General features: G+C 36.5%; 60 protein-coding genes (2 of these 60 cut by a window edge). 45 read left to right on the forward strand and 15 right to left on the reverse strand.

Annotated elements, in window-relative coordinates:
• The 3 genes from BT156_RS12380 to BT156_RS12395 form a co-directional block, all read left to right on the forward strand.
• Positions 1 to 369: the 3' portion of a peptidase domain-containing ABC transporter gene (locus BT156_RS12380; RefSeq protein ID WP_072410505.1), read on the forward strand. 1,788 nt of this gene lie to the left of the window's left edge; only the last 369 of its 2,157 coding nucleotides appear in the window; its start codon lies off the left edge, out of view; it ends in the stop codon at positions 367 to 369.
• Positions 370 to 1,277: 908 nt separating this feature from the next.
• Entirely contained in the window at positions 1,278 to 1,922 is a 645-nt protein-coding gene (locus BT156_RS12390) for an ATP-binding cassette domain-containing protein (protein WP_072410507.1), read from the forward strand.
• A 705-nt stretch (positions 1,923 to 2,627) separates the two neighbouring features.
• The gene (locus tag BT156_RS12395) at positions 2,628 to 3,863 is read left to right on the forward strand and encodes a site-specific integrase (protein WP_072410508.1); all 1,236 of its coding nucleotides are present in this window, start codon (positions 2,628 to 2,630) and stop codon (positions 3,861 to 3,863) included.
• A gap of 179 nt (positions 3,864 to 4,042) precedes the next feature.
• Here BT156_RS12395 and BT156_RS22615 read toward each other — a convergent pair whose 3' ends face one another.
• The gene (locus tag BT156_RS22615) at positions 4,043 to 4,423 is read right to left on the reverse strand and encodes a YidH family protein (protein ID WP_072410509.1); all 381 of its coding nucleotides are present in this window, start codon (positions 4,421 to 4,423) and stop codon (positions 4,043 to 4,045) included.
• A 173-nt stretch (positions 4,424 to 4,596) separates the two neighbouring features.
• Between BT156_RS22615 and BT156_RS12405 the strand changes: the two genes are divergently transcribed.
• The 18 genes from BT156_RS12405 to BT156_RS12490 all read left to right on the forward strand — a co-directional run bounded on the left by BT156_RS12405 (position 4,597) and on the right by BT156_RS12490 (position 20,566).
• Complete coding sequence (locus BT156_RS12405; RefSeq protein ID WP_072410510.1) at positions 4,597 to 5,229, forward strand: Crp/Fnr family transcriptional regulator; 633 nt, start codon at positions 4,597 to 4,599, stop codon at positions 5,227 to 5,229.
• A gap of 73 nt (positions 5,230 to 5,302) precedes the next feature.
• Positions 5,303 to 6,097, forward strand: coding sequence for a sulfite exporter TauE/SafE family protein (locus tag BT156_RS12410; protein WP_072410511.1), 795 nt, complete (start codon positions 5,303 to 5,305; stop codon positions 6,095 to 6,097).
• Between the two features lie 162 nt (positions 6,098 to 6,259).
• The gene (locus BT156_RS12415) at positions 6,260 to 6,823 is read left to right on the forward strand and encodes a YeeE/YedE family protein (RefSeq protein ID WP_072410512.1); all 564 of its coding nucleotides are present in this window, start codon (positions 6,260 to 6,262) and stop codon (positions 6,821 to 6,823) included.
• Positions 6,824 to 6,834: 11 nt separating this feature from the next.
• The gene (locus tag BT156_RS12420) at positions 6,835 to 7,317 is read left to right on the forward strand and encodes a DUF6691 family protein (protein WP_072410513.1); all 483 of its coding nucleotides are present in this window, start codon (positions 6,835 to 6,837) and stop codon (positions 7,315 to 7,317) included.
• Positions 7,318 to 7,713: 396 nt separating this feature from the next.
• Positions 7,714 to 9,105 (forward strand): MBL fold metallo-hydrolase, encoded by a 1,392-nt coding sequence (locus BT156_RS12425; RefSeq protein WP_072410514.1) that lies wholly within the window; start codon positions 7,714 to 7,716, stop codon positions 9,103 to 9,105.
• A 1-nt stretch (position 9,106) separates the two neighbouring features.
• Complete coding sequence (locus BT156_RS12430) at positions 9,107 to 9,421, forward strand: rhodanese-like domain-containing protein (protein WP_072410515.1); 315 nt, start codon at positions 9,107 to 9,109, stop codon at positions 9,419 to 9,421.
• On the forward strand, positions 9,421 to 10,032 hold the full coding sequence (locus BT156_RS12435) for a class I SAM-dependent methyltransferase (RefSeq protein WP_072410516.1): 612 nt from the start codon (positions 9,421 to 9,423) through the stop codon (positions 10,030 to 10,032). The genes BT156_RS12430 and BT156_RS12435 overlap by 1 nt, the downstream gene beginning before the upstream one ends.
• Positions 10,033 to 10,039: 7 nt before the next feature.
• Positions 10,040 to 10,273: a hypothetical protein gene (locus BT156_RS12440; RefSeq protein WP_072410517.1), complete on the forward strand. Its 234-nt coding sequence runs from the start codon at positions 10,040 to 10,042 to the stop codon at positions 10,271 to 10,273.
• 12 nt (positions 10,274 to 10,285) lie between these two features.
• A complete protein-coding gene (gene trxA, locus BT156_RS12445) occupies positions 10,286 to 10,582 on the forward strand; it encodes a thioredoxin (protein WP_072410518.1) in 297 nt (98 codons plus the stop codon).
• A 1-nt stretch (position 10,583) separates the two neighbouring features.
• A complete protein-coding gene (locus BT156_RS12450; protein WP_072410519.1) occupies positions 10,584 to 11,288 on the forward strand; it encodes a thioredoxin domain-containing protein in 705 nt (234 codons plus the stop codon).
• A 97-nt stretch (positions 11,289 to 11,385) separates the two neighbouring features.
• Entirely contained in the window at positions 11,386 to 11,754 is a 369-nt protein-coding gene (locus tag BT156_RS12455) for a hypothetical protein (RefSeq protein WP_139255473.1), read from the forward strand.
• A gap of 104 nt (positions 11,755 to 11,858) precedes the next feature.
• A complete protein-coding gene (locus BT156_RS12460; protein WP_072410522.1) occupies positions 11,859 to 13,226 on the forward strand; it encodes a TolC family protein in 1,368 nt (455 codons plus the stop codon).
• Between the two features lie 9 nt (positions 13,227 to 13,235).
• Positions 13,236 to 16,394, forward strand: a complete 3,159-nt coding sequence (locus BT156_RS12465) for an efflux RND transporter permease subunit (protein ID WP_072410524.1) — start codon at positions 13,236 to 13,238, stop codon at positions 16,392 to 16,394.
• 14 nt (positions 16,395 to 16,408) lie between these two features.
• Positions 16,409 to 17,515 (forward strand): efflux RND transporter periplasmic adaptor subunit, encoded by a 1,107-nt coding sequence (locus BT156_RS12470; protein ID WP_072410526.1) that lies wholly within the window; start codon positions 16,409 to 16,411, stop codon positions 17,513 to 17,515.
• Positions 17,515 to 18,057: a TlpA family protein disulfide reductase gene (locus tag BT156_RS12475; protein WP_072410527.1), complete on the forward strand. Its 543-nt coding sequence runs from the start codon at positions 17,515 to 17,517 to the stop codon at positions 18,055 to 18,057. Before BT156_RS12470 ends, BT156_RS12475 begins: the two co-directional genes overlap by 1 nt.
• Before the next feature lie 18 nt (positions 18,058 to 18,075).
• Positions 18,076 to 18,681 (forward strand): TlpA family protein disulfide reductase, encoded by a 606-nt coding sequence (locus BT156_RS12480; protein ID WP_072410529.1) that lies wholly within the window; start codon positions 18,076 to 18,078, stop codon positions 18,679 to 18,681.
• Between the two features lie 20 nt (positions 18,682 to 18,701).
• Positions 18,702 to 19,130 carry a DsrE family protein gene (locus BT156_RS12485; RefSeq protein WP_228430117.1) on the forward strand — a complete coding sequence of 143 codons (429 nt, stop codon included), beginning with the start codon at positions 18,702 to 18,704 and terminating at the stop codon, positions 19,128 to 19,130.
• 11 nt (positions 19,131 to 19,141) lie between these two features.
• Positions 19,142 to 20,566: a bifunctional metallophosphatase/5'-nucleotidase gene (locus BT156_RS12490; RefSeq protein ID WP_072410533.1), complete on the forward strand. Its 1,425-nt coding sequence runs from the start codon at positions 19,142 to 19,144 to the stop codon at positions 20,564 to 20,566.
• A 73-nt stretch (positions 20,567 to 20,639) separates the two neighbouring features.
• Here the strand turns inward: BT156_RS12490 and BT156_RS12495 are convergent, their stop codons facing one another.
• The 5 genes from BT156_RS12495 to dinB all read right to left on the reverse strand — a co-directional run bounded on the left by BT156_RS12495 (position 20,640) and on the right by dinB (position 28,089).
• Positions 20,640 to 21,890, reverse strand: a complete 1,251-nt coding sequence (locus BT156_RS12495; RefSeq protein ID WP_072410536.1) for a pectate lyase family protein — start codon at positions 21,888 to 21,890, stop codon at positions 20,640 to 20,642.
• A 278-nt stretch (positions 21,891 to 22,168) separates the two neighbouring features.
• Positions 22,169 to 22,879: a YozE family protein gene (locus BT156_RS12500; RefSeq protein ID WP_072410538.1), complete on the reverse strand. Its 711-nt coding sequence runs from the start codon at positions 22,877 to 22,879 to the stop codon at positions 22,169 to 22,171.
• Positions 22,880 to 23,087: 208 nt separating this feature from the next.
• Positions 23,088 to 23,741, reverse strand: a complete 654-nt coding sequence (locus BT156_RS12505; protein ID WP_072410540.1) for a hypothetical protein — start codon at positions 23,739 to 23,741, stop codon at positions 23,088 to 23,090.
• Between the two features lie 118 nt (positions 23,742 to 23,859).
• Complete coding sequence (locus BT156_RS12510; RefSeq protein ID WP_072410542.1) at positions 23,860 to 26,937, reverse strand: DNA polymerase III subunit alpha; 3,078 nt, start codon at positions 26,935 to 26,937, stop codon at positions 23,860 to 23,862.
• Positions 26,938 to 26,946: 9 nt separating this feature from the next.
• Positions 26,947 to 28,089 (reverse strand): DNA polymerase IV, encoded by a 1,143-nt coding sequence (gene dinB / locus BT156_RS12515; RefSeq protein WP_072410544.1) that lies wholly within the window; start codon positions 28,087 to 28,089, stop codon positions 26,947 to 26,949.
• A gap of 61 nt (positions 28,090 to 28,150) precedes the next feature.
• Here dinB and BT156_RS12520 point away from each other — a divergent pair, with 61 nt between their 5' ends.
• From BT156_RS12520 to BT156_RS12530, 3 genes are all read left to right on the forward strand, one after another.
• Complete coding sequence (locus tag BT156_RS12520) at positions 28,151 to 28,921, forward strand: XRE family transcriptional regulator (protein WP_072410546.1); 771 nt, start codon at positions 28,151 to 28,153, stop codon at positions 28,919 to 28,921.
• 115 nt (positions 28,922 to 29,036) lie between these two features.
• Positions 29,037 to 29,651: an alpha-ketoglutarate-dependent dioxygenase AlkB family protein gene (locus tag BT156_RS12525; RefSeq protein WP_072410548.1), complete on the forward strand. Its 615-nt coding sequence runs from the start codon at positions 29,037 to 29,039 to the stop codon at positions 29,649 to 29,651.
• A 138-nt stretch (positions 29,652 to 29,789) separates the two neighbouring features.
• On the forward strand, positions 29,790 to 30,065 hold the full coding sequence (locus BT156_RS12530; RefSeq protein WP_072410550.1) for a hypothetical protein: 276 nt from the start codon (positions 29,790 to 29,792) through the stop codon (positions 30,063 to 30,065).
• A 73-nt stretch (positions 30,066 to 30,138) separates the two neighbouring features.
• Here BT156_RS12530 and BT156_RS12535 read toward each other — a convergent pair whose 3' ends face one another.
• The 5 genes from BT156_RS12535 to BT156_RS12555 form a co-directional block, all read right to left on the reverse strand.
• Complete coding sequence (locus BT156_RS12535) at positions 30,139 to 30,990, reverse strand: hypothetical protein (RefSeq protein WP_072410552.1); 852 nt, start codon at positions 30,988 to 30,990, stop codon at positions 30,139 to 30,141.
• A gap of 63 nt (positions 30,991 to 31,053) precedes the next feature.
• Entirely contained in the window at positions 31,054 to 32,019 is a 966-nt protein-coding gene (locus tag BT156_RS12540; RefSeq protein ID WP_072410554.1) for a hypothetical protein, read from the reverse strand.
• A gap of 296 nt (positions 32,020 to 32,315) precedes the next feature.
• A complete protein-coding gene (locus tag BT156_RS12545; RefSeq protein WP_072410556.1) occupies positions 32,316 to 33,323 on the reverse strand; it encodes a phage exclusion protein Lit family protein in 1,008 nt (335 codons plus the stop codon).
• 78 nt (positions 33,324 to 33,401) lie between these two features.
• Complete coding sequence (locus BT156_RS12550; protein WP_072410558.1) at positions 33,402 to 34,109, reverse strand: HEPN domain-containing protein; 708 nt, start codon at positions 34,107 to 34,109, stop codon at positions 33,402 to 33,404.
• A 545-nt stretch (positions 34,110 to 34,654) separates the two neighbouring features.
• Positions 34,655 to 35,083 carry a transcriptional regulator gene (locus tag BT156_RS12555; protein WP_072410560.1) on the reverse strand — a complete coding sequence of 143 codons (429 nt, stop codon included), beginning with the start codon at positions 35,081 to 35,083 and terminating at the stop codon, positions 34,655 to 34,657.
• Positions 35,084 to 35,723: 640 nt separating this feature from the next.
• Here BT156_RS12555 and BT156_RS12560 point away from each other — a divergent pair.
• Genes BT156_RS12560 through BT156_RS12570 form a run of 3 tightly spaced genes read left to right on the forward strand, consistent with a single transcriptional unit; the run spans position 35,724 to position 42,612 of the window.
• The gene (locus tag BT156_RS12560) at positions 35,724 to 38,708 is read left to right on the forward strand and encodes a SusC/RagA family TonB-linked outer membrane protein (protein WP_072410561.1); all 2,985 of its coding nucleotides are present in this window, start codon (positions 35,724 to 35,726) and stop codon (positions 38,706 to 38,708) included.
• A 3-nt stretch (positions 38,709 to 38,711) separates the two neighbouring features.
• Positions 38,712 to 40,127 carry a RagB/SusD family nutrient uptake outer membrane protein gene (locus tag BT156_RS12565; protein WP_072410562.1) on the forward strand — a complete coding sequence of 472 codons (1,416 nt, stop codon included), beginning with the start codon at positions 38,712 to 38,714 and terminating at the stop codon, positions 40,125 to 40,127.
• Positions 40,114 to 42,612, forward strand: a complete 2,499-nt coding sequence (locus tag BT156_RS12570) for an alpha/beta hydrolase family protein (RefSeq protein ID WP_072410563.1) — start codon at positions 40,114 to 40,116, stop codon at positions 42,610 to 42,612. The genes BT156_RS12565 and BT156_RS12570 overlap by 14 nt, the downstream gene beginning before the upstream one ends.
• A gap of 129 nt (positions 42,613 to 42,741) precedes the next feature.
• Here the strand turns inward: BT156_RS12570 and BT156_RS12575 are convergent, their stop codons facing one another.
• From BT156_RS12575 to BT156_RS12585, 4 genes are read right to left on the reverse strand one after another with little or no spacing between them, the layout of a single operon-like run.
• Complete coding sequence (locus BT156_RS12575; protein ID WP_072410564.1) at positions 42,742 to 43,002, reverse strand: DUF6520 family protein; 261 nt, start codon at positions 43,000 to 43,002, stop codon at positions 42,742 to 42,744.
• A gap of 24 nt (positions 43,003 to 43,026) precedes the next feature.
• Positions 43,027 to 44,541, reverse strand: coding sequence for a DoxX family protein (locus tag BT156_RS12580; RefSeq protein ID WP_072410565.1), 1,515 nt, complete (start codon positions 44,539 to 44,541; stop codon positions 43,027 to 43,029).
• Between the two features lie 11 nt (positions 44,542 to 44,552).
• Positions 44,553 to 44,717 carry a hypothetical protein gene (locus BT156_RS22130; RefSeq protein ID WP_159745729.1) on the reverse strand — a complete coding sequence of 55 codons (165 nt, stop codon included), beginning with the start codon at positions 44,715 to 44,717 and terminating at the stop codon, positions 44,553 to 44,555.
• A 34-nt stretch (positions 44,718 to 44,751) separates the two neighbouring features.
• Positions 44,752 to 45,003: a hypothetical protein gene (locus tag BT156_RS12585; protein ID WP_139255475.1), complete on the reverse strand. Its 252-nt coding sequence runs from the start codon at positions 45,001 to 45,003 to the stop codon at positions 44,752 to 44,754.
• A 256-nt stretch (positions 45,004 to 45,259) separates the two neighbouring features.
• On the opposite strand from BT156_RS12585, the gene BT156_RS12590 reads away from it, so the two are divergent.
• From BT156_RS12590 to BT156_RS12680, 18 genes are all read left to right on the forward strand, one after another.
• A complete protein-coding gene (locus tag BT156_RS12590) occupies positions 45,260 to 46,969 on the forward strand; it encodes a helix-turn-helix domain-containing protein (RefSeq protein ID WP_139255476.1) in 1,710 nt (569 codons plus the stop codon).
• A gap of 51 nt (positions 46,970 to 47,020) precedes the next feature.
• Entirely contained in the window at positions 47,021 to 47,866 is an 846-nt protein-coding gene (locus BT156_RS12595) for an RteC domain-containing protein (RefSeq protein ID WP_072410568.1), read from the forward strand.
• A 603-nt stretch (positions 47,867 to 48,469) separates the two neighbouring features.
• On the forward strand, positions 48,470 to 48,733 hold the full coding sequence (locus BT156_RS12600; RefSeq protein ID WP_072410569.1) for a helix-turn-helix domain-containing protein: 264 nt from the start codon (positions 48,470 to 48,472) through the stop codon (positions 48,731 to 48,733).
• Positions 48,734 to 48,749: 16 nt separating this feature from the next.
• On the forward strand, positions 48,750 to 49,292 hold the full coding sequence (locus BT156_RS12605) for a hypothetical protein (RefSeq protein WP_072410570.1): 543 nt from the start codon (positions 48,750 to 48,752) through the stop codon (positions 49,290 to 49,292).
• Positions 49,293 to 49,298: 6 nt separating this feature from the next.
• Positions 49,299 to 49,550: a DUF3853 family protein gene (locus BT156_RS12610; protein ID WP_072410572.1), complete on the forward strand. Its 252-nt coding sequence runs from the start codon at positions 49,299 to 49,301 to the stop codon at positions 49,548 to 49,550.
• 2 nt (positions 49,551 to 49,552) lie between these two features.
• Positions 49,553 to 50,305: a hypothetical protein gene (locus BT156_RS12615; RefSeq protein WP_072410573.1), complete on the forward strand. Its 753-nt coding sequence runs from the start codon at positions 49,553 to 49,555 to the stop codon at positions 50,303 to 50,305.
• 47 nt (positions 50,306 to 50,352) lie between these two features.
• Positions 50,353 to 50,559, forward strand: a complete 207-nt coding sequence (locus BT156_RS12620) for a hypothetical protein (RefSeq protein WP_072410574.1) — start codon at positions 50,353 to 50,355, stop codon at positions 50,557 to 50,559.
• An 82-nt stretch (positions 50,560 to 50,641) separates the two neighbouring features.
• Positions 50,642 to 51,772, forward strand: a complete 1,131-nt coding sequence (locus tag BT156_RS12625; RefSeq protein ID WP_072410575.1) for a hypothetical protein — start codon at positions 50,642 to 50,644, stop codon at positions 51,770 to 51,772.
• Positions 51,773 to 52,201: 429 nt separating this feature from the next.
• Complete coding sequence (locus tag BT156_RS12635; protein ID WP_072410577.1) at positions 52,202 to 53,044, forward strand: toprim domain-containing protein; 843 nt, start codon at positions 52,202 to 52,204, stop codon at positions 53,042 to 53,044.
• 570 nt (positions 53,045 to 53,614) lie between these two features.
• Entirely contained in the window at positions 53,615 to 54,010 is a 396-nt protein-coding gene (locus tag BT156_RS12640; RefSeq protein ID WP_028122590.1) for a single-stranded DNA-binding protein, read from the forward strand.
• Positions 54,011 to 54,023: 13 nt separating this feature from the next.
• Positions 54,024 to 54,737: a DUF1281 family ferredoxin-like fold protein gene (locus BT156_RS22135; protein WP_159745727.1), complete on the forward strand. Its 714-nt coding sequence runs from the start codon at positions 54,024 to 54,026 to the stop codon at positions 54,735 to 54,737.
• Positions 54,738 to 54,968 (forward strand): hypothetical protein, encoded by a 231-nt coding sequence (locus BT156_RS21790; protein ID WP_051889993.1) that lies wholly within the window; start codon positions 54,738 to 54,740, stop codon positions 54,966 to 54,968. It abuts the gene before it with no gap.
• A gap of 258 nt (positions 54,969 to 55,226) precedes the next feature.
• Entirely contained in the window at positions 55,227 to 55,385 is a 159-nt protein-coding gene (locus tag BT156_RS12655) for a hypothetical protein (RefSeq protein ID WP_228418836.1), read from the forward strand.
• Positions 55,354 to 55,596 (forward strand): hypothetical protein, encoded by a 243-nt coding sequence (locus tag BT156_RS12660; RefSeq protein WP_028122591.1) that lies wholly within the window; start codon positions 55,354 to 55,356, stop codon positions 55,594 to 55,596. Before BT156_RS12655 ends, BT156_RS12660 begins: the two co-directional genes overlap by 32 nt.
• Positions 55,569 to 56,111 carry a PRTRC system protein E gene (locus BT156_RS12665; protein ID WP_028122592.1) on the forward strand — a complete coding sequence of 181 codons (543 nt, stop codon included), beginning with the start codon at positions 55,569 to 55,571 and terminating at the stop codon, positions 56,109 to 56,111. The genes BT156_RS12660 and BT156_RS12665 overlap by 28 nt, the downstream gene beginning before the upstream one ends.
• An 11-nt stretch (positions 56,112 to 56,122) precedes the next feature.
• Entirely contained in the window at positions 56,123 to 56,341 is a 219-nt protein-coding gene (locus BT156_RS12670; RefSeq protein ID WP_027379053.1) for a PRTRC system protein C, read from the forward strand.
• 90 nt (positions 56,342 to 56,431) lie between these two features.
• A complete protein-coding gene (locus tag BT156_RS12675; protein ID WP_028122593.1) occupies positions 56,432 to 57,607 on the forward strand; it encodes a hypothetical protein in 1,176 nt (391 codons plus the stop codon).
• A 44-nt stretch (positions 57,608 to 57,651) separates the two neighbouring features.
• Positions 57,652 to 57,671, forward strand: partial view of a PRTRC system protein B gene (locus BT156_RS12680; RefSeq protein ID WP_051259640.1) — the 5' portion only. Its footprint extends 727 nt past the window's final position; 20 of the gene's 747 nt are visible here — the first part of the coding sequence; it begins with the start codon at positions 57,652 to 57,654; the stop codon falls past the right edge of the window.

Below are 57,671 nucleotides of genomic sequence, written 5' to 3' on the forward strand. Positions count from 1 at the left end.
ATAGAAAAATTACCCAATGGATTTCAATCTGATCTTGGAGAGAATGGCTCTCAGCTCTCAGGAGGGCAAAAACAAAGAATTGCTATTGCAAGAGCTTTATACAAAAATCCCGAAATATTAATCCTGGATGAAGCAACTTCTTCTCTGGATACAGAAGCAGAATTAACCATCCAAAATACACTTCGTGAATTTAAGAATCAGGGAAAAACCATGATTGTTATTGCTCATCGTTTAAGTACCATTGCTCATTCGGATACTATTCTAGTTCTGAAAAATGGACAAATCATTGAGGAGGGAAATCATCAGGATCTTATGTCAAAAGATTCAGTTTATAAATCAATGTGGGAAAAGCAAACCTTAATTTTATAGTACTATGTCGTTTTTTTTATTGATATATATTCATATTAAGTTCAGAATACGCCAAATATTCAGAACTTTAACACTTAATACGAAAGCTGGTTTTTCATTCTTTATATTTATCATGATTATGATGATGGTAAAACTGCCTTTAGATTACTTTCCTCTCTTATTTCTTTTTCCTGTATTTCTTTTTCATTTGGGTAGAAGAGACGTGTATTTTTTAAAGAAAATTTTCTACAAAAACTGGCGATTTATTATTTTGATAGAAAATTTGATCATTTGGGGATTCTTTACTATGATAAATATTAATTATAAATATGACTATAAAAGTCTTATCTATATATTTATAGTTTTGTTCTTTTCCTTTTTTATTGGAAGTGCAAAAAAGAAATTTATGCTAAAATGGGGCTCTTTGCCAAATTCACTTTTTGAATGGAAAAGCTATTTGAGAAGGAATACTATACTCATTCTCTTGTGCTATCCATTAGTTCTGACTTCTGCATACGAAAGTTCCACATTAATTTTTGGTGGTCTGTTCATTCTGGATCCAGTCTCACATTTATTTAAATATAATGAGAGTAAAGAAATGTTGGAAATGTATTTTACACGAATAAGTTTTAAAGAAAAATTAAAAAATAATATCATATTTTTTAATTTGGTATTAGCACCATTGTATATACTATTTATCGTTTTAAATATCAGTAGTTTTTATATCGTTCTATATTACATAGTTTTTATGAACTTATATTATTTATTGACAATTACTAGAAAGTATAGCCTATATTCACATCATAACGAAGTAACGGATTATTATATGGGAACTTACTTTGAAAACCTAATTTTGGCAATGACAGTAGTTCCAGCCGTATTTTCAATCAGAAAGAATATTGAATTGAGCAATCAAAAAATAAAAAGCTATGTTAGAAATCCGAAATATTAATGTTAAATATTCAGAAAATTATATATTAAAAAATCTATCTATTTCAGTGGATAACATGAGCAGCAATGTTCTTGGAGTATTGGGAAAAAACGGAGCAGGAAAAACCACATTATTCAACACGTTATTTGGTGCATTAAACTTTACTGGGGAAATTTTGTGGGAAGGGAAAAAGTTGGATAGAGAAAATATTGCTTATTTAGAAACAACTAATTATTTCTATCCTTATATTACAGGTAAAGAATATTTAAATTATTTTTCTGCTGATATTTCTGCTGCCGAAAATTACAATTCTCTTTTTAATCTTCCCCTTGATGAATTTGTTGACACGTATTCAACCGGAATGAAGAAAAAACTAGCTTTAATTGGAGTTCTTTTATTGGATAAGCCTGTTAATATTCTAGATGAACCTTTTAATGGGATGGATTTTGAGGGTGTTCACGTTCTGTATGATGTTATAAAGGATATGAGGTCTAAAAACAAAATCATCATTATCAGTTCTCATATTATTGAAACTTTATTTCATACCTGTGATAATATTGTATTTTTACAAGATGGGATGATTGAAAAGATGATAGAAAAAAATGAGTTTAATCAACTAAATAAATTTAATTTCACCCCTTAAGTTTATAGAACTAATGATAAGTAATTTGATTTTTATAATTACAAACTTATGCAAATATTAAAATTTAAGTAAAAAAAGTAATTATTATGAAATAATATCACATTTCTTTAGTTTTTAATTGCTTGTTTTTTCAATTAATTGGTTTTCATCGACAAGTAACTTAAATAAACTAAAATCAGAAACTGTTTTTAAAGCAAACTGTAGTTACAGATTGATTTTTAGGAAAAAAATAAGACTGACCTATGATAAACGATAGTTTTTATTGTAGAATTAGAAAAAAAATTATATATTTGCATCAGAAATTTTCAAACAACAAGATATTTTGAATAATATTTATAAAGGTACTTAATAAGAAAAATAAAAAATCAGATGTTTCGAGTCCTGTGGGGTTTGTTAAATTTAGATAACATTCTGATTTATAGTGATAATCGGTTCGAGATTATGTCAGTCCGGATCGCAACTACAATATCAAAGTAGTACAAAAAGCTTTAAAACATACGTTTTAAAGCTTTTTTTGTTTTATGTATGTTCAAAGAGAACTAAAAAATCACAATCTGAAAGTGACCTATTCAGTGACCTGTTGAAACAGGTTAAAAAAGGTCACTGGAAATTCAGACAAACCCTGTTCAGCAGCTAGTTCAGCAACTGAATATCTTGTGATAAGTTTTTGCTAAGGTTAATTTTAAATCTTAAACGCTAAACAATATGAACAAGACATTCAATTTACTTTTCTATGTAAAAAAAGCTAAAATCAATTCTGTAGGAGAGTCTCCTATTTATTTGCGGATTACCATCGACGGCAAAATAACCGAGGTAAGCACAAAGCGTACAGTAAAGCCTACGAAATGGAATTCTGCAATGCAGAAGGTTAGTGGTTCTTCAGAAGATTGCAGATCCCTTAATTATTATTTGAAAACATTTGAGCAGAAAGTTTACGACACCTATCACGAATTAATCAGAGATAACGAAACAGTAACTTCTGAGGCTCTTAAGAATAAGTTAGTAGGTAGAGGTAGAATAACCCGAACACTCATTCCCGTTTTTCAGGATCATAATGATCGAATGGAGAAACTTATAGACAAAGAATTTGCCCAAGGAACATTAACCCGTTATAAGACCTGTCTGAAACATACCAAAGATTTTTTGAAATGGAAATACAGTATTACCGACATTGAAATAAAAAAGATCGATTATGCTTTTCTAAACGATTTTGAATTTTTTTTAAGGACTGAAAAATCCTGTAATAATAATTCTGCAGTAAAATATATCAAGAATTTTGGTAAGATTATTCGTATCTGTCTTGCAAATGGATGGCTGGAAAGAGATCCTTTTATGAACTATCATTCTAAGTTTAATGAAGTGACAAGAATGTTCCTTAATGAAAAGGAGATAGAAGTACTTTTTGCCAAAGATTTTAACAATGAAAGATTGTCTTTGGTAAGAGATATTTTTCTGTTCAGCTGTTTCACCGGACTAGCGTACATTGATACTCAAAAACTAACATATCAAAATATCAATTTGGGACTTGATGGCTCTCAATGGATTTATACAAAACGTCAGAAAACTAAAACTACTTCTAATATTCCCTTGCTTTCTCAAACAGAGAAAATTATTGAAAAATACAAAAATCATCCAGTATGTCTTAATAATGGAAAGTTGCTGCCCATTCTTAGTAATCAAAAAATGAATGCATATCTTAAAGAGATTGCTGACTTGTGCGGAATTAACAAAGAATTGACCTATCATATTGCACGACATACCTTTGCAACTACAATCACTTTGTCTAATGGGGTTTCCATTGAAAGTGTTAGTAAAATGCTAGGTCACAAGAGCATTAAGACAACACAGCATTATGCGAAAATACTTGATAAAAAAGTCAGTAAGGATATGATGGAATTGAAACAAAAATTTACTAACAAGGAAACTGTTGTAATTTTTTAGGTAGCTCGGTTTTGCTGAAGGATTTTTGATAATTGTAATAATAAAGATTATCTACTGAACTTTGGGAACAAACTTAATTTCAAGGAAATCGGACTGCGTTTTCCCATCATCTATACGAAGCACTCTTTCGATTTTTATTGATTTATAATAGCTAATTAATTGAAATCTGTGAGTATCATTTATATGTTATTTAATAGATAATGTATTAAAAAAATGCTCAGCAAAAATAAAACAATGGTGACTATGAGCAAGAAAATGTTGTTCTCGTAAAATGTATTATTATTAATACGTTTTTTGTTATTGTAGTAGTTAATATATGAAAATAATAAAACTATAGCTCCAACAATTACAATTATAATCCCTACAAGACTGGAATGTCCATTTTGAAAGTGAACTATGTTTTTAGCTTCTGCAACTAAAGATATCTGCTTAAGAAATAAGGAAAATTTAACTAATACGAATCCGAAACCCATCAATGCTATCGATGTTCGCATCCACGCAAGAAATGTTCTTTCATTTGCCAAATGTTCACTGGTATGATTAGGTTTATCTTTATTCATATCTTATTAAAATTTATCTTGCCCACAATAGCTAACAATACCAAATTTACAAATTAAGTTTGAAATAGATTTTTTATCGATTAGCAATTTGCAACAAGATAAAATGTTCTAGGTTACATATTGACGGTTTACATTCAGAAGAATTACATTATATTAGATGAAATATTTTTGCAATGGAACATACTGCATTTTCTTCCGATGTCATTTCTTCACAGGAATTACTTGATAAGCTTTACCAAAATGGTAATCTAAAAACCTACCGGGAAGGTGAAATCATTCTAGATGAAAATGCTTCGATCCGCTCTATACCAATTGTAATGAAGGGATTGTTGAAAGTAATACGAACGGAAGAAGATGGAAGAGAAATATTATTATACTATATTAAAGCAGGTGAAAGCTGCATTATGTCTTTTCTTGGTGGAATGCATAATGAAAAGAGTATTGTAAAGGCAGAAGTTGAAGAAGATTCCGAAATACTTTTCTTACCTGTAGAAAAGGTGTCGCTCTTTATCAAAGAATATCCGGAATGGCTGGACTATATTTTCAGACTATATCACAAACGCTTTGAAGAATTACTGGATATTATTAATGCTATAGCTTTTAAAAAGGTAGATGAGCGACTACTAAATCTTCTTACTAAAAAAGCAGAAATAGCAAATTCAAATACTATAGTCGTTACTCACGAGCAACTTGCGAATGAACTTGGAACAGCAAGAGTTGTTGTTTCCCGACTTCTAAAGCAATTGGAAGATTCTGGAAAAGTGAAATTGGGAAGAAACAAAATTATTGTTTCAGATCTGAATTAAAATTTTCTTATGTAACAAAAGTAGCGGTGCAGTAAACACGAAATATCCATTTTTGTCATATAAAAGTAAAGAGATGGAAATTTTCGGATACATTGCCGCAATATTTATTGGTATTTCCTTAGGGCTGATAGGAGGAGGGGGAAGTATTCTTACTGTGCCTGTCTTAGTATATCTCTTTGGTATAGATGCCTTCGTAGCCACAGAATATTCACTTTTCATAGTTGGAATCAGCAGTGTGGTAGGTTCAGTTTCCTATTTTAAAAAAGGGCTGGTCAATATGAAAACCGCTTTGGTTTTTGGCATTCCGTCAATAATTTCTATTTTTTTGACCAGAAATCTTATTTTGCCACTGATTCCCGATGAGGTTTTTACAATCAGTACTTTGGTGGTGACCAAAGATATCTTATTACTTCTGATTTTTGCAGTATTAATGATCCTCGCTTCCTATAAAATGATTTATAAAAGCGAAGCACTGCAAATACAAACCATTCATTCCGATAAAAACAGCACTCTTTTAGTATTGGGAGAAGGTTCTGCAGTTGGGGTGTTGACTGGTTTGGTCGGTGCGGGTGGGGGCTTTATGATTATTCCAGCACTCGTCAATCTCCTAAAAACCCCAATGAAGGTGGCCATCGGTACCTCGCTCGTCATCATTTCCCTCAATTCCCTTATTGGATTTTTTACTTCAATGCATAATGTTCCCATCAACTGGAAACTACTTGCAACGGTCTCATCCATCTCTATATTAGGGATTATCATAGGGGCACAATTGTCAAAAAAAATAGACGGTGGAAAACTCAAACCTGCTTTCGGCTGGTTCATTCTAACAATGGGAATTTTCATCATCGTAAGAGAAATTTTCTTGTAACTGTTAAGCGACTTTTGCAGTATAATTTTGGCAAAGAATTAATACATCCATCTTCGTTATTTTTTGCAATAGAGCGAAAAAGAAATAATAACTCTTCTGTAACAAAAGTAACCGTAATAGTAATCCTAAAGATATAATTTTGAAATAAATTAATTAAGTACAATGATAGAAGTTATAAAACAACCCTGGCCGTGGTATATAGCGGGTCCGTTAATAGGGCTTACAGTTCCGGCTTTGCTGATAGTGGGCAACAAATCTTTTGGAATCAGTTCCTCTTTAAGGCATATTTGCGCAGCGTGTATTCCTGCCAACATTAATTTTTTCAAATACGACTGGAAAAAAGAACTCTGGAATTTGTTTTTCGTCTTCGGAATTGTACTAGGTGGAATCATTGCTTCCCAGTGGCTGATGAATCCGGGAGAAATCTCTGTCAATCCCAACTTAAAAGCTGAGTTAGCAACGTACGGAATTACCGATTACAGCAATCTCGTTCCAGTTCAGTTAATGAATTTTGCCAGTCTGTTAACTTTAAAAGGTTTCATCACAATGGTTGTCGGTGGATTTCTGGTAGGTTTCGGAACACGCTATGCGGGTGGTTGCACCAGTGGACATGCTATTATGGGATTGTCAAATTTACAGTTGCCATCACTCATTGCAACCATTTGTTTTATGGCAGGAGGTTTTTTAATGGCGAATGTGATTTTGCCGATTATTCTTTCACTTTAATTTGAAATAAGATGACAAAAGAAAAAGATTTAAGTCCACAGGACAGCGTTGGCGCAACACAAAGCTATTTGACTCAAAAATGGTATTACAATCTGAAGTACCTTTTTGTGGGAGTAGCATTCGGAATTGTTTTTGTAAAAGCAGAGATCATCAGCTGGTTCAGGATTCAGGAGATGTTCCGTTTGCAGTCGTTTTTTATGTACGGCGTAATCGGTAGTGCAGTTCTTACAGGAATGATTTCAGTGTTTATTATTAAGAAATTCAACATCGAAACAATTTATGGGGAAAAGATTTCAATTGCACCGAAGAAATTTAACAAAGGGCAGATCTATGGCGGATTGATTTTCGGTTTTGGCTGGGCGATTACAGGGGCTTGCCCGGGACCCCTTTTTGCACAGATCGGAACGGGAGCATTGGCAGTTGTCGTTACTTTAATCAGTGCTATTTTAGGAACCTGGGTCTATGGATATTTGAGGGATAAATTACCCCACTAATATATTTTTCAGTAAAAATCTAATTCTTTGAGACTGGTTCGGCTTGGATGCAGTCTCTTTTTTTATTCAGGGATATGTCTTGTTTATCACTGTTGATGATCTGTATTTCTTGCTTTATTATCAGATCATCAAATTATTTTCAGACAAATAGGTCACATCCTGACGTATTAGGTAATAGGGGTAGCATTCGTTCACTAATTTGTATATTAAAAACTAATATAGAGGATACCGATCAGGAAACGATCTATCAGAAAACAATTATAGTTATCTTAGTAGAGTGACGACTGATAGATTAAAAAAAATTAACTTATGTAACAAAAGTAGCGGTATGGCAATTTACAAACACTGAAATTTGTACTATAAAAATTAAAAGTTTAACCTTTAAAAAATTAATGGATGTTTTTTCAGCATATTTACGATAAGAGCCTTGCGCAGGCCAGTTATTTAATCGGTTGTCAGGCGAAAGGCGAAGCCATCGTAATAGACGCCAAAAGAGATATTGATACCTATCTACAGGTTGCCAATGAAAACAATCTGAAGATCACACATATTGCAGAAACCCATATTCATGCCGATTTCTTGTCAGGTTCCAGAGAACTTGCGGAAGTTACCGGAGCTAAAATGTATCTTTCGGATGAAGGTGGTGAGGACTGGCAATATGAGTTTCCGCATATTGGTGTAACCGACGGAGATATTATTACTGTTGGAAATCTTAGCCTAAAAGTAATTCATACACCAGGACATACACCTGAAAGTGTTAGTTTTCTTTTGACTGACCATCCTGCTACTGACGAACCGGTAATGATCTTTACAGGCGACTTTATCTTTGTTGGCGACATAGGAAGACCTGATCTGTTGGAGAAGGCTGCCGGAATTGTCGGTAATCAGGAAGATGGTGCGAAAGAAATGTTTCATTCTGTCAGGGATTTCACTAAACTGCCGGAGTTTATCCAGGTCTGGCCAGGCCACGGTGCTGGTTCCGCTTGCGGAAAATCTTTGGGAGCAGTTCCAAGTTCTACGGTAGGTTACGAAAAGATAACCAATTGGGCTTTCCAGTACGACGAAGATGAGGACGGTTTTGTAGACTATCTGCTGGAAGGGCAGCCGGAACCTCCAAAATATTTCGCAATGATGAAGAAGCTTAATAAAGTGGAAAGGCCTTTATTGACGGAAGTTCCCAAACATAAGAAACTTTCCAAAGGTGTGTTTTTGGAGGCTTACCATAATGGCGTTAAAATAATTGATACGAGAAACAAAGAAGATTTTGCTGACGGATTTATTCCAAGCAGTATTAATATTCAGGGGAATAATTCTTTTTCCACTTGGGTGGGATGGCTCGTAGATTACTCGGAACCTTTCATTCTGATCGCTCCGGAAGAAAAAATGGACGATCTTACACGGAAATTAATGAGAATCGGGATGGATCAAATGTTGGGATATATCGTTACAGTTGAAAATTTAGGCTTAGATCTCCAAACCGCTGACGTTGTAGGAATTGAAGAATTTAGATCATATCTGAACAGAGATGACATTCAGGTAGTAGATGTAAGAAATCAAACGGAATACGAAACTGCACATATCGAAAATGCCGAAAATGTTTTTGTAGGAACATTGGAAGATAATCTTGACGAGATATCCAGTAGTAAGCCGGTGGTCATTCATTGCCAAAGCGGTGATAGAGCCACCATTGCATATTCACTGCTGAAAAAAAATGGATTTGTGAATGTGAAAAATTTTTCAGGCGGAATGAAGGAATGGACAGAAAAAGCTAACCCTGTAAAGAAATAAAATGGATTTACTATCATTGTTATTTGGCAAAAAGGATAATTCTGCTGTGATAAAAGCTTTGGATGAAGGTGCTTTTTTAGTTGATGTGAGAACTCCCGGAGAATTTGCTTCAGGAAGTGCAGAAGGAGCTGTGAACATTCCTCTGAGAATGATTAAAGACCAACTCTCAGAATTCAAAAACAAGGAAAATATCATTGTTTTTTGTAAAAGTGGAACCCGAAGTGCAATAGCAAAAGGTACTTTAGAGCGAAACGGACTTGCTAAAATTTTTAATGGCGGAAGCCTAAAAAATATGATTAAACTAATCGAAAAATAATGAAAGACCTCTGGAACGAACGATACAGGCAATCTGATTTCGTTTACGGCGATCAGCCCAACGTGTATTTTGCAGAAAAATTGGCTGGACTTAAACTGGGGAAAGCAATTTTTCCCGCTGAAGGAGAAGGCAGAAATGCTGTTTTTGCCGCGACGAAAGGTTTTGAAGTCGATGCTTTCGACCAGAGTGAAGAAGGCAAAAAGAAAGCTGAGCGACTTGCGGATAAAAATTCGGTCACCATTACTTATAATTCGGTTTCGGCGGATCAAATCAACTATGAAAACGGGAGTTTTGACCTATTGGTAATGATATTTGCCCATTTTCCTGAAAAAATGAGACGTGATCTGCACAGGCAATTTTCTTCGCTTGTCAGGAAAGGTGGAAAGATTATTCTGGAAGGATTTAGTAAAGACCATTCCGTGTTTCAGAAAGAAAATCCAAAAGCAGGAGGACCGAAAGATTCGGAAATGCTTTATGATATAGAAGATTTGAAAACTGATTTTTTCGATTTTGATTTTCAGGAAGCATTTATATCCGAAACTGTACTGAATGAAGGTCCTTATCATCAGGGAAAAGCATCGGTTGTGCGTTTATTTGGTACAAAAAAATAGAGAAAGTATGAATAATTTATTGAAAAAATGGAACTTTGTACGAATGCTTCGTTTGGCAATGGGAATTTTTCTTATGGTGGAATCGATACAATCAGGAATGTGGTTGCTGGCGGCTATTGGAGCAATTTTTGTTGCAATGCCATTATTGAATCTAGGCTGTTGTACAACAGGAAACTGTTCGATGCCGACTCGTGATTTAAAAAACAGCAATGATGAAGTACATTACGAGGAAATTATATAAAAATTGAGTAAAATGAATAAATTTCAGGAACTAATCAGTCAGGAGAAACCCGTATTGGTAGATTTCTTCGCAGAATGGTGCGGTCCATGCAAAATGCAGGCGCCTATTCTTCAGGATCTCAAAAAGAATATTGGTGATGCAGCAAGCATTGTTAAAATTGACATCGATAAAAATCAGGCAGTAGCAGCGCAGTTCGGAATCCGAAGTGTTCCTACTTTGATGATCTTCAAAAATGGAGAAGTAAAATGGAAACAATCCGGTGTTTTTCAGGCGGATGAACTGGAAAGATTAATCAAGCAAAACCTTTAAAATGTATAAAAACCTAATAGTTGTATTTTTTCTCATCGCAATTACAGGATGCGGAAAAGCTCAGAGTAACAAAAGCGAGAGCAGTCTTCCTGCCAAAGAATTTTCTAAAAAATTGGACCAGACCAAAGATGCACAATTGGTTGATGTAAGAACACCTGGAGAATTTCGTAACGGTCATCTTAAAAGTGCAATGAACATCGACTGGAATGCAGATGACTTCACAGAGAAAGCAAAAGCGCTCGATAAGGATAAACCTGTATTTGTGTATTGTATGAGCGGACCCAGAAGTACGGCCGCCGCTGCAAAACTTCAGGAAATGGGTTTTAAAAATGTATATGAAATGCAGGGAGGGATGATGAAGTGGAGGAACGCTGAGCTTCCGGAGATCAAAGCATCAACTGCTGCAGGAATTAGTCTTGCCCAATATAAGGAAATGTTGAAAACCAATACTCCCGTTCTGGTAGATTTTTATGCCGAGTGGTGCGCTCCCTGCAAAAAGATGGAGCCTTACCTTAAAAAGATGGCTGCTGAAATGCCGGATAAGGTGAAAATTTTAAGAATAGATGCAGATGCAAATACAGAACTCTGCAAAGAACTGAATGTTTCTGCACTACCGGTCCTGAAGCTATATAAAAACGATAAATTAGTCTGGGATAATTTAGGTTTTGCAACAGAGCAGGAAGTGAAAAACAAGATTGCACAATAATGTATTTCATATAAATTCTGTTAATGTTTTTGACCTTACTAATTAAAAATTTATATTTGCAGGAATGACTTATCAGAAATTAAATACCAATCATATAATGAAAAGCGTTATTTCAATGTTTTTCATTATATGTATTTTAATTTCTTCCTGCGCTGTAAAATACGGTATCAAAAACCTACTCAGTCTGCAGCCTTCCGCTAAAAGTCATACCTCCGCACCAAAGGAGAAATTTACTACCAACACAACCACGGCCTCTGTCTGCAACTTTTGCAAGGAAAGAGAAATTACCGCTAAAAATGATACCCATTTTTCAGTGGCGGATTTTCAGGAGCTTGCTGCATTTACATTCATTCTATTTGCAGGGGCATTTCTGTTTATAAATCTTAGAGTACATCCATTTTACAGTACTTCCAAAATTGGAAATACGGTTCCCATCTTCATACAATACCGCAAACTTATCATTTGATTTAAAATTTAATTGGTCTCTTCTTGTAGAGACTCAAACGATTGATTTTAAATTTTTATTAATCCTTATCGGAATCATTTCGGTAACTGTTAATCTTTCATACAATGATAAGAAAAAGTCTTTCAGTCCTTATTTTTGGGCTGATTACTCAACAGTCTGTCCTTTATGCCCAGCAAGAATCACTTTTGGGTAAAATATGGACAGAAACACAAAAAAACTATTCAGGGATCCGTGCAGCCGAGTCTGCAATAGAATCTTCAGAATATAACGAAGAGACAGTAAAATCCAAGGCATTACCACAGGTAAAGCTTCAATATCAAAATACCTATGGAACATTAGAGGGAAGCAGTGGTGGTTTTTTCCCACAGTCCGGTTTTTTTAATGTTTCCGGAAACAGGAATTCAGGCTCCTCTTTATCCTCAAACAATTTCGGCTCAGCCATTGCGGAGTACGAGATCTACAACTTCGGGCGTCAGAGATCCGAGGAAAGATCAGCAAATGAGTTCACACAAAAGCTCAGGACAGATAAAGAATCCTATTTGCTGAGGCTCAAAAAATTGCTATCACAACGTTATCTTGACTATGTCTTTAATGGCGCCAAGCTCAGATGGGCAGAGAGAAACTCGACGAGGCTCGAAGAAATCCACAGTTCAAGCAAAGCCCTTTCGCGTGCCGGTCTCAAACCGGAAGCAGATTCTGTACTTACCTATTCATCGTACGTTCAGGCATTGGCAATGCAAGATAATTGGTTTGGAAAGCAGCAGGCAGCCACAGAAAAACTTAAGGAATTTTACATTGATAATTTTAAAGTAGAGGATTACCAGGTCAGTCATTTTCTTGACCCTGAAATAAATTCTTTTAACAGTGAGAAGGTTAATCCATCACATCCTTTTTTAAAGTCCGTCCATCAGGAGTCCGAATACTACCAGACCAAAGCGGAAACAGAGAGAAGATCATCACTTCCGTCGCTTAAGATCTTGGGAGGTTATGCTTACAGAGGTTCAGGATCCGATCCATATGGCAATGTCTCAGGGAAATTTACCGATGGTTTCTCCAATTCTGCCAACAATGCTCTTGTTGGACTTGGATTGACGTGGAATATCAGCAGTCTTCATACGAACAGGCAAAAAGCCAATATGATGTCAAAAGAAGCAGAACGTCTGGGTTATCTCGAAAACCAGTATCAGCTATCAATGCAGACTGAGATTAAAGCCCTTGAAAGCAGGATTGTAGAACAGCAAAAACAACTTAAGAAAGAAAGTGCTTCTGTGAAAGGCGCATCAGATGCGTACGAAATGTATGTAGCAAGATACAAGAGTGGGCTTATTACCCTCACTGAACTGTTACAGATCCGTCAGATTCTTGAAAATGCAGAAAAAAGTCAGATCGATGCCGCAAAAGAATTCTGGGAGCAGGTCATAGCAAAGGCTGAACTCACCGGCGATTTTGATTATTTATTTACCCAACTTTAAAATTTTAGAATGAATTTAATACGTTTTGCGCTCAGAAAGCCCATTGCCGTCATGGTCGTTTTCCTGTCGGTCATTGTGCTTTCCCTTACAGCTATAAAAAAAATAAAAGTAGATATTTTCCCGGAGGTAGAGTTGCCGTCAATGTATATTGCGATGCCTTACGGAGGGCTTTCACCTCAATATATGGATGGTTTTATGTCCAATGAATTTCAAAAAGTTTTACTCTTTGTGAATGGTGTCAAGAATATTGATTTCAAAAGTGTTCAGGGACTGACCTTAATGAAACTGACCTTTTATCCAGGCACCGATATGGCTCAGGCTGCAGGTGAGGTTTCTACGCAGGTTTCACGGGCAATGGGATTTTTACCACCCGGTGCAGTACCGCCCATGGTTGTGCGGTTTGACGGTAATTCACTTCCGGTCGGTCAACTTGTCTTTGAAAGTGACAATCACTCTGTAACAGAGCTTCAGACAATGGTCCTAACCAAAATCCGGCCGATGTTTGTTGAGATTCCCGGTATTACGGCTCCGGCACCTTTTGGGGGTAACATCCGTTCGATCGTTGTAAATATTGACCCGGCTGCAATGCAGAGTAACGGACTGAGTCCGGAAGAAATTACTTTGGCGATCACAAAAAGCAGCCATCCTTCGCCAGCAGGAAATATCAGAATGGGCGAAACGAATTATATGGCACCGATCAATTCCATAGCCAAAGATCCTGCGGAGTTTCTTAAAATCCCGATAAAGACCCAAGACGGTAGAACTCTTTACGTGGGTGATGTAGCCAATGTTCAGGATGGAGCTGACCAGACATCTGGATATGCATTGGTCAATGGGAAACGCTCTGTGTATCTCCCGGTGATCAAAAAATCAGATGCTTCAACACTGACAGCAGTTGAAAATCTAAAAAAAGCAATGCCAAAACTGAGAGATCAGCTTCCAGATGATGTGAAGGTAAGTTATGAATTTGACCAGTCAAAATATATTGAACGTTCCCTTTCAAATCTAATTCATGAAGGACTTTTGGGTGCACTCTTTACAGGACTGGTCATTATTCTTTTCCTTGGTGACCTTCGAGGTGCACTGATCGTGGTCTTTACAATTCCCATAGCAATATTAACAGCCGTCTGTGTACTCTATTTTGCAGGATATACTATTAATATAATGACCTTGAGTGGGTTAGCCTTATCCATCGGAATTTTGGTAGATGAAGCCACGGTCACGATCGAGAATATCCACCAGCATATGGAAATGAGGAAAACCAAACCCAAAGCCATTCTTGATGCAGTACTTGAAATTTCCATTCCGAAGGTGCTGATATTATTATGTATTTTGGCTGTTCTTACGCCTGCCTTCATTATGACGGGCATTCCAAAAGATATGTTTCTTCCGCTTTCTTTTGCAGTTGCATTCGCAATGATAGCTTCCTTTCTGGCATCCCAGACCTTCGTTCCGATCCTGGCTAACTGGATGATGAAGAATAAGCATATTGAGAAGCATTATGTTAAAAACAGGAGTTTTTTCTATCGATTCAGAGCGGGCTACAGTCACAAAATGAGAAAATGGTCGGGAAGGACTTTGGTGTTGTTTTCGGCCTATATCATTTTCTCGGGTCTTTTAATATTTTTAATGATGCGCTCATTGGGAACCGATATTATGCCTCTTTCCAACAGCGGTGATTTTCAGATGAGAATTGATGCGCCACAGGGAAGCCGTCTGGAGAAAACTGAAAAGCTGGTGAAGGATATTCTCAAAGATATTGAAGGTATTTTGCCAGAAAATGCGGTCAGCATCAGTTCGGCCTATGTCGGTTTACATCCGGCAGCAACGCCGATTAATCCCATATTTCTTTTCACCAACGGAACACACCAGTCTGTTTTGCAGGTTTCTGTAAATAAGGAGTTCTTTTCAGGGTCTATGGAAGATCTGAAAGAAAAGATCCGCAAGACGATTGCTGAAAAGCATCCTGAAGCGCAAATCAATTTTGAACCGATGGAACTTACCGAAAAAATCATTGGACAGGGATCGATGACCCCGATAGAAATCAAGGTAGGATCTCCGAATCTGAAACTGGCGGCATCTCACGCAAAAAAAATAGAGGAAAAGCTAAAAAGTAACGATTTCCTGCGAGACGTCCGCATTGCAGAGCCACTTCAATATCCGACGTTACAGATCAACGTAGACCGAAATCTCGCTGCGCAGTTCGGACTGACGATGCAGGATGTGACACGCAGTCTTGTGACCGCTACCTCTTCAACCCGCTACACTGACAAGAACCTCTGGGTCGACCCAAAATCAGGACTTGTCTTTCAGACACAGGTCCAGATTCCAGAAAGTATAATGAACTCTGAAGAGATCCTGAAATCACTTCCACTGAAAAAAGACAGCCCGAGACCTGTTCTTGAAGATATTGCTACAGTTAAAAAAACGACCGCACCTGCACAGGTCAACCGAAAGGGACCTATGAGATATTTAACGATTATCGGAAATGTGTACGGAAAAGACCTGGGCTCTGCTTCCAAAGCGGTGAAAAATGCCATCAGTGAGACCGGAAAACCTCCAAAAAGTGTTTCTGTCTGGACAGAAGGCACACTGCAGCTACTGGATGATACACTCGACAGTCTTGCAATGGGACTTATGGCGGCAGTACTAGCGATATTCCTAATGCTTTCTGCTTATTATCAGTCATTTAAAGTACCTTTTGTTGTTCTTTCCGTGATTCCTTCCGTGATCGTGGGAAGTCTTGTTTTGATTTTCATTACCGGCAGTACGCTCAACCTCCAGTCATATATGGGGATGATTATGTCCATCGGTGTTTCGGTTTCAAATGCCGTATTACTTATCAATCAGGCAGAGTACTACCGTAAACATTACCATATCAGTGCGCTTCATTCTGCGAGAATGGCAGCGGCGTCCAGACTCCGCCCTGTACTGATGACCGCTTTGGCGATGCTTGCCGGGATGATTCCTATGGCAATCGGTATCGGGGAAGGTTCTGAGCAGGTTGCTCCACTTGGTAGAGCTGTTATCGGTGGTATCATCGCATCCACTCTTACCATTCTGCTTTTGGTTCCGCATTTTTTTGCAGCAGTAATGTCCAATGCAGGACATTCAAATCCTTCCTTGGATCCGGAAGATGAGGAAAGTAAATTTTTCGTACAATCTTAAATAATTAAAAAATAATGAAAATCATCAATAAAATAAAATACATCTTTATTCCGGTCGTTCTTTTGGGAGTGATTTCCTGCTCGGGCGAAAAGGAAAGTAAAAATGAAACAAAAAAAACAGTTCAGCCTGCTCGGTCTTTCGTGACCACAGAAATCAAGCTGATAAATCCCACTTATCAGATTTCCGTTCCAGGCGAACTGAAACCTTATGAATCGGTGCAGATCTTTGCGAAGGTTGCCGGATTTATCAAGAAAATTTATGTTGACAGAGGTTCAGTTGTGACCAAAGGTCAGCTTCTTGCAGTTCTGGAAGCACCAGAAATGAATCAGGATTACCTATCCGATAAATCTTCACAGCAGAAAACATACACCGACTATCTTTATGCTAAACAGGCTTTTGAGCGATTGCAGGATGCTGCCAGTACAAAAGGAGCTGTTGCGGACATAGAACTGGATAGGGCTAAAAGCATTATGCAGAGTTCCAAAGCAACATACGAGGCATCAAAAGCGGGCACCGGTAGGTCTTCACAGATGAATCAGTACCTTAGGATCACGGCACCTTTCAGTGGTGTGATAATGGATAGGAATCTGTCGGTAGGAGCCTTGGTTGGTCCCAATTCAGGAATGGCTCTTTTCAGTATCGCTCAGAAAAATAAGCTGAGACTGACGGTATCTCTTCCTGAAAAACACGCATCAAGTGTCAATGAGGGGATAGTGGCGCAATTTACGGTCAACTCGATCCCAGGAAAAAATTTTGAAGCGCATCTTTCAAGGAATTCCGGTGTTATCAGTCAGGAAAACCGTTCGATGACCCTTGAGTTTGACGTTCCAAATCCGGGCACTGTCTTAAAAGGGGGAGAATATGCACAGGTCCAGCTCAATCTGAAAAGAAGTGCACCTACATTTTTTGTACCCACGAAAAGTATTCTGCAGACTCAATCCGGAACCTTTGTGATGACCTTCAATGATAATACGGTAAGCAGAGTTGCTGTGAAAGAAGGAATCACCTACGAAAAAATGACCGAGGTCTTTGGTGCACTATCCGGCCATGACAAAGTTCTAGTAAAACCTTCCGAAGAAATTGAGGAAGGAAAGATATCAACCCCAAAAAAAAATAAATAATGATAACGACCTTAAAATTTAAAACACCTATTTTCATTCTTATGATGACCCTGTTTTCTTTTTCTTTGAGTGCGATGCAATCAAGAGTTGAGAATCAGGATGGGCCCATCCCACAAAATAATGTAAATGATAATGAGGATATCATCTTAATCGATGAGAACGGAAAGAAAATTGCTTTGAGTGAACTGAAAGGAAAAGTGGTCTTTGTAAATTTCTGGGCCACATGGTGCAGGCCTTGTGTCGAAGAAATGCCGAGCATCAGAGACCTGAAAGACAAATTCAAGGGAAATGACAATATCGTTTTTGTCCTTCTCAATGTGGAAGCCAACCTGACAAAGTCTAAGAAATTTATGAAGGATAAAAACTACGATCTTCCGGTGTATGTCGCAGCCGACACTATTCCTTCGCAGTACTTTCAGGGAGCAATTCCGACGACTTTGATCTTTAATAAAAAAGGAGAACTCGAAGCACAGATGCAGGGAGGGCAAGATTTTGACCAGCCTGAGATTTATGAAGCACTGAAAAAGTTAACCGGACAATAATTTATTAAAATAAGAACAATGGAAAAATTTAAAATATGGCTTCGGAAGAACTGGAGTACGGCACTTTTGGTGTCAATATTCATCGTGTTGCTTGTGAGTCCCGATGCAAAAGCATGGCTGATGCGCCAGATCATCTCTACCGGTCTTATGAACTCAAAGATTGAAGAAAAGGAAACAGAGCCGACCGTTGAGTCGACTCCTTTGTCCAGTACTGAAAACTTCAGTGTCAGGAATGATAAAGGTGAGATCATCAATACTTCTGACCTCAAGGGAAAAGTGGTGTTTATTAACTTCTGGGCGTCTTGGTGCCCGCCTTGCCGTGCGGAATTCCCTTCGATTCAGACATTCTACGACCGATCTAAACCCAATAAAGATCTTGTTTTTCTTACAGTCAATCTGGATGAGCAGACCGCCTTGGGTAAGATGTATCTTGAGAAAGAACAATTCACTGTTCCGTTTTTAGTTGCAGAAGGTTCGATTCCAACTGCTTTTTTTAATGGTTCGCTTCCTACGACCGTCGTTTTGGACAGATCAGGAAAAATCAGGATGCATCATGCGGGAATGGCAGACTACAGCAAAGAATCATTCTATCAAGAAATCAATCAACTTTTAAATGAAAAATAATGAAAAACTTAATTAAGATATTGACCATCTCAGTTTTCCTGACAGGGTTTATGGGTTTTGCGCAAAAGGCAACAGTTTACGAATCTGCAAAATCTATTAATAAGGAGTACAAGGCTTTGTATGTGATCAATGAAGGTGATGACCAGAAAATCAGAGTCATTATCAGAAATATCAATAACGCGATGGAAGATCCCAGGCTGAAAGGCAAACTGAAGGTCGAACTGCTGGCCTTTGGGGGCGGAGTGGAAATGTTCAGAAAGAAAAATCCCTATGGAGAACTTCTTACAGGTCTGCAAGATAAGGGGGTAGTGATGGTACAGTGCGAAAATACCCTTCGTGAAAAAAAGATCGAAAAGTCCGAATTATTTGAGTTTGTAAATTACACCCCCAGCGGAAATGGGGAGATGATTTTGAGACAGGATGAAGGATGGGCAATAGTTAAACCATAATATTGGAAATTATGAAATTATCAATAGGATTCATCAACGATGTGCACGGCTATATGGAACCCCATCCAGAGCTGTTTTATGACTATCAGAAAGAATATGTTAAAAGTGCAGGAGGTTATGCCAGAATTCAGACCATCTTCAAAAAGATCAGGGCAGAAAATCCGAACGCATTGCTCTTCGACGGAGGGGATACGTTTCACGGAACAGTTCCGGTGGTACAGTCGAAAGGAGAGGTCTTGATTCCCATACTTAACCAACTTGGATTTGATGCAATGGTAGGACACTGGGACTTTGCCTATACACCAAGACATCTGTTAAAATTGGAAAGCCAGCTCAATTATCCCGTCTTGGGCTGCAATGTTTTTGATGAGCAGGGAAAACGATTTCTGCTACCTTACAAAATATCTGAAATTGGAGGACTCGTAATTGGTATTATCGGGATCTGTTCCAATATTATCGATAAGACAATGCCGGAGAAGTTCAGTGAAGGCATAACGGTGACCGATGGAATTGAAGAGACAAATCAATGCGTCAGAGAATTAAGAGAGGATGCTGTGGACATTATTATTCTTTTGTCGCACAATGGTTATCCGCAAGATATCGAACTGCTCAAAAAAGTGGAAGGAATCGATATTTGTCTCAGTGCACACACCCATAAGAGGATGTACGAAGCAGAAAAAGCAGGAAACTGCATTATCATCCAATGTGGCTGCCACGGATCATTTGTAGGACATCTAAAGCTTGATGTCGAAAATGGAATGATTACACATTTTGATTACAAGCTCATTGAAACTGACGACAGTCTTGATGAAGATGTAGAAGTTAAAGATATGGTTGAAAAAAGTTTACAGTCTTTTTCTGAAATGAAAAGTACAGTATTGGGGACGACAGAACATATTTTGCACCGCTATTCCACGCTGTCTTCTACTATGGATGACTTTCTTCTGTCTGCCGTCAATTTTGCCACGGACGTTGATATCTCCTTTTCCAATGGATGGCGCTATGGTGCACCTATAGATGTCGGAAATATTACCCTATGGGACTTATACAAAATCGTACCGATGAATCCGCCTATTTCCACCACAGAGCTTACTGGAAAAGAGATCTTCGAAATGTTAGAAGAAAATCTGGAGAGGACCTTTTGCGCAGAGCCGATGAAACAAATGGGAGGCTATGTTAAGCGTTGCAACGGATTGAGAATTTTGATGCGCATTGAAAATCCGCCGGGTTACAGAATTCAGGAAATCTATTTTCAGGGAAGACATTTACAAAAAGACAAGGTTTACAAAGTTGCTTTCCTCACCGAGCAGGGTGTTCCAAAGAAATATGGAAAAAACCGCACAGAGACAGGATCTAATGCCATAACAGCAATGACATATTATCTTGAGAATAATTTTAACATTAAAAGATCTGAAGATTCTTTTCTTTTGGTCTGAAATAAAGGCAGAAGATCCGAAGATCCTCTGCCTTTTATTTTATGTGCTGGGCAATTCCGATGATTGAATGTTGCTATTTGATCAGGCTATTGATAAAGTTTTCCAGATTAGTAAATCCTGTTAGAGTGATGACCGATCCGTCTGCGGCATCATTCAAGTTCAGTCTGTTTTTATTTTCCCAGTCATCAGGTATGCCGTCGCCGTCTGTATCTTTCAGCTTTGATGTCTCCTGCTTCACTTCCGGTTGCCCTCCGGCATCGACTTCCGTTTTAAAGATCTGGCCTTTCTTTCCAAGGCTTTTAAAATATCCGATGATCCGTTTATCAACCGCATCCCGTTTTAAAGAAGACCCAGCTTGCGCCAAGACCACTTTCCATGCTTCTACGGCGGCACTGATCGTAACATTACTTCTTGATATTGCAGATGGTTCTTTTACAAGCGTTGCAGTTTGTTTGATAAAATCTTCATCAGTGACCAACCGCCCGTTTACTTTGCCATCTTTATTGAGGTCTACATAATTATCTTTGTGATAAACATGATCGGTAGCAGTGAACATATCTAGGAAATGATCGGTCGAACTCGGTCCGGCAATAAAATAATTACCTACAAGGTCCTGATAATGATCTGTCGCCGAATGTCCTCCAACGAAAGCACTTTTGCCCCAGTTGTACACGACATTGTTAATATATTCAATTTTTGCTTTTGCTTTGGGATTCCGGCTTTGATTGCCTGTCCACAGGCAATGGTGTACTGTTATATCGACAGGATTTTCCAACAAGGCGCCGAAACGCTGCGGATCGATACCTTCACCAATAAGACAATATTGCAGGGTAATATTAGTACTGTTCTTTATATGCAGGTTGTCCCATCTGCCCCATTGAATGGAAACATGATCAAAAATAATATCCTTCAGGTCATCCGCCACTACAGTACAAGCACCTTTGGGCATATCAATACTTCCTCTGAACCTTATAAACCTGATGATAGAATTTCCGCCAAAGGAGATACCATTACCATATACAGTGATTCCGGAACCTGGTGCAGTTTGCCCGGCAATAGTAATTCCTGGAGCTGCTGCAATCTTTTCTTTGATCTTGATCACACCGGCAACATCAAAAACAACAGTCCTACCGGTTTGGCTTACCGCATCCCTGAATGAACCACTGCCTGTATCGTTAAGATTGGTAACGCGATAAACAGTTCCACCACGACCACCCGATGCAAAGCGCCCAAAGCCTTCTGCTCCAGGAAAGGCCAGCTGTTGCGCATTGATCATCAAATTGAAAGAACATAAAATGAAGGATAGAGATATTTTCCAAAACATAGCCATTTGATTTATAGCGAAATTAGTGCGAACATACTGATGGAGTGTCCTGCACTTTCTGTTTTTTAAAAATCTTAATTACGATAATTCTCAATAATGTAGAAATATTTTGGTGAATCAAGGAATGACAGGAAATAGAAGCTTCCATCAGTGATGAAAATGGTCAGAAGGGAAAACTGCAGTCATAAAAAATGCCCTTGGTTACAGATCCAAGGACATCTTTAATGTTAATAAAACTTCCACTTCATTATAGGTACAGAAGGAAGATATCAAAGTTATTATGCCAATCGATTCAGACAAGCAAGTTCCGGAGTACTACGAACCTCGTCTAGCCGATAGTAATATTCATCTCCGGCATTTTTCAAAGGTCTTTCTACCCTAAAGGAATAGTGCCGTTCATCCACCTCTGTAATAACTACAGGTATGGCTTTACGTCCATCATTGGAGATCCAGGCCTCATCTCCGACATTAAACTTCTCTGGTACTCTTTTGCTGTAGTGTAAAGGAATAACATTTTTCACGAAAACGATTTTTCTAATATCATTTTTAGGTGTTGGTGTTTTTGTTACTATTTTATCCTTATTTGGCTGCAGACTGCGTTTAATATTTGCATTGTAGCTTTTCCACGCATTTTTCAAAGCATTGACAGCTTCTCTTGCAGCACTTTTTGATCCTAAATATGATTCATAGTTCTCAAGATTGTCAAATGACGGCCATGTGCTATCCGTTTTCACGTCTCTGGCCAGATCGCCTAGCGGTGAATCCCTGTTGACCTGTTTGCTCAACCAATCGGTGAATGTTAGATGTGCTACAATGGTATGAGATGGTTGTGGCTCTGCATCAAAACTCCTAAGGCAGTGTTTCCAGTTTGAAAATCCATATTTTTTGGCAGTAATATCCAAAGCCTCAGTATGCTGAATTCCAAGTTCTCTTTTAAGCTTTTTTGCTTGTAGTTTATAAAAACTGATCGTATGATTGTTCGGTTCCATTGAATTTCTCTTTTATTTCACAAGAAATAAATGTCACCCACTAACCACTACTCTTGTGTATGAAACAAAAGTTATTCAATTAAAAAGAATTACAGTGCTTATCAGCTTTGCTACTAGTGGGTGGCAGGCTCTGTAGAGTAGACCTACACAAATATATAGAAACTAACCTAATAAACATGATATAATCAAAGTTTATTTAGAAACTATTTTAAATAATATCTGAGAGACCTTTTCCGAACCTTTGATCTCCCTTTCGAATATCGATCAGTTCATCTATATTTTTGCCGGTATATTTTTTTGAAAATTCATAAAGCTTGTTCCAATATTGAGAACTGTCATTTTTATGTCTTCTGACAATTCGAATATCGTGATGTCTTCCTGTTGCTTCTCCATATTCATCGGTCGTAGGAATTGAGTAGATCAGATAATCAGCCAAATGATGAAACTCCGAGTGATCAAATATCTCCGTATCAATAAGCGATTTCGATACCTGGGCGTAACGACTGTCAAAAAGTTGACGGTCATTCATAAATATTGAATAGAGACATTCATGAATATAAGTTGTTATATCTTTTCCACGAAAACGATAAATACAATCGATCTGTTTATTTCCCAGCATCAGTGCATCTCTCCATTCGTCTCTCCACTCGTCATGAAATTCTTTACCGTCAAGCTCGATGGCAACCAGATAGTCATTAGATCTCAATAAAAAGTCCAAGCGAAAAAGTCCGGCGGAATTTCGGATCTCATATTGTGGTATGATCTCAAAACGGTCATTCACAAACTTTTCAAATTGCTGGATGAAAATTTCTTCCAGAGGACTTTCAAGTTGGTTTCTGTTGATATGGATGGTGTTACTCATAATTATAAAATTAGTAATATATTTTGTAGATCAGATCATTATTATTGAAGGTCAGTCTTTTATCACGAATTTTATTCTGATTAAATTTTTATAATATTGCTCCAAATAGGCTCGTGCGTTATCGTAACATTTTATGTCGGGGCAATCCGATCTCTTTTTCATGCGGATAAGGTTCCCTAAAAGTTAAGCTCACATCTTCACGAAGGCTCCTTTCTATTTCGTGGGCTTTATACTTGTCCATTGAATAACGTGGATCTGCGATCAGCGGCATCTTTGCCATCTTGGTAATGGTTACTGTAGGAAAATGATAATCGACCTCAACCGTTCCCAGTAATAGGTAGATCCCACCTTCTTTAAAAGGAAACCTTCTCAGGCTGTCCGGAAAATGGGCGGTATCAAAATATTCCCCTTCAGCATCGATCCAGGTTCCGAAATACATATCATCTTTCTTTCCGGGATGATCTTTCTTTTTAATGGGCACATGCTTTCTGGAGATCAAATAGGCCAGCATCTTGACCTGTTTTTTATGATATTTCAGCAGATCCCTCACCAGCACATGGCCTCTGTACTTAGTTTTCAGCAGGTCAAACATAGAAAAGGAGACAGGAAAGCCCAATATCTCAATTTCATCAAAAGCATCTTCAAATTGATTCCGTTCAATAACCGGCAGTTGATAATCCTTCTGCGGCTCATCAAATAAAGAAATGACTTTTATTCTATATTGCCCTTTAGACAATAGAAATCTGGCTTCGATCAGCAATTCATGTTTTTGTTTCCCTGTAGATCTGAAGGCGCCAATAAAAATGAGTATCTGCAGTGACTCTATACCGATGGGCACTCTTTTAATAAAATCCTCAAGTGATGTATAATCTCCATTGTTTCTTCGTTCGTCAGTAATGAGCTGCTTGAGCGAGGCTTCCAGTTTTTCAATGTGCATAAAACCCAGGTATACGTCTGTTCCATACACTGTCGTCTGAAATTCGCTGAGGTTAACACAGGGATTATGAATGGTCGCTCCTGCCATTTTTGCCTCGTGAACATATACTTCCGTCCGGTAAAATCCACCACCGTTGTTGATGGCTGAGACCATAAATTCAATAGGGTAGTAAACCTTTAGATAGAGACTCTGATAGCTTTCTACGGCATAGGAAGCGGAATGTGCCTTGCAGAATGAATACCCAGCAAAAGATTCGATCTGGCGATATACTTCCTGGGACAATTGTTCAGGATGTCCTTTTTTCCTGCAAGACTCAAAGAATTCATCTTTTAGTTTCTGCAATGCAGATAAAGAACGGCCTTTGCCACTCATGGCTCTGCGCAAGACATCACCGTTTTCTGCAGAAACACCACCGAAATGAAGGGCAATTTTGATGACATCCTCCTGATAGACCATGATTCCATAGGTTTCTCCCAATTCCTTTTCAAAAACCTCGTGAAAATATTCAAACTGATCAGGATGGTTATGCCGAAAGATATACTCCTGCATCATCCCGCTCTGTGCCACACCGGGACGGATAATGGATGAGGCAGCCACCAAAACCTTGTAATTCTCACACTTCAATCTTCTCAACAAGCCCCGCATAGCAGGCGATTCAATATAGAAACAGCCAATCGTCTTTCCGATACTCAGATATTCGTTGCACTTGGCCTCATTTTTTGAGATCCTTGTATCCTCAATGTCGACAGTGATCCCTCTTTTTTCTTCGATCAGTCTGACCGTATCTTTTATGGTTCCCAATCCTCTTTGTGATAGAATATCAAATTTTTCGAGACCGATCTCCTCTGCGGTATGCATATCAAATTGTACGATCGGGAATTCCTTTGGGGGAAATTCCAAGGCAGAATAGTTCGTGATCGGTTCCTCTGAGATCAGGATCCCACAGGAATGCATACTTCTTTGGTTAGGAAAACCTATCAGTAATTTCTCATATTTGTAGATCTCCTGAACGATGGAATTCTGATCATGCTGATCTTTCGGTCTTTTGGAGAGCTGATCGAGTTCATCTTTTGGCAATCCGAATACTTTGCCCAGTTCCCTGAATCTAGATCTGCTTTTAAATTCTACATTGGTCCCACAGAATGCCACATGGTCTTTTCCATATTTTTTAAAGATATATTCCAATATGGCATCTCTGTTCTTCCAGCTCCAGTCGATATCGAAGTCAGGAGGTGTCTTCCGGTTAAGATTCAGAAACCTCTCAAAATAAAGATCCAGTTCCAAAGGACATATGTCAGTGATCCCGATGCAGTAGCTGACAATGGAGTTGGCACCGCTTCCTCTTCCGACATGCATAAATCCTACACTTTTGCTGTATTGTACAATATCCCAGGTAATTAAAAAGTAACCGCAAAAATTCAACTGGTCAATAACTGCCAATTCTTTTTCCATTCTTTCCCTGGCTTGCCCATTATCAAGAGAATAGCGATCACATAAGCCTTCAAAAGCCAACTGATTCAGCAGTTTGAAATCATTTTCTTTGCTATTGGTATAATATTTTTTATTTTTTGGTGTCTTGAAGTCAAAATCGAAACTGCAAGCATTGACAATATATTTGGTGTTTTCAACGATCTCCGGATATTGGGAATACTTGTCTAACAGTCCTCTTTTACCAATAAAGGTCTCATTGCTTTTACAGTAGTCATCTTCTGTAAGTTTGCTGAATAAAGTATTTCCTGCTATTGCCCGTAAAACTTTATGCAGTTCATATTCCTCATCTGTCTTAAAAGTGACCGGTTGCAGGATGACCATTTTATGGATCAGAGCTTTTAGTTCAGGATTGAACAGCAGGTTTATCTCATCCTGTCTTATTCCTATAAATTCATGGTCCAGCAGTTGTTCAGGAATATTTTTTAAAGGATAGATCACAAAAGTATTTTCCAGTTCAGGATTAGCTTTAGGAATCTCAATTCCTTCACAATTATAATTGGTCAAAAGCCTGTTGATCTCTGCGATACCTTTTGGGTTTTTTGCAAGACATATATAATACTGTTCATTCTCAATCCGTACATCAACACCGACGATCGGTTTGATTCCATTATCCTGACAAAGCCTGTAAAACTGGTAGATACCGGTAACCGTATTGATATCACTCAGTGCCAAAACCTTTAATCGATGGTCAACAGCCAGCTGGACCAGATCTTCAATAGAGATGGTTCCGTAACGTAAACTGTGATATGAATGGCAATTCAGAAACATAATAAAATATTAAAGTAATAGACCTGATGCTCTCCCGACACTGGATGGACCGAACCTGTCCTTCAGATGATCCATTGTCTGATACAAAGAGATCAGTTCTTCCGTATCTTCAAAAAGATCCATCTGATGAAGGCCATGAACCAGACCGGTAAACCTGACACCGATCAATCGGATCCTCATTCTTCTTGTGTAGACCTTATTGAACAGTTCCAAAACATACCGCAATAAGGTATGGTCAGCCGAAGTATAGGGGATCCTGCATTGTTTGGTCTCCGTATCAAAATTGGCATACCTGATCTTAATGGAAACCGTTGAGGTCAGCCATTTTTCGTGCCTCAGCTGATAACAGAGCTTTTCAACCATTCCTGACAATACACTTCTGATATTCTGAATATCGATAGTGTCCTGAGAAAATGTATTCTCCGTCGAGATCGATTTTCTTTCACAATAGGGTATGACCGGCGTTTCATCGATACCGTGTGCTTTCTTCCAAAGTACCGTTCCATTCTTTCCGACCAGTTCCTGTAATACATCGACCGGCATCTCAGAAAGGGTCTTTATGGTCTTGACACCTAATCTGGAAAACAACTGGAAGGTCTCAGGCCCCACCATCGGGATCTTTTTTATCGATAACGGATTTAAGAAAGGCTGGACATCCAATGCTTTTACCTCCAATTTCCCAATAGGCTTGGATTCACCCGTCCCGATCTTGGAGACCGTCTTATTGGTAGAAAGGGCAAAGCTGATCGGCAAGCCTGTATTTTTCATCACGGCATCGGCAACTTCATTCGTCCATTGGTAACAGCCAAAGAATTTATCCATTCCTGAAAGATCCAGATAAAATTCATCAATGCTTGCTTTTTCCAATACCGGTACTTTTTCCTGAATGACCTCGGTCACCACATGTGACATATTGGAATAATATTCCATATCACCTTTGATCACTCTGGCTTCAGGACATAACCTCAAAGCCATCCTAATGGGCATTGCCGAGCGGACACCGAATTCCCTCGCCTCATACGAGCAGGATGCCACCACACCACGGTCACCGCCTCCAATGATCACGGGCTGTTTCTCCAACACAGAGTTTTTCAGCCGCTCACAGGATACGAAAAATGTGTCCAGGTCCATATGTGCAATTGCTCTTTCCATACTGCAAACTTAGTCACGTTTTTAAACAAATTATGTATATTTGTTGTCATAAATTATGACAATGTCAATTTTTGCAGATAACATCGTGTTTTTAAGAGGTAAGAAAAATCTAACGCAGCAGAAGCTGGCGGATGAACTCATTCTTACCAGATCGAGATATGTTTCTTATGAGTATGAAAAGGCAGAACCGCCAATTGATGTGTTGATAAGGATCTCCAAATATTACAATATCAGCATTGATCTTTTAGTTACTGTTGACATTCGAAAATATCCAATTGATGATATTTTGAATCTGCCCAATAATCGGGTAGTCTTACCTATTGTTGTGGATAAGGATGGTAATAATTACATTGAGATCGTTCCACAAAAAGTTTCAATGGGTTATTTGAAAGGCTTCAATGATCCTGGCTATATTGAAAAACTTATGAGGATTCTTCTGCCATTTTTAAAAAATGGAAAATACAGAGGCTTTCTGGCAGACGGCGATTCAATGCCACCTTTTGCCGATCAATCTATAATTATCGGAGAATATGTTGAAAAACTGGATGACCTTAAACCTGATAAGGATTATGTTTTTGTGACTAAGGAAGGTATCACTTATAAGACATTTTTAAAGAGAAATAAAAAATCAATTATGGTAGCAGCTGATAATTTATTTTATGAACCTTATGACATTGCATTAGGGGATATAGTTGAAATATGGAGTTATGTAATGGGAATTTTACCTAAAGACTATAAACCTTTAATGCCGGATTATGCCAATTTAAAAATGATGATTGGGGATTTGAAGACCACGATTCTTAACCTGGAAAATAAGGTTTCTAGTTTTTAAACATAGTCTGTTAATTAAAGACCTTCCCAAAAAGAAAATTAAAAACACAAATGATAAAAAAATATCCCATAGAAATGGGATAGCATAAAGAAAAATATTTTAAAAGAAAATTGCAATGGGCCAGCTGACTTTATTTGATACTGAAGAATTTTACGAATTTCCAAAAGACCTTTTGGAATATAAAGAAAATTTCTTGAGCAGGGAAGAGGCGGATCGATTGAAAGACCATCTGTTTAAAACGGCTCCATGGGAACAACGTACCCAGAAAATGTATGATAAGACAGTCATAACCCCACGACTAACCGCCTGGTATGGTAATGACAAAAAATCTTACGAATCGGCTGATAATAATACTTCAAGTACCAATCCCTGGACTCCGGAGTTGCTGGCATTAAAAGAAAGAATTGAACAAGAATTTGGTTGTAGGTTCAATGGGGTTCTATTAAACCTTTATCGTGACCAAAATGATTCAGTAGCTTGGCACAGAGATAAGGAAAGCAGATATGGAAAAAGACCTGTTATTGCATCTATCAGCCTTGGACAGACCAGAAACTTTGATTTCAGAAAAAAAGACCATCATCAGAGCAAATACAGTCTGCCACTTCCAAACGGTTCATTACTGATTATGAAAGGGGATTTACAGGAAAACTGGGAACATCGGATTGCCAAATCTACTATACCAATGAAAGAACGAATTAATCTGACATTTCGAATGATTCGTGAAAGTTAATATATATATAATTACTGGCCTTGTCAAAATAGGATTGGATTTAATAAATAATTTGTAGCAATATTAAAAATTACATCTTATGCAATATTTCGCTTTATATTTCTATCTTTAGTTTCATATATTAATCATTAGATGTGAATGAAAACAATTGATTGGTCACGTTTCAATTCTGATATTTTTACGCATTTTTGTAATGCGTTACTATCTTTTGAATTTGGAAATAAGTTTATACCTTTCAGTGCACCAGGTAACTACTTAATTACCTTATTTAAACCTCCTTTAACAAATAATTCGCCTCATCTTGAACTCAAAGTTTTCAGTCAACTCATTGTTGAAAAATTAAATTTGTTTGTGAAAAAAATAATTACAACTTTAATTGGTGAAGTCTCCGCTAATACTAATTTGCCATTTTGAAATAATTACTATTTCAATATAAATTGTTGTAAGATTATTTTTCTGGTTGTAAGGAAAGTATTAGGCTTAAATTTTATAAATCATGATCAATAATAATCTCCCTTAGTTTATCAGTTATATTGAATTTCGTATGTTCAAATGAAAGGTCTTGAAAAAGTTGTATTATTAATTCAGTTACAAAATCAATTTTTACTGCAACTAGAAAGCCTTTATCTTTATGATTCTCGGTCATAATTCCAACAAGATAATATTTAGAAATTCCGTTTTCATCTTTATCGTTAAAATCAGGAACATGCCAGAGGCCACTACCACTAATCCCTTTCAATTCTTTTGTTATCTGTGGTAAATTAGAATTTAGAGGTATTACTTTTCTTTTATACTTGACCAAAATAAAATTATCTCTATTGAAACCAAATTTTTCATACGTTTTTTGATCAACTGTTTCAGTAATAAATTTAACAGGAATTGGTTTAAATTCAGCTTTACCAGCAACTTTCTTAACGCCGCTTACAGGATATCCAGAAATGAAATAATATCCTTCATCATCTAATATATGATTTGTACTGATCTGTTCTGGAGTAATAAATTTCCATTGTTGATCATCAAAGTGTTTGTTCATACGTGGGGAAAACTTAAAAAGAGAAAAGTCTATATCATCAGATTGATTACCATCTTGAAAAGTTGTAGCTAGTACTCCATTTAAATTCAAAACCTTAGTTCCCCCTGACGGAACTATCAAACCTTTCCAGTCTTGTATATTTAAAAGATGCCCAGCGCTAATTAAATATCTGGATTTTTGTGTTTTTAAATAAATTCCACAACCAACGGGTTTAGCCGAGGGGGGTGCAGGTGTCAGGATTACTGGGGTATGGTTAAGAATTGCATTATTTATGCTCGGGAATAGTTTAATAAGGTCTTTATTCATATCAATTATAATAATAACATTCGCATTATTTAACTTAAAATTTGTGAGTAAAAGTTATTTTAATCAAATTCTTTCTACTGCAATAAAATCTCTTTCTTCTCCAAGTTTCCCCCCTTTTATGATTCCTTGATTGTAGATTAAAGAAATCGGATCACAAAAAGCGTATAAAATTACAGAATGATAATCAGTATTAACAAGATCATTATTTTGAGGAAAAGAGTGGTAAAGAATTTTATTGTAGTGGGGCTGCAGATGTTTGATTAATGCTTTCTCTGCATCTAGTGAAACCGTCTTGTCACTAGGAAGTTTATAATTTAGGATAAAGTCAGCCATTTCTTCCGGTGTAGCCTCTTTACCCCAGCTAACAATACTATTATTATCGCATATTCTCATAAGCAACACCATAATCTCATTGGACGGAATGTTACCAAAACTAAAAGGAGTTTCATTGATTAATATTTCCTGAAAAGTTGAATGATTTGATAATCTTTTGCAAATATTCTGCTCTGTTGATTTGCCGACGTAGTGTATTTTATAATTGAGCATATCTTGATAATCATCTGAAAATTGAGCATAAAGATTTCCTTTCCAATGATGATAAAAAAGTTTATCAGGAGAAAACCAAACTGCCAATTCGCTCTTTTGCGTTAATACATCCCTCTCCAAAATGGAAAATGCTTGGATTCCATCAAAAGGGTATTGAATTTGTTTTTCTAAAGTATTTCTCCTGTCATGTGTTCGAAGCTGTATTTCTTTTTTAAAATCTAGTTTAAAACTTTCTTGATTTAAAGGTAGTTCACAGGCAATAATCTTGCTAATACCTTCCTGATGAATTTCAAATTTTAGTATACGCTTGTTCGAGAAAGAGAATTTATGAAATGTGATCTCCTTTCTTTGTACAATAATATATAAGTGACTGTCAATAACATTTTTATAGAAGTTTTTGTCACGAGTTAATAGACTTAGATGGTAAGCACTAATAGCAGAATAACCCAATTCGATATCGTTATATAAAATCCCTTTTTGCATATTTAATTTAAGAAGTTTTCGTTTATTAGTTATAATTTGTGATTTTGTGATTTAAAATGTATACTAAAAACTTTATACAAAAAAGTTATAGATTCTTATAATGCTTATATGAAATTTTAAAAATATTACTCTTTTATGTAATTGAAATCCTTTATGAATTTTACGTTTTAAAATATCTTATAACATTAGATTATGCTTACTATTTGAACGTCTTTTGTTACAAACAAGTAGTCCAGATTTAAAAATAATCAAAGTTTAATACCTAAAATGGACTTCGTTACAAGCAGAAAGTTCTTTTACTTTAAGATATTCCTAGATTTTATTTGTTCAACAATACTATAATATTCTTCTTTGTAAGATGTTGGATTTTCTAACCAATTAAAATTATGACCGAACTGATTATCCCAAAATTTTAATCCAACACAAGCAATACCCCAAATCTCATGAGAATCATGAAAATTAAACATCTCGAGTATATTTGTTAGTCTATCTTCAGAATTTGGATGCTGTTTTCCTTCTGTCGTGGCTTTGAAAAAAAACATTGATAAAACACCGATTACCGCTCCAACACTAACAACAGTTTTTTTCGCAATTTCAAAAGGACTTTGAACATCACTTAGCCCTGCCTTAATACTCTCAATAGCTTTACTGTCTGCCTCAATCTCATATTCTAAATAATGACTATCAGTAGTCTCAGAAGTTATTTTGTCAAAATGCAATTCTAAATGAATGATCTCATGACAAAAAATAAATTTTACAGCTTCAGTGTAAAAACCATTAGTCTGTTCAATATATAATCTGTTTTCGGCTAAAAATCTCTCAGGATTTGGTAGAATATCTTTTTCCCAAGGCGTATAATCAACAATCAAATGTTTAGCATAGTTGAACATTTCGTATGCAAGCTGTTTGTTCTCTTCTTTTATTGGATATACTTCTCGATTATGTAATTTGTTGTACTTTGGGAAATCTATTTCTTCCAAGTAGATTACATAAATTGAATAAGTTATACACCATATGTAAGATAAAAAGGTTTCATGAATTGTTATTTGTTTAGTATGAAGATTTGCATAAGGAGTTCTAAATCTGCCGTTCTCAATCATTATTGGTTCTTCCCCAAATTCAAAATTTAATTCTGAATTAAATTTTCCCTCCCTTATAAGTTTTTGTAAATTTAAAAAAAAATCTTTATTGGTATTATTGAACATAAACACAATCATATAATGTAAAACCCTAATTGGTTGTGTACCAAAATCAGTATTTTTGTGATGATCAATGATTCCAAATTTTTGTGTTAGCCAATTCATCTTTGAATCTATTATTAAATTTTAATAAAATTTTATTTTTAAAACCAAATCTATGATGTAAGTCGAGTACATGCTTAACTATGTTTGACTGTATTTTTCATTTTCCCATTTAATGACATTTAATTGTGATAGGCATATCTTTACAGATTTGATGAAAATATCTAGTTTTAATATGATAGGATTATTTATTGAAAAATATTCGATAGGATCACCGACTTCAGTACTTGAATATCTGTAACTATCTAGACTATATTTTGTGCATAAACAAGAATTTAAAAACAACATTCTCATTATTGTTGCACCTACATTTAACTGATTAAAGAAATCCGAAGCCATTTTGTTGTAATACGCATTTTCCTCTATAGAAAGTAATGATTCCTTTTCTTCAAAATTTTTATCAACAATATAATTTTTAAAATTCTGAAAAGATGATATATTGCTATCTAAATCATACAAATTTCTTGTGCTTTTTTCAATTTCGGACAAAGTATTATTCACAAGTTGTTCATCTGTTAGCTGCTTTATGATCGATGCAAAGTTATCAATTCCCTGACCACCAAATATGTTTTCTTTTTCATCTAAAATCTTAAAAACTTTTATAGGATTATGGCTGATTTTTCGTCTTAAATCATCAGTGTCAATAACTCCTATTCTTAAGCCAAGATATTTTACTGCTTTTTCGACTGCTTGATGATAAAAATATATTGCATTACTGTATATTTTGTTATTAAAAAGCAACTCTGCAGTATTAATATCATTTCGAGCTATTTGTAATAAATCGTTCATGGTTATGTCTTTCAAATATTAGTAAGTAAATATAAATATTTATTAATAGTTAAAATATGTTTTTAAGGCTAACAGATTTGTAATCTTAGCTATTTAAACTATAATTATCTGCAACTTTTCTTTTTGAAAGGAGTCCAAAAAAAGTCCTCGAATAAATCGGGGACTAAAAACTAATAACCATGAAACTCAGATTAACTGGGGATCATTGCAAATATATAAATTTACATTAAAAGAAATGGTTTTAAAATAGCAATCAATCTAATGTTTATATATTCTTCAGTACCAATAAGAGTTTTAATTAGTCAGTTTTCTTTCTATGAATTTACTATTGCCTCAATATTGGCAATGTAATATTGCTTTTACTAAAGAAGAATTTATAAAATCTTCAACAAAAAATAATATAAAATTTACACTGTACCGATTATACATCTTCTATGTAGAAGTGGATTATGACGATCAGGACAATAAATAGTAAATCATAGCAACTTTATAAATGCTAGAAACTAAAAGGGATAATTTCAAATTTTCAAAACAAACTGCTGTTATCAGTTTTTTCTACTTCTTCGGTTATTATGTAGTTTAACTTCGTCTTCGGTTAATACCCTTTTTTCAAGTATGACATAGTTTTTAATTACCTTACCATTCTTGTCAAAATCAACGGTGTCATTTTTCCTTCTATTTACTTGAATTCGCAATAAAACAAGATCATTACTTAAAATTTTTTCAGGTAAGAGTTTAGTATAAGAACTTAATCCCAAAGCCTTCGCAGCAAGATGCAACTTTCTAATGTTATAACGAGCGTTCGAGCCGAAATTTTCAACTTTACCTACATAACCATCTGCAAAACCCATTCTTTGTGATAGCTCTACCTGAGATATGTATTTGTCCGCTCTTCCTCTGTATTCCCTAATTATATCAATCATAAAGAGATCAAGCTCAGATATAATAATTTCAACAATTTTACCGTCCACCATTTTTAATATTTCCCCCCAATTACAACAATATTTAAAAAATACACACATCCATATTTGGATGTATTGGATTTTATATTTATATTTGCTTTTTACGTTATAATACGTAATTTTGCGATACTTCAAAGAATTATAGAAGCTATTGCTTAGAACCTCGTACTAGAAAATCGCCAATTTTCAAAACAATGCAACGAGACCATAAGTAAAGTAGCTCACGCTTCGGCGTGGGCTCACTTACGGAGTTTGTTGCAAGGTGTTTGGCGATACCTCTAGTACAAGCGATGATGTAGTGAGTTCCACGCTGTTTTTATTCCAATGCTGTTCGTTCGCTCTACATTCTAAGCCGCTTCCACAAAATACAGTATCAGACTGCACGATACAATGGGGAGTACAATCCATTGCGGCCTTACAGCTTTGACGGGACACAATTTCATTCATATTATTTCAAGATGTGCTGGGGCAGGAGGTTTTGCTATGTCCTTACTGAAGCTTCCTCCCAAGCATCATCAAATAGAAACGCTAAAAACATATTCAAGAAACAGAAAGTGTAACGTAACCATAGAAAAACAAAAGCCCTTTCCACAAAAGTTGACTGCTAGCGTAGGAAAGAGCAAAGTCTAACGAATTAAACCTATTCAAAAGTATGAAAAAAAACTTTTGCAGCCTAAGTCATCTTCAATTGGCTTTTGGCTTCACCTTGCTCGTCTCCGGCGTAGCAATAGGGCAGATGCGCACCATTACAGGCACTGTCACAGAAAATAACCAGCCACTCAAAGGCGTTTCCGTATTCCAGGAGGGTAGTAATGAAGTGGCTGTGACCAATGCATCAGGCGTTTACCGTGTTCAGGTATCGGGAGAAAACCCGATAATCATTTACCGCCATCCGGACTATCCCGAAAGAAAAATCACTTTAGGCAGCAGGATAACCGTCAATATCTCATTAGGTAAAGAAAAAGAAATTGAGGAAGTTGTTCTCAATGCAGGTTATTATAAGGTCAAAGACAAAGAAAGAACAGGAAGCATTGCCAAGATCTCAGCCAAAGACATCGAAAATCAACCAGTAACAAACATTCTTGCTTCTGCACAGGGCAGAATGGCAGGTGTCAGCATTACCCAAAACTCGGGAACCGCAGGCGGAGGATTCGATGTCCAGATCAGAGGAAAGAACAGCCTTCGTCCTGAAGGAAATTATCCTCTTTATATTGTTGACGGCGTTCCCTTGAATTCGCAATCCAATGCGCTTACCTCACTTTCGGTTGGTATTCTATCAAAAGGAGAGGCAAGCCCGCTTAACTCCATCAATCCAAATGATATTGAGAGTATGGAGGTATTGAAAGATGCCGATGCGACAGCAATATACGGTTCAAGAGGTGCTAACGGCGTTGTGATCATTACTACAAAAAAGGGAAGTTTCCGCAAGGCTTCACTTGAATTTACAATGAATACGACCATTTCCAAAGTGAATCAATTTATTGAAATGGCGAATACTTCACAATACCTGCAGTTGAGGAAGGATGCTTTTAAAAACGATAATATTTCTGCATATCCTGTAACGGCATATGATCTCAATGGCAAATGGAATCAGTCACGGGAAATAGACTGGTACAAAACTTTTATCGGAGATACATTCCTTAGCCAACAGCAACAGCTTTCATATTCAGGTGGAAATTCACAGAATCAATACCATTTAGGAATCCATCATCAGGAACAGGGCACAGCTTTCGGAAATGGGATGGGCTATAAAAGATCGGGGTTCAATTTAAGCAATACCTATTCTACGGAAGACAGAAAGCTGAAAATCAGCCCGACCATTTATTATACGGTTCAGGACAATACTCTGAATGATGCCGATCTGACAAGGCAGATTCTCCTTGCACCGAATGCACCAGTCTTGTACAATCCGAATGGTCAGCTGAATTGGGAAAACAACACATTTGCCAATCCACTCGCAAAGCTTGAAAATAAGTACAGTTCAAAGATCAAAACCCTGACATCTAATATGAATGTTGATTATCAGGTGTTTGAAGATTGGTCACTAAAGCTCAATGCCGGATACACGCTTACGGAGCAGAATGAATCCCGTCTCAATCCGTCGACTGCGTTTAATCCGTCCACCGGAGCCAACAGCAGTACATCAATGAGATACGATGGAGTCGTTGTACGAGACAGCTGGATCATTGAACCACAGCTTCACTGGAATAAAAAATGGACTCATCATAAGTTAAGTGCATTGGCAGGAATGACCGTAGAGGAAAGGAAGGATCGGATCCTGCGTCTTCAGGGAAACGATTTTTCTTCCAATGACCTTATCGGTAATCTTTCCAATGCCAAAGTACAAAAGGTTCTGGACGATAATGAAGTACAATACCGTTACAATGCCTTTTTCGGGAGGTTCAATTATGATTATTCGGGAAAATATATTGTGAACTTAACTGCCAGAAGGGATGGTTCAAGCCGATTTGGTCCGCAGAAAAGATTTGCCAACTTTGGAGCGGTAGGAGCAGCGTGGATCTTTTCGAAAGAGTCTTTTCTGGAAAACACTTCGTGGCTGAACTTCGGAAAACTGAGAATGAGCTTAGGAACTGCCGGAAGCGATTTGATCGGGGACTACCAATTTATGGATACCTATACCACCACCACCCAGATCTATGATGGTGTTTCGGGAATATACCCGTCGAGGCTTTTCAATCCTAATTTCAGTTGGGAAAAGACAACAAAGATGGAAACAGCATTGGAATTAGGCCTGTTCAAAGATAAGGTCAACCTGACCGTGGCATATTACCAAAACCGATCATCCAATCAGCTGGTAGGTCTACCTTTGGCAGCCACCACAGGGTTTTTAACCGTGCAGAGCAATTTTCCTGCAAAGGTGCAGAACGCAGGTGCGGAAGCAGAGTTGAATGTCAATCTTATCCGTAAGAAAGACTTCCGATGGTCAGTCGCAGCCAATCTAACGGTTCCCCGAACGAAACTCCTCGAATTTGAAAACATTGAATCCACCTCTTATGCAACGATGTACGAGGTTGGGCGTTCAATGAATATTAAAAAGGTGTATGAGTTAAAAGGTGTAAATCCGGATACTGGTGTATATGAGTTCAGTGATCTGAACGGTGACGGGAAGATCGATCTGAATGACAGGATCAAAGTAGTTGATATTGGAATGAAATTCTTCGGAGGGCTCAGCAGCCAAATCAACTATAAGAACTGGTCATTTGCCTTTTTGATCCAAGGAGTTAAACAACGGCAATACAGCCTGGATTACAGCATTTCACTCTTGGGTATTATGTCCAACGTCCCTTCTTATATGCTAGACTACTGGACACCCGAAAACAGGGATGCACGTTATCAGCGTCCCGGCACAGGAACCAATTCCGATGTGACCCGTGCTCATTCCCTATACCAAAGCAGTGATGCGGTCATTGTTGACGCTTCATTTATCAGGCTCAACAATGTTCAGCTAAGTTATAAGATTCCATTAAAAGAAGGTCTCATTCGCGACCTTACATTACAGGCACAGGCGCAGAACCTTTTCACGATCACAGGATACAAAGGTTTGGATCCCGAAGTTGCCGGCTTTTACCTGCCTTCCATTAAATCGTACTCATTAAGTGCCACCCTTAAATTTTAAGTTATGAAAACAGAAACAAACTATATCAAGAAACATATCGGCAAAAAGCTGTTTGTAGTTGGAGCAGTAGCGGTATTGATCTCCTCAGTCGGCTGTGAGAAATTCCTCGAAGTGGATGAACCTCAGAATCAGATCTCTCAAAGCATGGTGTTTAAAGACAAGAAACTGGCGTATGCGGCACTTTCCGATGTTTATTCCAACCTGCGAAGTAATACTCTGCTGAATGGAGGACTAGCGGGTGTGGGAACATTAATGGGGTGCTATACCGATGAGCTGACCTCTGTGAGCAATCAGCCTGTCGATTTCAGAAGCTTTTACGAATTAGGTGTTCAGCCCAATACCCCTACGGTCAATACCCTTTGGGTCAATTCGTACAAACAGATCTATGCTGTGAACAGCATCATCGAAGGGGTTTTGCGGAGTGTTGCCTACCTTGATGAGAGTACGATGCTTCAGATCTTAGGGGAAGCCTATTTTATCAGGGGATTGCTTCATTTCTATATGGTCGAACTGTATGGTGATATTCCTTATGTTTCAACGACTGATTACAATATCAATCAATCGGTATCAAGAATGTCTGTTAGCGAAGTGTACTTAAGAATCGAGGAGGATCTGAGAAAGGCTGAAACCATGTTAACTGATACCTATCCAAGTGCTAACCGCACCCATATCAACCGTTCAGGGCTAAGGCTTTCCCTCGCAAGACTATACCTGTATCAAAACAAATGGTCAGAAGCGAGGAATTATGCATCACTGGTCATTCAGAATCCTGCGTATTCCGTGGAACAGGACCTCAGCAAAACATTTTTAAAAGATTCGAAAAGTGCCGTTTGGCAGTTTATGCCAGTAGATGCAGGGATCAACACTTTAGAAGGTCAGTATTATACATTTTTGACTCTTCCGCCAGCCAATGTGGTCCTGTCGCAGAGCCTTCTTAATTCTTTTGAAGCCGGAGATCAGAGAAAAGTACAGTGGACAAAGAAATTGTCCAATTCCCAAGTGAGCTATTCCCACGCTTACAAGTACAAGCAGTACAATAAAACCTCGACCACATCATTGGAATATTCGGTGGTACTACGAATTGAAGAAGCATATCTTATTCTTGCGGAATCAGAAAATGAACTGGGGAACACAGGGTCAGCACTTATTGCAGTCAACAAATTGCGAACCCGTGCCGGACTAACTGCACTGAGTGGACTTTCTCAACAACAGCTCAGAACGGCGATCTTGGATGAGAGACGTCACGAACTGTTTACAGAGTACGGACACCGCTTTTTTGACCTGAAAAGAAAAGGCTTGTTAGATAATACCCTATCTCCATTAAAGCCGGCTTGGCAAAACTTCCGAAAACTGCTGCCTTTACCGGAAAGAGAACTATTTGCCAACCCAAAACTAAATCCGCAAAATGAGGGATACTAATATCAGAAAAGTAGGAAGGAAAGTAAAGGCTCTTTCAATGATCGCTTTGATGATCCTCCCAATCAGTTTCTTCAAAGCCCAGCAGCGATTTGCACCTGATACTTTTAAGCAGTGGTACCAACTGGGTAACATATCCGTCAGCGATTACGGGAAATACAGCTATTTTATACGAAAGTATGATGACAGGAAAAGAGATGCTGTACTGTTAAATAATGTGACTGGCGAGAAAATAGTAAGCGGTCTGGCGGTGAAAAGCGGCTTCGGTCGCGATTTTTTTATTGCGTTGGATTCAAACGGAGTATTGGATGTCATCAACCTGAAAAATGAAAAGCGTTTAAAAATAGATCAAGTCAAAGATTTTTACATTTCTGAAAATAGTAACAGTTGTTACTTGTTAATGAATGATGGACAACTCAATATGATGAAAGCTGACCAGTTAAAATATGTTCAGATTGCAAAAAATATCGGCAGACTTGAGATATCTTCGGATAAGAAATGGATGCTGGCGATGTCTGATCAGAGTTCTCTTCTTATAGAACTAGAAACTGGAATTAGAAGGAATCTAGGGTTGGTCGATAAATCTAATTTCGTTCGGTGGAATCTAATTTCGTCGACTGCAAAATTTGATATTCTGATTACAACGGGAAATAATTATAAAATGGTCACGTATGATAAGAACGGAATTTTGATCAAAGAAATTGATGTTAAAAATCCCGGAAAGGAATACAGACTTACAGGATTCACGGATAGTGGTCAATTGATTGCCATACGATCGAGGTCTGCAAAAAAATTGCAGGACAGCATTGAGGTTTGGAAAACGGATGATCTGGCACTCGGAGCCAATCTTAACAAACGCGAGGGTCAGTCTTTCGATGCATTAATTATTGCTCCGGTTAAGAAAACAACAGTTTCTTTTCCATATACGGAAGGCGTAACAGATGTAATGCTGGTCTTCGGTGATCAATACTTGCTCGAAGTGATGGCTTATGCCAATGAAAATTTTACGGATGAACATTTGATACCGGGCATCAGGCTTAAAAATCTCAGCAGTGGTGTAGTGGAATTCTCAGTTCAGCGGTCTCCATCATATATTCCGACCAAAACAGGAAAACTTTTCTATTTTGAAGGGAAAGACTGGTGGATGTATGATCCGGTGCTGAAAGTCAAACGAAATCTAACAGCAGAAATTGATGACCAGTTTTTTTCATACAACAGGCAGAATATTAAATCAACCTTACCCATAGGCGATCTTCATTTTTCCGAAGATCAGCAAACCGCATATGTAACAGGTAAAAATAATATCTGGAAAATGGATACGGGAACGGGCAGATTTACCAATCTTACACAGTCAAAAGACAAAAATATTTCTTTTGGGATCTTAAACAGGTCTTCCGAGCTGATAGAAAAAATGAAATGGACAGAGTTTAATACTATCAAAGAAGACTGGCTGTTAATAAAAACATTGCATCAAGATCAATTACAGGAAGGTCTTATCGTTGTGAGGAACAAAAAAATAACAGTCATAGAAGGACCTCAAATTATACAGATCGACAATGTGGTGATCGAAGATAATTGTATTTCCTATACCATAGAAAACTCAAGACTTCCGCAGGAATTAAAGATGTACGATCTCAAAAAGAAAAAGTTAAAATCAGTTTATTCTTCAAATGAGAGCAATCTGACAAGTATGGCACTGCCTGCCTCAGATTTGATCTATTTTACGGACAAGCACGGAAACGAAACTTACACTGCGGTGATTCTACCACCGGATTATGACCCTGCTAAAAAATATCCTGCGATTGTACGTGTTTATGAAAATACAGCTTCGTCGGTAAAGAAATTTCTCTCGCCATCATTTTATAATCAGCCCGGATTCAACAGATCGTTGGTAGCAATGGACGGCTATATCGTTATTATGCCCAGAATATTCTATCAGATCAATAAACCCGGAGAGTCTGCATTAGAAGCGGTGGAAGATGCTGTGAATAAAACCGCAGAAAAATACAGCATTGATAGAAATAGACTAGGTATAATCGGCGAGTCTTTTGGCGGGTTTGAGGTCAATTATATCATAGCCAATACAAAGATGTTTCGAGCAGCTGTAAGTGGTGTGTCGCTTTCAGATATTACGGCATCGTACTTTTCGATGAGTAAAAAATACCTTCGTCCCGATATTTGGCGGTATACGGATCAGAGCTTCAGGTTTTCGGGGAATTTTTATGAGCTGAAAGATGTTTACATCAAGCAAAATCCGGTTTTTCATGCCGACCGTATTGATACCCCTTTGTTGATATGGACAGGAAAAGAAGACAACCACGTTGACTGGGAACAAAGCGTTGCGATGTTTATTGCATTGAAAGGCCTGGCAAAACCAGCAGAACTTATACTGTTTCCGAAAGACGGTCACGCTTTGCAGAGACCATCAAATCAGATACAGGCAACAATTAAAATAGGAGAGTGGTTTAATAAGTACCTGAAAAAGTAGATATTACTATAATGTTCTTAATAAATACGCAGCCCAAAAGGACTGCGTATTTATTTTTGTAAGGATATTGATCAATTTCAAAATCCTAAACAAAAGAAAGGCTGCCTTTTGTGAGACAGCCAGATTGATTTAAGGTTTGAATAATTGCTCAGGGCAGCTCGTTCCCTGAAGTTCAAAAAGCTGGTTTCCTACTGTGTCCTCACATATGAAAGGAGTAGCAACGTCTGAACATGCGACATGCATGTTTTCACAGGTTGGATTTTCCGGATCAGACTCATCGATTCTGTATCCGTCAACAATTGCTTTGTCAGCTGTTTTAAAACTTTGTGTGACAAAAGCTGCACCTGAACCCATAAGGATCACAAATGCGGGTAAAATGAATTTTTTCATAATAAAAGTATTAAATGATTGTGCTTACTCTTTTTTCAGGTTTTCAGCTTTCCCTGTCTGAAAATGTTTCGATACTGACTGCGCATATCTGTATCTCACAATTTCATTTTCTGTAATGGTATAGAAGTATTTTTGTGTTGCAAGCATCTGGCTCATTCCTGAATTGTTTTTGTTGCTGATATAAAAACTACCGAAATATTCCTGTTTACTGATATTATACATATCAACGACACTGGATTTCTTCCAGAGTTTCTGCGACTCAAATTTACCTTTGATGTTAGATTGGTTAAAAAGGACATCGTCGTAAGCAGAAGCATTAACATTGACGATCACTGGCGGCGCTGCCATTTTGCGATGACCATTCTGCTTGGTTACAATCTTAAGTTTCGTGCTGTTTAAAGTATCAATCGTTTTAAGATGTTGAAGTCCTGAGAAATCAGGGTTGCTTACACTAAAAGTATTTTTGTAATAATGGATAAATATTAATTTGTCTGCATCTGAACTGTACAGTAATTTTCCATCTGTTGAAAAGACTCCGTCTCCGTCCGATAAGATCATATCATTATTGATGACCACACTTTTGGAATCTTTTATTTTCAGAAGCCCTAAAACATGCTTGTCGCTTTTTGAGCTTTTTGCTCTGAAAACAATTGATGTGCTATCGGGAACCACATAGTCATTAAAATAAACATCTTTAAAACTGTAAACATTCAAGGCTGAACTTCCTAATTTTGCCCGGTAGATAATTGGTGCGCTTCCGTCAGCCAGATAAACGAAAGGAAATCGTACGACCATCTTCAGATTTTTAAGAATGAGTTTGCTCTTTGGAGGAACAAGCTGATACTGCTGAATTGTATTAAAGCTATTATCTACGATGCTGAGCGTAAAGGGCGAAGTATAATTTCCGAGATAGATATATCCATTATGTTCACCTGCAAAATAATACGAATTGACTTTAAGATCCAGCTTGTTTTCTTCAATAACGGGATGGATCAGAAATCTTCTTGTAAAATTATTTTCTTTCTTAATGATGTGCTCAGACGAAAAAAATAATACAACAATAAACAGACAGCTCAGTAAATTGGAAATCAATAACAAAAAAACACTTCGTCCCAGTCCATTGGTCTTATTTCTTTCATGTAAGATAACAGATGCTGCACCAAGTACAACACAAGAAATATTAAAAATGAGATGTTCGGTCCATCCCAGATCTTCAAGTATGCCACCGCAAGAACATGGAACAAAATCACTGTAATTCAGAATCAGATAGATATAGATCGTAAAGGCGGACATCAAAGCTGTTGCCGCATAGAGAGCAGAAATCCTTGTTCTTTCAAATATCAGGAGTATAGAAATTAAGATCTCAACAATGATGACGGAATAAGAAACTATTCCTGCGTAAGCACTTAACAATGGTGACTGACCAATTTGGATTTGAAAATTCTCAAAATCCATTAATTTACTGATACTCGCATAGCAGAAGAGTAGTATAAAAAAATAGCGCACGAATTCTACAAATCTTGTTCTGATGGTTTTCATAGTTCTGTTATTTATCCTTTTCTGACTAAAATCCATTTGACGTTTTTACCGCAGTAGGCGGGCATTACTTCGCCTTTTGAAACATAAACTACAGTGCTTATACTTCCTTCAATTTCCCATTCTCCACTTACGGTACATTTCTTTCCTGTATTTAAGATGACTTTCTGATTTTCCATTTTTGAAACTGTATCAGTTGAGCAGAAATCATCCTTACCAGATCGTATCCTGCACTATCCTCCAGTGCTGCTTATCCTTTTTCGGTTCATCGTCATCACCTGTATCCATATTGTCAGAACCTTTTTCTTCTGCAATGCCATTTTGAATCCTTGCAGATTCTTTATTGCTTTGAACTTTCATATTTTGTTGTTTCTGTTCTGTTGTATTTAAATCAGACTCAGATCTTTCACAAGACTGCATAAAGAATGCAGTCATTAGACTTAAAAGTGAGATATACTTTTTCATTTTTTTAACAATGGTTTTAAAGTTATCCCGGCCGGTTTTTGATATTGATTAGAATTCTGATGTCGAAATTAGGAGGGTTAGGGAATTAAAAAAAACTATTGTTGCATCAATTGATACATTAAATGTAACTATTGATCAATTCTACCAACAAAATTAAGGTGTATCGTATTGGTAATCAGTTAGTTGTTTTGAGTGTAAAGTTTGAACAAGCGTTTGATTGTGGATTTTTTGTTAAATTTGTATATATCTTATCATAATGCATTATTATAATGGAGTTTTAACGCTATTATTCACTTTGTTTGTGTTTATGACACAAGGTCAAGAGATGCAGCAACAATCTTACAAGGAGATTTCCCGATTGATTGATTCTTATTCTGAGAATGATGAAAGGGCAATGGTTTTTGTCAAAATGTACATTGACAAAGCAAAAAATGACCATAACCTTAAAAAACTGATCCGAGGTTACGAAGAAGCCATCTATTATAGCAAAAAAACCAGCAGGAAATTATCTTACGCTGACAGTGCCATTATCACTGCAACCAAATCAAACGACCAGGATCAGATCGCAAGAGCCTACGCAGGAAAAGGAATTATTTATTACTATAATCTAAGACAATATAAAAAAGCTTTAGAAGAATATTTGATAGCATTCAAATATTCAAAAAATTCAAAAGATGGTTACCTTAAAAATAAGATTATCTATCATTTGGGAATGATCAAAAGCTATTTGGGATACTATAAATATGCAGCCGTACATTTTGAAGAGACAGCTGATTTTTTTGAAAAAAATGCCAAAGAGAGTTTAGATCGGAACATTAGGTTCAATAATGAATCAGGTTATTTTAACAGTATTTATCGCTTAAGCACTTGTTATAGAAATCTAAAATTATATAATAAGGAAGACTCCCTCATAAATATTGGGCTGGAAAGGCTTCATAACAACAGCGAGCAGGTGATTGAGTTTGGGTACTTCCAGAAAGGAAAGGGAGTGCAGTTACTTAGAAAGGGAAAAGCAGATGAAGCATTGAAGCACTTTAAAGTGTCTCAAGATATTCTGAGCAGCAATCAGGATTACGCTTCATTGACGAGCGTCTATTTTTATATAGGGAAACTATATAGATCAAAGGGAAACAAAGCTGAATCGTTAAAATATTTTAATAAAGTTGATTCGCTGGTCAATAAATTTTGGTTTATTACCCCTGAGATCAGATCAAGTTACCTGTATCTGATCGGTGATGCTAAAAAAAATAGGAATTCTGAACGGAAGATTTATTACTCGGACCAGTTGTTAAAGGCCGACTCAATTATTAATGCTGACTTTGTGATGCTCACGGACAAAATTTATAGCGATTATGATACGGACAATTTAATAGAAGAGAAGAAGCAGATGATCAGAGGTCATCAAGTTATTTTATATTCTTCCATTGGTGCGGGACTGGTAATCTTGTTTTTTTTAATTTGGAGGTTCAGGAAAAGAGAAAAGGAATTGAATGCCAGGTATCAGGAAGTGCTTGAAAAATTAAATACCTCAAAAGAAACCATTAGTTTCGACGTCATACCACCCGCTTCATCTGATGAAAACAGTTTAGACTTATACAGTTCAGAAATTATCGAGGACATCAAAACAAATCTAAAGATTTTTGAAGACGAAAAACAATTTCTTCAGCAGAATTTAACACTTGACATTGTTGCCAAAATGATAGGAAGCAACCGCACCCATTTATCGCATGTACTCAATGTACACTTTGATGTAACATTTCCAACATACCTTAAAGCTTTAAGAATCAGATATATAACCAATTTGCTTGTAGAGGATACTAAATATCTTAGTTATAAAATTGAAACACTCGCAAAAATATGCGGGATGGCGAACAGGCAGATCTTCTCAGCACACTTTCTCGAGATCAACAGTATCAGGCCTAGAGATTTTATCAGAATGAGACAGGAAGAATTAAAGAAGACCTGACTTTTTTATTTTTTAGCCCGATTTTTACGTTAACAATAAATTGAAAAACGTATGAACGGACAAAATTTTAAAAAAAAAGTTGATCAACTTTGGAAAAATCTTACAACAGCAGTATATCAGATCAACAGAAGTGAGAATGATATTGTGATTCGGGCAGAAGAAATTCTGATGGAAACAGACGCTTCTATAAGACAATTGAAAGACCTATTGCGCCAATATCAATTTCCGGACTGGAGTAACGAAATATATTTCTTTAAAAATACCAAACCGCAGTTCGTAGCAGTTTATATTTACTACTCCAAAGTGTTAGCTTTAGAAGCCTCAAAACCCTATGCTGATTCGCAGTCGTTAAGATCGTATTATGAAAATGAGAGATCCAATCTTTTATATTTCTATAATGAGCAAAGAGAATTCATCAGTTATTATCGTCGTAAATCGACATACTTGGACAAAAAATATTTCGTTCGGTTCAAATTTGATTTTAAATTGAAGCTCAGTCCTGAACTGTATAGTTATGATGAGGAATTTTCCACTTCCCACGACCATATTGTGTCTCAAATAATGGCAAATGATCTTTTAGAACAATATTTAACAAATAAAATTGATTCAAACGACAGTAAAGAAAACTCTATTGACCATATTAAGAATCTGGAATGGACAGCCCCGAAAGTTGCCCTTATTGAGCTGTTGTATGCACTTCATCAAACGAAGTGTTTTAATGGAGGTCATTCAGATCTGGCGGAAATTTTCCGCTGGGCAGAAAATTCATTAAATATTAGTTTAGGGAATTATCATAAAACACTCAGCGAAATCAGGTTAAGAAAAACGGATAGAACTAAATTTTTGTCATTGCTTCAGCAAAATTTTAATCAGTATTTGGATGACTTAGACCTGTAAGGAGAACAATTAGTTTCTACACAAAATTCTCCAATTTCAAATAAGACCATCTTCTATTTCACCATTAAAAACATATAATACTTTAAGCTGCCTTAATATTGACGGACTATTAATTCAGAGTCCTTAAAGTTTATAATTTCAACAATTGACTTATGAAATAGCATATCATAGGACTTGTAATTGTAAATCTTTCGGTAGTATCGATAAGCTACCGAAAGATCTTCTGTGTGATTTATTCATAGAGCAGCTTTCTATACACCATTATCAGCGAGATTGCTACTTAGATGATCTTTAAAAGTATTTCAAGCTAATTTGAATTCGATCAAGATAATTCTTAAAAATGTCGGGAAAACTATAGTCTTAATGGCAAGAAATAAAAAATTTATATAAATATTGAATGATAATCCAATAAAAGTGTTGCTTATCGCAATGGATGGGATGTTTATTTTACAATTTCAAAAAAAATCAGTTTAATCACCATTAACCATTGATCTAAAACTCAGTATTCAAAGGATGTACAGGAGAATCTTTCGGTAGTACCGAGAAACTACCGAAAGATATAAAGCGTGATTTTGAAATTTTGTCGAACAAAATAATTGACAAATGGCAATATCTATTATCACCAAAGAAGACCTTCAGCAATTCAAAATTGAACTATTGGAAGGCATTGAAATATTACTCAAGGGTAAGACGACAGAGCAAAAATTATGGCTTCGGAGTTCTGAGGTCAAGAAGCTTCTTAATATATCTTCAGGAACCTTACAAAATCTGAGGGTCAACGGAACATTATCGTACAGCAAGATAGGGGGCTCCTTGTATTATAATTATAAAGACATCCAAAAATTACTCACGGATAAAAAACATTAATTTTTAATACGGAATTATGAAGAATAATAAAAATATCATCGGCTTTTTTGAGCGTGTTATTGAAGATGAGCGATTGTATCCCTCTCATATAAGTATGTATGTGTCTCTTTTCCAGTTCTGGAGTTTGAACCGGTTTCAGAATCCTTTTCGGATCAGCAGGGAAGATGTGATGAAGTTAAGTAAGATCAGGTCAATCGCTACCTACCATAAATGCATCAGAGAACTTTATCGCGCAGGATTTATACGTTATTCACCAAGTTATAACTCATACAAAGGAAGCTTGGTCGAGATCATTGATTTTGACACTGAAAAAGCAGGTGAAAAAAAAATATCTCAAAATCAAAATTTCTTACTACAAGATGAGATTCGGTTTTTAGTTCCGGTGTTCAATGAAGTTGAGTTATATTTTACTGAGCGGGATCTTCCATCTGCTGAAGCAGATCGTTTTTTCTCTTTTTATCGATCTAAAAACTGGAAATTGAGTAATGAGAAACCAATGAAATGCTGGCAGGCTGCTGCGAGGAATTGGATCTCTGAATTGAAAAAATCTATAAATTAAGAACAAATGAAGAATATAGATCCCAAAACTCCGATATGGCGACTAACTGTTGAAGAATTTTTGGAGGTTTCCAAAGAAATTAATTCGGAAAAAAAATATGAATATGGATTGAAAGGTCTGGCGAAAATGCTGGGATGTTCTATTTCGAAAGCCTCGGAAATAAAATCTTCAGGACTGTTAGATGACGCCATCATTCAAAAAGGAAACATTATCATAATTGATAAGGAAAAGGCATTAGCGCTTTTTGCACAAAAATAAAGATGCATTACCTTGAATTAGTGCAGCGGTTTTGGGATTTTAACCAAAAAACATCAATTGGAACAACGGGAATTTCAATGTACTTGTACCTGCTGAAAATTGGTTCTGACAATGACTCTTGTGATTTTCAAATTTCTGATGTTGTCATAAGCATAGAATTAGGAGTCACTCGAAAAACGGTAAAATCCACTAAAGAAAAACTCCGGAATTTAGGATTAATTCAATACCAAACACCAAGCGGACTTGCGTGTAAATACAGGTTAATAGAAGATTATCCTTCACATATTTCTAGCCCTGAAATTGTGCATAAAGAAGAAATTGGAAAGGACGAATCTATTCAAAAAATAGTAGAATTCGGAGTTTCATTACTTACAGGTCGTCCCGTTCAAAATCTTTCTGAAAACACCAATGATCAGGAAATTGAAAGCCATTTATCGCAATCGATACAATCCTTACAACCACAACCAACAACTCAAAAAGGTAACAATGAAAATATTCCTTCTTTGGAAGAATTTATGACGTATGCGGAAACATTAAAAATTTACGCTGCTGAGTTAGATTCTGAAATACAATCGAAATATGAAAACTGGAAAAACAATGGCTGGAAAAATAGTTCTGATAGACCCATTACCAATTGGAAATCTTCATTGAAAAGTACGTTACCTTTTATGAAAGGTCAAATGGAAAGTCATCAACTTTCACTTCAATCCATTCCGGATATAAAACGTCCAAAATCACAAAACGGCAACCTTTGAAAGCTCGGCAAATGTCTACGATAAAAATCCACTAAAAAAATTGAATTATGACACTATCAGATTTAAAACCCGGTCAAAAAGTAACCATTAACGGAATGCTTGCCGAGTACAAAGGAATTCAAAAAGTGAAGATCCCAAATTTCGGTAAAATCGAGAAAAGGGTCTTTCAAGGTGAAGGAATTAATATTTACAAATATTACAGTATTGCGGACGGTACTAAAACGCTCGAAAGCGAGATAATCAAGTTGATATAAAATTACAAATCGATTTTAATCAATTTAGAATATAAGGAAGGAAAATAAAGACTGAAATTTTAAACCAAATTGAAGCATTATTATGGCTGTACCGGAAAAGGATTTACGGTTGATCCGCAAGAATTTTGAAAGTAATAATGAAGTAAGTCCTGAGAGAATTCGGTTGGGAAACCATTTCGTGGACGATTTTATTTTCGAAGGTCACGAGGCTGCGGATATTCCCATCAATGCTCTTAGGGTGATATTTAATATTGTTTCTACCATCAGTAATGAGCAATTTCGTCCGGAAGACCGACCTAAGCAACTCTCCTTGTTTGATGAGGAGTTTGAAACCGAGAACAATATTTTCGCTTCCTTAAAAATCAGGAATAGCAAAATTTCGCCAAGCGGTTCTACTAAGCAAGTGGTAGATGCTTACGAATTTCTTACGAAATTCAAAATGAGCTGGTACAAATCCACTAATTCCAAAGGCAAGGAAATCAAAACTTTTGGAGGACTAATTTCTATACCTAGTTATGACCAGAGAGGTTACACCACGTTTTTAATCAGCAGTTATTGGCTTAAAAAACTAATGGTTATTCCGGAATATAATTACGTTTTGTACAATTTGGTGTACAATATCAGGAACAATAAGCATATTATTTTCGCTATCTGGCTTGCAAAGCTACCTGAAAACGGAGCCTTTTTAAAACTCTCAACACTGAACAAGAAATTTGGATTGAAGTATAAAACTTCCAAGGATTTTTGTTTCAAATTTTTAAAACCTGCAAGAATCAGTTTGAATAGATTTAATACGCTTTCCTTCAATTACAAGTACAGAGGCGATTCAATCTTTATTATTCCTTATTTCACTAAAACCATTTTGAACAACAATTCATCTCAAACCACAAGAGAACATTTGGAACCAAGCGAAGCGTATCTTGACCATAGGGAAAAAATTGCCCAGAGATTAAGTTACATCAGAAAAAGATATGGTCTGCACGAAAATGAAATGCTCCAGTTTTCCCATCAATACAGAAACGTTCCACAAACCAGAGTTTTGATAGAAATGGCATTCAAAGAATTTATCCGAACGGCTCGATTGAAAGAAATTAAATCTACGGAATTTCAAGGAAAATTATTTCTGAATGAAATTCAGGAACATCTCATACAAATTTATCGGCGTACAAAAATGGGAGAATTATTACCAAATGGTTATCCGATAATTATTTGAATTCGGAATTGCGCTCACCCGCAATTCGGAATTGCGGTCACTGAAGTTAAGAAAATGTTAAAATTCCGAAACTTTTGATTGAGATTTCGGAATTGCGCTCACTCCGAAATTCAAAACCCACTAGAAATATGGATAATCATAAAAAAATGTGGATAACTACGAGTATAATATTAAAAATGAATGAAAATAGAAAGTTGAATTCGGAATTGCACTCACCCGAAAACTGTTGTTTTTTCGGAATTGCGGTCACTCTACTTTCGGAATTGCGCTCACTGGAATTCGGAATTGCGCTCACCGAAAAAGTGCCTCAAAACCTTTGCTATAAGAGGATGCAATGCCTCATTAAAAGTATATTAAAAGTAGTTAAAAAGTCTTTTTTTATTAAAAAGGAAAATTTGGATAAAAAATTTGCTTTAAAAAAGAAAAAAAATGAATTGTAAAGAAGTAAAAGAAAAAGTCAATATAAGAACAGTTTTGGAATCGTTCAGCCTTTTTCCTGTTAAAGAGAATCGGAAAACTGCATTTTACTTTGCGCTCGACAGGGAAGAAAAAATACCGAGTTTTTCGGTTGATTTCGTAAAAAATAAAGCATTTGATTTCGGAACTGGGAAAAGTTATGATGTTATTTCAATTGTTCAGCAAATGAATCGATGTTCAGTTTCTGATGCTTTGAAATATCTTGAGAAATTTGACTTCTCAGTTCAAAATAATACCCAGATTGAAGATGTCGACAAAGTCAAAAGTTATCAAATCATAAAAGTAAATCAAATTCAGCACCCTGCTTTAATTCAATATTTGAAATCCCGAAAAGTGTGTGTACAAAAAGATTTGGTAAAAGAAATTGAGTACCGGTTGAATGGTAAGAAATATTTCGGGATTGGATTTTTCAATAATTCCGGAGGTGTTGAAATCCGAAGTAAGTATTCAAAAATATGTTTGGGCAAAAAAGATGTCACTTTGATGAAAAATGATTTGAATAGTTCTAATGAAATTGTGGTTTTTGAAGGTTTTTTTGATTATCTGACTTTTAAAAATTTGGAAAGTGCAGAAAGTTCAATTTCAGATTGTTTGGTTCTCAATTCTACAGCAATGCTTTTTAAAGTCGATGATAAACTTAGAGAATATGACAAAATCTCACTTTTCCTGGATAATGATGATAATGGAATTACAATCAAACAGGTTATCCGGAAAAACTATAAAAATGTTGAAGATTGCTCTTTGCTGTACAAAGATTTTAAGGATTTGAACGAGTGGTTTTGTGCAACAAAGTAAAATGTAAAAATTCTGAAAATAATTTTAACGAGAAATTATATTTTAAGAATGATAAAACTGGTTAAACCTTAAAAAAACAGATTAGCTAATGTTCGATTTTCTATTTTTCCTACTATCAAAACCGTCTATTTAATCACTTCTAACTGATGTTTGGCTTTTTACTATTGCAAATGTAGGACAGCATCATTCACCTAAAAAAATATTTTTGGGTTTCTATAAAAATTCTTTCCACGAGTTCCAATAATTTTTTCAGACACTCCTGAATCCTTCGGACAAAAATATTTCGAGCCACAATCCTCCAAAGCTTTGGAGGATTGTGGTTTTATATGCCTGATACTTTCCTATGATCATCGGCAAAGAAAAAGACGGAACCTCAGTTATACGAATCAATTAAATCGCAGACGGTCTTTGACATCAACGGAAAAAACAACAAAATAAAACAACAAATAATTCTGCTTTTCCAATTGGATATAAGCAGAAAAAAAAACGAGTGTCCTCGAAACCAAATCAATCAAATCGAAAATTTTAACAAACTCGAAAATCAATTATTAACAATCAAAAATTAACATTATGAACATCGTAGGCAGAATTACAAAAAACGCAGAAATCAACACTTTAAAAAATGACAAACAGGTCGTGAATTTTTCACTAGCCATTAATGACAGATTTAAAACCAAACAAGGCGAACTAAGAGAACAGACCACTTATTATAACTGCTCCTATTGGCTAAGTGCCAACGTAGCTAAGATTTTAACGAAGGGAACATTAGTAGAGCTTACAGGCAGAGCAAGTGCGAGTGCGTGGATTGGAAAAGATGGAGAAATAAAATCGGGGTTGAATTTCCATACTTCTAACATCAAAGTACACGGAGGCGGAAAAAAGTCTGACACAGAAGAACAACCAGCTTCACAGCCACAGAAATCCAATGCTTTTGCGGAAGATACGGACGATGATTTACCATTCTAAAAGCATTCAAAATATGGAAGCACAATATAACTTTCAAATGAAGCCGAAAAGTGATAAGAATGATTGGGAAAAGGTGGAAATCTTTTCCCAATTCTATTGCGAGAGAACGACAGCAATACGGTATGCAAAAAGTCTTTCAAGAAAATTCAAATCAGAAATCCGCCTTACAGAGGGAAAAGAACCTTTCAAAACAAGCGGAACATACATTTACGAAAACAACAATTATACAACAAATATTATGGCAAATTGGTGCAACAATAAAGTAACATTCACAGGAAATCGAGAGGTTTTGGACAAAGTCTCGAATGTATTTCAAGAAATGATAGAAAAGGAAACTAAGGGAAATATTGGGCAACTGCCCGATTTTGTCAAGAGCAAAAACGGTTACTTCTGTGAAATTTATCGAAGTGAAACAGATGAATGTTCTTTCCATTATGAGACAAGATGGAGCCCAAATATCGAAGCATTATGGATTGTTGCAAATCATTACGATGTCGGATTTGTATTGGATTACGAAGAATCTGGCTGTATGGTTTTTGGCAAGACCATATGCGAAAACCAAATCTTACAGGATTATTTTCTCAATCAATGTGACTTTCAAGACTTCATCTACAATGTAGATACAGATTGTTACGAATTCGAAGGTGAAAATTACGATTACAAAGAGGAGATTATGACAATCCTATTAGACAGGAAAATAAATAATAACAAACAAAAAATTGCATAAATGAAAACATCACTTCAACAAACAGAATATTTACTGATAAAATCAATGACCAACAGTGAATGGGATAATGGCGATTTTGCCATTATCCACATTACGGGAGAATGGAAAGAAATCCAAAAGAAAAGGCTCGAAGCCGTAAAGCCTTTGGAAAATGACTATGATTTAAAATGGCTGAATTATGCCGATACCAATGTAGAGTTTTTCAAATTTTCGGAAGAAAATTATCCCTAAGTTGAAGAATGGCTTTCGGAGAGAAGCAGGATTTTTATCGAATTGGAAAAAGAGGATTTGAAAAAATTTTTGCAACCCGAAAATAATCTGAATTGCTACCAAATGCAAGTCTATAAAAACGGAAATGCCATTTACAACGCTTTTGGAAAACAGACAGGCGAAGAATTTTGGACAGAAGAATTTTCATTATATCAATTAACTCAACAACAATGAGAGTAACAGACTTAAACGGTTGCAAGATTAAAGTAACCAATCTTGATGAAGCTATCCAAATTACAGCAGAGTAAGGAATATGAACATACAAACAAAGAATTTTCAGAATTAGATAAAAGACTGAGAAGGTTTTGGAAAGATATGTACGGAAAACTACTAAAATCAAAACAATATGAGCAATCTCGCAGACAAAACGGAGTATAAAGCATTGAACATTATTGCCAAAATGGTAAAACAATATGAAAAATTACACTATTTGGATATGACCAAAGAAGATGATTGGAATGCCACAAACGCAAGAAACCTATTACAGAGCATTATTCAAAATAATGAATATAAAATTAATTATAACAGAAATAGTAAAAAATCAATTTTAAAAACAAAATTATGCAAACCAATTTTTTCAGACAGATAGGCAAACTCAATCTTACAGGAGATTTGCAAATCACACTCCGACAAGGGGCAGAAAACAGTTTCGTTCTTTCCGTATTGCTCAACAATGAGCAATGCGGAGACGAGGCAAGGAAAACGATTCCGCCACTCAATTTAAGGGGGACAGCGGAAGAATTGGACAACGGATTTTTTGAAAGTATTTCGACACCATTGCAGACCGCATCGGGCTTAATGGTAGATATGGAAAGTTTTATGAAACAGGTCGAAGAAGCCAAGAAGAAATCGGCAATGGAAAAGGAGAAATCCGACAAGGAGAAAAAAGAAAAGGAAGGCAAAGATAAAAAGTACAAAGAAGCCTTGCAAAAAGCCGAAGAACTCGAAAAAGACGGCAAATACAAAGAAGCGTGGTCAGCTCTTCCAAAAGTATCGGAATTTCCCGATTATGCTGAAATCATCCGCAAAAAGCAGGATGAATATGAGAAACATTTTGCACCAAGCCTATTCTCTGAAACGACCAATGAAAATGTTGAATCTTAAAAATATTATAAATGTTACTTGCAACCCTATTAGACCGAGTTTTTATACTCAAAGATAACGGACAGGAAATACGTTTACCTGACCCTGAACCAAAATGGAGCGTAGAATCAGTAATGAACTTTTACGCCAACACGTACCCGATACTGACCACTTCAAAAATTTCAGCACCGAAAATCAAGGATGATGCTGTTGAATATCAATTTGAAAGTGTGATGGGAACAAAAGGATAATAAATAGTTGATGGTTTTTGGTTGACAGTTGATAGAATTACAATCTAAAAGCTAACAACCATCAACCATAAACTGACAAACAAAAATAAAATGAATGCAACGAAAAACCATATCGGGGACAATTCAACCTCCCGAAGAAAAAAAACAAAGGCAACTTCACTTACAATTGAGGGAATACGCACAATGGATGCATCAGATAAAAGACAGTTCGGAAGTTCAGAAAGACCAACGGAAATCCGTTCCAATCTCCCAACTTCCAATGCTTTTCTGAGAACCTGCTTTATGCCGAAATTAAAGGAGAATGAAATAACAATAACACAGGGCAAACGTAAGTCTGCTAAAACAGAAAGGGATTTTTATAAGTCCCTTTCTCAATTAGCAAAGCATTATGATATAACCCCAATGCCGACACAGCATTTTAATTATCCATACAATATCAGCCTTGCTTTGAGAGATATTGAAACGCAGTTGAAAACCAAGACTGAAAATTGGCAGAGTGTTAGGCTGATAGAAAAAGGGAGTAAGACTTGCTTTGCAATAGAAGAAAGATGCAACACAGGGGCAACCTTGTTTTATGTTCCCGTCGTACCGCTTTATCAATTGCTCCGCAATAAGGTACACAGAAAAGCAGCTTGCTTACTATTGTCCGTATGCACTTATCTGTATAGAAATGTAGATATTCCATATTACAGACAGGAAGATTCTTATCTCTATTGGAATTACGAAATGCTTACTGATTGGATAGAGCAGGACGAAGAAATAGAAGATAACCACATCTGCAAAAAAGAACTTCAAAGGGCGGAAATCATCGGAGATATGATGGGACAAAAAATTTCCAATGCTAAGAATCTTCTTTTTTTTGAGCAACGCTTGAAACGTTTTATACCGAAAAACAGGTTTGATAAAGAATGCCTTCAATTGGCAGAAAAAACCTTTAAACTTTATTGTGATTACCCTAATGAAAGCATTTTCAGAAATGCCCACTATAATAATGCAAACAAGCCCTCAGAAATGGAGGGAGATGACAATTATAATGAGGAAACTGTTATCGCAATGGATAAATATATTTCCTTTTTTGCCGAGAGTGACGGATTGATTTATGATAATCTAACGAGTATGGTCAATAATGAGTTCAACGAATATGCTGAAACACAGCAACCAATGATTTTTAAAACCTTTGACGGAAGTGATATATTGGATAAAAACCTTGATTTTGAAAATCAGTTGTTTAAGGTCTTAAACGAATTGTGCCGATTGCTCAACTAATCTGTGCATACACGGCGCAAATAATTCAATTATAAAAACAAGCTATGAGAAATACAGCCAATAC

Origin of the sequence: Chryseobacterium limigenitum (assembly GCF_900114875.1) — a bacterium.
In the GTDB taxonomy this organism is placed as follows: domain Bacteria; phylum Bacteroidota; class Bacteroidia; order Flavobacteriales; family Weeksellaceae; genus Chryseobacterium; species Chryseobacterium limigenitum.

Coding starts and splice junctions, on each gene's coding strand:
- BT156_RS12600 (WP_072410569.1), top strand. CDS start 48,470: ATGGCAATATCTATTATCACCAAAGAAGACCTTCAGCAATTCAAAATT.
- BT156_RS12540 (WP_072410554.1), bottom strand. CDS start 32,019: ATGCAAAAAGGGATTTTATATAACGATATCGAATTGGGTTATTCTGCT.
- BT156_RS12635 (WP_072410577.1), top strand. CDS start 52,202: ATGAATTGTAAAGAAGTAAAAGAAAAAGTCAATATAAGAACAGTTTTG.
- BT156_RS12525 (WP_072410548.1), top strand. CDS start 29,037: ATGGGCCAGCTGACTTTATTTGATACTGAAGAATTTTACGAATTTCCA.
- BT156_RS12415 (WP_072410512.1), top strand. CDS start 6,260: ATGATAGAAGTTATAAAACAACCCTGGCCGTGGTATATAGCGGGTCCG.
- trxA (WP_072410518.1), top strand. CDS start 10,286: ATGAATAAATTTCAGGAACTAATCAGTCAGGAGAAACCCGTATTGGTA.
- BT156_RS12495 (WP_072410536.1), bottom strand. CDS start 21,890: ATGTTTTGGAAAATATCTCTATCCTTCATTTTATGTTCTTTCAATTTG.
- BT156_RS12560 (WP_072410561.1), top strand. CDS start 35,724: ATGAAAAAAAACTTTTGCAGCCTAAGTCATCTTCAATTGGCTTTTGGC.
- BT156_RS12665 (WP_028122592.1), top strand. CDS start 55,569: ATGCAAACCAATTTTTTCAGACAGATAGGCAAACTCAATCTTACAGGA.
- BT156_RS12555 (WP_072410560.1), bottom strand. CDS start 35,083: ATGGTGGACGGTAAAATTGTTGAAATTATTATATCTGAGCTTGATCTC.
- BT156_RS12510 (WP_072410542.1), bottom strand. CDS start 26,937: ATGTTTCTGAATTGCCATTCATATCACAGTTTACGTTACGGAACCATC.
- BT156_RS12625 (WP_072410575.1), top strand. CDS start 50,642: ATGGCTGTACCGGAAAAGGATTTACGGTTGATCCGCAAGAATTTTGAA.
- BT156_RS12395 (WP_072410508.1), top strand. CDS start 2,628: ATGAACAAGACATTCAATTTACTTTTCTATGTAAAAAAAGCTAAAATC.
- BT156_RS12470 (WP_072410526.1), top strand. CDS start 16,409: ATGAAAATCATCAATAAAATAAAATACATCTTTATTCCGGTCGTTCTT.
- BT156_RS12545 (WP_072410556.1), bottom strand. CDS start 33,323: ATGAATTGGCTAACACAAAAATTTGGAATCATTGATCATCACAAAAAT.
- BT156_RS12535 (WP_072410552.1), bottom strand. CDS start 30,990: ATGAATAAAGACCTTATTAAACTATTCCCGAGCATAAATAATGCAATT.
- BT156_RS12655 (WP_228418836.1), top strand. CDS start 55,227: ATGAAGCTATCCAAATTACAGCAGAGTAAGGAATATGAACATACAAAC.
- BT156_RS12575 (WP_072410564.1), bottom strand. CDS start 43,002: ATGAAAAAATTCATTTTACCCGCATTTGTGATCCTTATGGGTTCAGGT.
- BT156_RS12520 (WP_072410546.1), top strand. CDS start 28,151: ATGTCAATTTTTGCAGATAACATCGTGTTTTTAAGAGGTAAGAAAAAT.
- BT156_RS12500 (WP_072410538.1), bottom strand. CDS start 22,879: ATGGAACCGAACAATCATACGATCAGTTTTTATAAACTACAAGCAAAA.
- BT156_RS12405 (WP_072410510.1), top strand. CDS start 4,597: ATGGAACATACTGCATTTTCTTCCGATGTCATTTCTTCACAGGAATTA.
- BT156_RS12595 (WP_072410568.1), top strand. CDS start 47,021: ATGAACGGACAAAATTTTAAAAAAAAAGTTGATCAACTTTGGAAAAAT.
- BT156_RS12670 (WP_027379053.1), top strand. CDS start 56,123: ATGTTACTTGCAACCCTATTAGACCGAGTTTTTATACTCAAAGATAAC.
- BT156_RS12570 (WP_072410563.1), top strand. CDS start 40,114: ATGAGGGATACTAATATCAGAAAAGTAGGAAGGAAAGTAAAGGCTCTT.
- BT156_RS22130 (WP_159745729.1), bottom strand. CDS start 44,717: ATGGAAAATCAGAAAGTCATCTTAAATACAGGAAAGAAATGTACCGTA.
- BT156_RS12450 (WP_072410519.1), top strand. CDS start 10,584: ATGTATAAAAACCTAATAGTTGTATTTTTTCTCATCGCAATTACAGGA.
- BT156_RS12615 (WP_072410573.1), top strand. CDS start 49,553: ATGCATTACCTTGAATTAGTGCAGCGGTTTTGGGATTTTAACCAAAAA.
- BT156_RS12580 (WP_072410565.1), bottom strand. CDS start 44,541: ATGAAAACCATCAGAACAAGATTTGTAGAATTCGTGCGCTATTTTTTT.
- BT156_RS12440 (WP_072410517.1), top strand. CDS start 10,040: ATGAATAATTTATTGAAAAAATGGAACTTTGTACGAATGCTTCGTTTG.
- BT156_RS22135 (WP_159745727.1), top strand. CDS start 54,024: ATGGAAGCACAATATAACTTTCAAATGAAGCCGAAAAGTGATAAGAAT.
- BT156_RS21790 (WP_051889993.1), top strand. CDS start 54,738: ATGAAAACATCACTTCAACAAACAGAATATTTACTGATAAAATCAATG.
- BT156_RS12390 (WP_072410507.1), top strand. CDS start 1,278: ATGTTAGAAATCCGAAATATTAATGTTAAATATTCAGAAAATTATATA.
- BT156_RS12480 (WP_072410529.1), top strand. CDS start 18,076: ATGGAAAAATTTAAAATATGGCTTCGGAAGAACTGGAGTACGGCACTT.
- dinB (WP_072410544.1), bottom strand. CDS start 28,089: ATGGAAAGAGCAATTGCACATATGGACCTGGACACATTTTTCGTATCC.
- BT156_RS12505 (WP_072410540.1), bottom strand. CDS start 23,741: ATGAGTAACACCATCCATATCAACAGAAACCAACTTGAAAGTCCTCTG.
- BT156_RS12475 (WP_072410527.1), top strand. CDS start 17,515: ATGATAACGACCTTAAAATTTAAAACACCTATTTTCATTCTTATGATG.
- BT156_RS12465 (WP_072410524.1), top strand. CDS start 13,236: ATGAATTTAATACGTTTTGCGCTCAGAAAGCCCATTGCCGTCATGGTC.
- BT156_RS22615 (WP_072410509.1), bottom strand. CDS start 4,423: ATGAATAAAGATAAACCTAATCATACCAGTGAACATTTGGCAAATGAA.
- BT156_RS12620 (WP_072410574.1), top strand. CDS start 50,353: ATGACACTATCAGATTTAAAACCCGGTCAAAAAGTAACCATTAACGGA.
- BT156_RS12605 (WP_072410570.1), top strand. CDS start 48,750: ATGAAGAATAATAAAAATATCATCGGCTTTTTTGAGCGTGTTATTGAA.
- BT156_RS12455 (WP_139255473.1), top strand. CDS start 11,386: ATGAAAAGCGTTATTTCAATGTTTTTCATTATATGTATTTTAATTTCT.
- BT156_RS12660 (WP_028122591.1), top strand. CDS start 55,354: ATGAGCAATCTCGCAGACAAAACGGAGTATAAAGCATTGAACATTATT.
- BT156_RS12530 (WP_072410550.1), top strand. CDS start 29,790: ATGAAAACAATTGATTGGTCACGTTTCAATTCTGATATTTTTACGCAT.
- BT156_RS12410 (WP_072410511.1), top strand. CDS start 5,303: ATGGAAATTTTCGGATACATTGCCGCAATATTTATTGGTATTTCCTTA.
- BT156_RS12420 (WP_072410513.1), top strand. CDS start 6,835: ATGACAAAAGAAAAAGATTTAAGTCCACAGGACAGCGTTGGCGCAACA.
- BT156_RS12425 (WP_072410514.1), top strand. CDS start 7,714: ATGTTTTTTCAGCATATTTACGATAAGAGCCTTGCGCAGGCCAGTTAT.
- BT156_RS12430 (WP_072410515.1), top strand. CDS start 9,107: ATGGATTTACTATCATTGTTATTTGGCAAAAAGGATAATTCTGCTGTG.
- BT156_RS12490 (WP_072410533.1), top strand. CDS start 19,142: ATGAAATTATCAATAGGATTCATCAACGATGTGCACGGCTATATGGAA.
- BT156_RS12610 (WP_072410572.1), top strand. CDS start 49,299: ATGAAGAATATAGATCCCAAAACTCCGATATGGCGACTAACTGTTGAA.
- BT156_RS12585 (WP_139255475.1), bottom strand. CDS start 45,003: ATGAAAAAGTATATCTCACTTTTAAGTCTAATGACTGCATTCTTTATG.
- BT156_RS12550 (WP_072410558.1), bottom strand. CDS start 34,109: ATGAACGATTTATTACAAATAGCTCGAAATGATATTAATACTGCAGAG.
- BT156_RS12590 (WP_139255476.1), top strand. CDS start 45,260: ATGCATTATTATAATGGAGTTTTAACGCTATTATTCACTTTGTTTGTG.
- BT156_RS12675 (WP_028122593.1), top strand. CDS start 56,432: ATGAATGCAACGAAAAACCATATCGGGGACAATTCAACCTCCCGAAGA.
- BT156_RS12565 (WP_072410562.1), top strand. CDS start 38,712: ATGAAAACAGAAACAAACTATATCAAGAAACATATCGGCAAAAAGCTG.
- BT156_RS12640 (WP_028122590.1), top strand. CDS start 53,615: ATGAACATCGTAGGCAGAATTACAAAAAACGCAGAAATCAACACTTTA.
- BT156_RS12460 (WP_072410522.1), top strand. CDS start 11,859: ATGATAAGAAAAAGTCTTTCAGTCCTTATTTTTGGGCTGATTACTCAA.
- BT156_RS12435 (WP_072410516.1), top strand. CDS start 9,421: ATGAAAGACCTCTGGAACGAACGATACAGGCAATCTGATTTCGTTTAC.